Here is a 57,671-nt window from a genome sequence, read left to right on the forward strand (position 1 = left end):
TTTATTATTAAGGAAATATGGGTATTTCCCAATTTAAACGGAATTCTTCCGTTTATTTTTCAAACACAGTGAAATCAACATTCAGTTATAACAGTGCCTTTAATAAAAAAAGCCCGTCCCATTGGAACGAACTTCTTCTTAACTATATCTTTTTCCCGGTTCCCAATTTGTTGGCCGGTCATTTGGACGTATGTCAGCAAGCGGGACAAATACCTCTAAATGACGGTATAGATTTTCAAACTCTGCTGGCAATAAGCCGCCGAATTCACCATCTAGATTCAACTGCACCTTTTCACTGGAATAAACTTTAATGCGGTTTGCCTGCGTGTAAACCACATTCTGATCATTCACGTGTTCACCGCGGATTGCTAAGGTCGCAATTCGGATAAACTCAGCAAGATTTACCTTTTTCAAGATTAACAGCGAAAATAAGCCATCATTTATCGAGGCATCAGGCGCCAGCCTTTCAAAACCTCCAATCGAATTGGTCAGGCCGACAAGAAACAACATCGCTTCGCCTTCAAATAGCTTGCCATCATACTCGATCCTGAGGTGTGATGCCTTAAGAGATGGCAGCATTTCCATGCCTTTTAGATAGTAGGCAAGCTGGCCGAGCATCGTTTTTAATTTGCTTGGCACCTCGTAGGTAAGTTCGGTGATTCTACCGCCGCCCGCAATATTAATAAAATATTTATCATTGATGCGTCCAATATCGACGGGTATCATTTCCCCTTTAGTGATAATATCGACTGCCGTGCTAACGTCCCTTGGAATATGTAAGGCACGGGCAAAGTCATTGGTTGTACCTGTCGGAATAATACCTAGTTTCGGACGATAATCCTGGTCCGCAAGGCCATTCACCACTTCGTGAATCGTTCCATCTCCGCCCGCGGCAATGACGATATCATATTTACGTTTGACAGCAATCCGAGTTGCCTTCGTTGCATCCCCTTCACTAGTCGTAGCGTGAGTAGATGCTTCATATCCGGCTGCTTCTAGTTTTTGAAGGATTTCCGGCAGATGACGCTTAATCATTTCACGCCCTGAGGTAGGGTTGTAAATCAGTCTTGCTCTTTTCATCATTTCATCATCCTATTTTTTGAAATAACAATTGGCTCCGTCAATTCTATATTCTACCAATTATCATCCTTGCTTACAAACAAATTGAAAGCCAAAGTCCATTTCCTATAATAACCGTTTTTATCTTTTTTGCAAAAATTAATGGTAAGTGTAGCGTCCGTTAGCGGCTGCTACACTTACCATTAAACGGACACTTACGCTGAATAGCAAAAATGTGAACTTTATTGATTTGAATTCAGACTGACAGAATAGGCATTGTCAATGTTAATCTGGTATTTGCCCTCGCCGGATTGATAAACGGCATTTTTCCTCATTGATTGATCATGATCCTCGGAATCCGCCTTCTCTGACACCTTCCAGTCGCCGTCCTTTCCGCTAATCTCCCGGGCGCCAACCGCTGCTACTTTTAAATTGCTGCTTGCTTGGACATTAACCACAATCGAAGAGGTACTTTCAATACTCCAATCATTTGCCAGCATCCGTGGTTTCAAGGTTAGTGAGTTATCATTGCCAATGACTTCAAGCTTGACATCTTTTGGAACAAGGATAGTTGCCGCCACATTACCGTGCGAATAAAACGGCCCAATCTCGTTCGGCAGCGTCTTTACATTCAGATAAAGCGTATCACCTTTTTGTTTGGCGGCAATCATATCATCGGCGCTTTTAAGCAGCCCCGCTTTTTTCGCCGTCTGCACCCGGTACGTTCCGAACATCGAAACCTCTTTTTCCTCCGTCGCTTCAATCGTCATATCATAGCCAACCGTTCTTACCACGACCCGTTTGATGCTTTCATCGGTTTTATAAGCGAACGCAGGCAGTTCGAACGAGCGCTCTTCCCTAGCCATGACATCTTCCACTTTCCCCATAATCCCTGTTGTACTTAATATCGCAAACAAAATGCCAGCAGTCCCAAGCACCCCGACAAAAAAGATGCTGAGGAAGTCATATTTTAATACGGGCTTTTCCTGCCGGGATAAAAATAAATAGAGCAAAATCTCAATCCCAAGGACTACCAATAAAAGCGGCCACCATGCCGTCATTACCTGAACAAGATTTAGACCAAGAAGCTTTGAGAAAAATAGGAAGAGGCCAAGGAATAAGAGCGAGGCCCCCATCGAAAACGTACCAACTCGCCATGTTCTCATATTTTTGCAGCCCCCTTTCTTTTTCGGAGTATAAACCCAATTCCAGCTCCGATTAAGGCCAGTCCTGCTATTGCTTTTCCCCACTTATTCATGATTCTGTGCCTCCTTCTTTTGTTTGCTTCCGGATAAAAGCTTGATCCCGCCGCCAATCAATAGGAGACAAACAACTCCGGTTTGGAAGTAACCTTGAACCCAATACATAACGTCGATATTAATTAATCTTCTTAATATCGGCGAAAATGCCGGGAGCAGTACGTTCATGACTAAATAGTAGGCCCCCAGTAGGATTAGCCCAATGCCAACCCATTTTTGATGATTAAGGAAATAAGCAATGATTGGGATATCTTCCACGTTTTCTTCCCCATACCTTGACACCTTTTGCATCGCGTCAAAAAAGCTATAAAACCAGATAATCGGAATCAGAAACAAGAATATCCCAAGTCGTAATACATCTAATATATAAACCGAAAACAAGAATGCTGCCATTAACTGAATGCCGCGGCGCTGTAAGCCAAGGTACAGATGTCCCGCACCTGGAAAAATCGAGAGGAAGGTGGCAATTGCCTTGCTTTTCTTTCCGTCCTCGCGACGTAATTCAAAATCCTCATAAATGGTTCGGTCAACTAGCTCCTCACCGCGCTGCTTTTTATTTACTTGCTGCACAGCATCAAAAAATCCGTACACCCAGATAATCGGCAATGCCGCTAAAAAGACGAGAAATTCACTGCGGCTGGATAGGGCCGTTATAAAAATAACCATGACCCCCAGACCCAAAAATGTGGCCAGTAACGTTAAGCCCCGATTCATTAATCCAAGTTGAAAGTGACCAAGTCCGGGAACAAACGATAAGACAATCGTATAAAAACGCTCCGAATCTTGCGCGGACTTTGAATTCGGGAAGTCCGGATTTGCCTCCGTAAGTGCCTTCTTTCGTTTCGAAATCTGAACGCCCATATCAATGAAACTAACCAAATAGATGAGGATACCGGCCATAAAGGCTAGGACCGCCAATTCCCCATTATGATTATACGAGAATAAAGAGATTACTGTTACAAACGCCAGGCCGAAAACTGACAGTAAATACATCACCCCGCGAAACATGTTGCCGAAATAAATATGGCCGAGGCCTGGAAATAGCGATAAAGTCAATGCCTTCGTTGAACTTTTCATTTCTTATTTGCCTCCTTTTTTTCTAGTGAATCCATCCATGCAAATGTTTTATTAATAACGCCCTCCGTCACTGAAGGCTTTTTTTCCTGAACTTGTGTCGGACTTTCGATTGATTTCGCATATGATGCAAGCGATTTAAACGCACCAGAGAATGTTAATAATAGGGTTGCAGCCGCCGCCAGCAGATAGTGAAATGCCGCTTGTTGATAAAAAGGTTTCTTCCTATTAGTAGGTTTTCGTTCTCCAGGCTTGGTGTTAGGCACCACCTCTTTTTGCTTCGAAACCTCGGCCATCACCAGATCTGTAAAGCTGCTCTCATTTGATAGAATCGGAAGTGATGTTTCATTTGCCGCCATTGCTTGTAAATATTGCTCAAGACATTGGTCACACGTATACAAGTGGGTTTCAAGTTTCTCGCGATCCTGGTCATTCATTTCGTCTTTAACGTATTGCAGCCATTCTTCGTAACAGTAATGCTTCATGAAAAATCATCCTCCTTCCAATTCTTCTTCATCCAATGACGAGCCCGGTACAACTTTGTTTCAATCGTCTTCACCTGGACATTTTGTTCCTCGGCCATTTGCTGATAGCTTTTCTCCGCTATGTAAAAGCCGTAGATCACTTCCCGGTAATTCTCAGGTACCTCATTCAGCTTTTTCCTAACCAGCCTGCGCCGGTCCAGCTCGATAATCTCTTTCTCAACACTATCCTTCGGTGTTCCTAAGGCTTTCTGCTCGAGGGCATCGACAACTTCCTCTCTTCTTCTTGCCTGTTTCCTCTTCATATCGATCGCATGATTCACGGCAATGCGCGTCATCCACGTTTTAAAGCCTTGATTCTCATATTGGGGGAGAGCGGTATATATTTTCATAAACACTTCTTGGGCAGCATCTTCCGCTTCTTTTTGATCACGAAGAACTGCAAAGACGGTCCGGAACACATCATTGCGGTACTTCTCAACCAAAAGGCGAAAGGCATAATCATTGCCGCCAAGCACTTTTTCGATTAAAGCTGTGTCACTAATCGTTCTCTCCCCCTTTCTTTTTTGTCTATCACATGAATAGACGATAGTTTTTTTATAAACCCCTACACTTTTTAAAAAGTTTTTTTGAATTTGCTTTATCATACCAGCTTTTTGAAAAAAATTGGACAGGGATTAGTGGAGGTTATTGATTTTTCATTGCTTTTTTGATGTGTGACTACGCTTGATAACTGGAGATTTTTTGAGGCTCCTTTCAAATAGATGGTAGCTTTTTATGATTCGCTGATAAAGTGCTTGAATTCGCCGATAAAATTGGTGATTCGCTGATAAACTTTCGAAATCCGCTGATATTAATATTTTGAATTTTTATGAGTTTGATCAATGTTGATAATAGGAAATAACCTTGTTTAAAAGAGTTTTGTCTATTTTTAAAGCTATATTGTCTATTTTTGAGGGAGTTTTGTCTATTTTTTATATGGTTTTGTCTATTTTCCGAAGACTTTTGTCTAATTAGACATTTAATAGAAATAACCAAACAAAAAAAAACGTGCAAGAACCAACCTCGCACGAAAAAAATGTTAATCAACCAATCGCAAAATACAAACATTGCATTCATGTGGAATCGCAAATAGCTCTTGGTCTGGTAATGCTTCAACTAACTTCTGAAGCGCTTGGTTCCTGAACGGTTCACTTAATCCTGCCAGCCACGAGATGGATTCTACTCGTTCAACCCATTCCATTTTCGAAAAACTTATCGAATAATTTAGCTTATAAAAGTCTCTTAGCTCAAAGCCGCCACATTGCCATTCTTCGAACCATTCAACGGGAAAGCCATTAATACGCTGCTTGGACGTTGCCCTCGAACCAGCTGGTTTTAATCCCCCATCTACATATCCTGTCAATACCTCTAAGGTTTTTTCTACAATAGCCGAATCTGCTAGAAAACCAGAATCAATAACAATTAACGTCCCTTTTGCTTTTAAAATCCGTTTCATTTCTTGAATGGACTTAGAACGGTCGAACCAATGCCAAGCCCGCATAACAGTGACAATATCATACTTGGAATCTTCTAAACCGGTAGCCTCTGCGGTTCCTTGCCAATACGGAATCGTAAAATTTTTTACCTGATTCAATGTTTTTGCCTGATCCAGCAATTCTACTGATGGCTCAATGCCAACAATATTCGCTTTTCTCATCGCAATTTTCCTCGTTAACGCACCGGTTCCCGAGCCGATATCAGCAACCTTTTTTCCATCAAAAAAAATATTGCGCAGCTGCAAGCTGTCCATTAACGTGACCGGAATATCTTCTCTTGAACGGGCATAGCTATTAGCAACCTGGCCAAAATCAATCTGTTTCATGTTGGGCGCTCCCTTTATTACCGAATAGTGATAATTCAACAAAATAATACCATTTAATTGTGATAGAATGCTATTAGAATAGGAAATTTATTTAATGAGGGAATGATGCTTATGTTTTGGTTGTTACTTCTTTCATCTTATCTAATAGGAAGTGTTCCCACTGCCTTGATTGTGGGCAAGCTGCTCTTTGGTGTGGACATCCGTGAGCATGGCAGCAAAAATCCCGGTGCAACAAACACCTTGAGGGTTCTCGGGAAAAAATCTGCCGTGTTTGTGCTCATCATCGATCTTGTAAAAGGCGCTTTAGCAGCATACCTGCCAATTTATTTTCACCTTGATGTGGAACCGCTCTACTTCGGACTAATCGCAGTAGTCGGTCATTGCTTTCCAATTTTTGCAGGCTTTCGTGGCGGTAAAGCAATTGCGACAACAGCAGGGGCACTGTTGGTTGCTAACCTACCGTTATTCATCGTTTCATATCTCACCTTCTTTTTGGTCATTTTTTTAACAAAGTATGTATTTTGGGGTTCCATCTCAGTTGGCCTAAGCATGCTTGCATTTGCTTTTATCTCACCAAAACTAGAATTAGAACTTATCTTTTTATTTTTCTCGTTATTATTAATCTATCTGCACCGCTCCAACATCCGAAATTTCATCCTTGGCATTGAACCGAAAATCAATGATAAAACCTTGATTAACGACCGCATCCCGCCGAAAAACAGCGGAATTTAAATAGAGCCCTCGGTGAACTGGGGCTCTATTTTTTACTTTGATACTCCTGAATTAGCACCGAATGAGGACTGACTCCACTTTTTGGATTTATAACTTAAATACAAAATAAACAGTAAATAAATAAATGCAAAAAGAACAAGCGAAGTGGTGACGGAAAAACCGTATCGCGAATTTAAAAGATATACAGTGTAAGTTCCAAATAACATCGTCAAATTATCAACAAAATTTTGGACAGCAATGGTTTTACCAACTCCAAGCGTTCCACTCCCTTCCTCTTGCAGCGTTGCATTTAAAGGAATAATGAATAAACCGGCGAACACTCCAAGAGCTAGCAACACTAAACAGACAATAATTTGCGCAAACAGATTATGTCCGTAAATCAACGGGAAAATAATCGCAAGTCCAGCAACAATAAAACCATAAAGATTGGCTCGGTAAAACTTTTCAACCGATGTATATTTTTTTGCTAATAATGAACCAATGACAATTCCAATAGCCGTCATTCCAATAATTAATGATAACGGAAAACCGCTTTTAATCCCTAGATGTAGGGGAATCCAAAGAAATAGTGCATTTTTAATAACAACTGAGATCATCCAAAAGGCACCGCTACCGACAAGAGTAAACCCAAGCCGCGGGTTCTGAAACGAAAACTTTAGATCCTGGAAAAATTGTAATGCTTCCTTTTTATAATGTAATTGCTTATTTCCTTCTTTTACAGGTATTCTTATTGCCAACAAAACGGACAAACAATATACAACTAAACAAAAGACCTTTCCAATTGTAGGATTTGCAGCTAAAATCCCCCCAACAACCGTACCTAAGATAATCGCTAAAATGGTGAACCCTTCTAACTTTCCATTCGCATCAAGCAGTTCTTTATTGCCTGTTGTCAATTCTTTTAAAATACCATATTTGGCCGGACCATAAATCGCTGCCCCGAGACCGATGACCCCATAGCTTAACGCTGGACTAAAACCTATAATTAATAATAAAATTCCAATTACCTTGACTGTATTCCCTGTAAAAAGCACCCTCGACTTCGCATTCCGATCCGCAAACGTACCAACGAATGGGGCGAATAATACATAGGCAAACAGGAAGAACGTTTCTACTAAAAAAATGTAGGGATTATGATCATCATTGGTTCCAAGCGATTCCTTCATCATAAAAGCAATAATAATGATAATGGCACTATCGGCAAAAGCTGATAAAAACTGAGTAATATTTAAAGAATTTATCGGCTTTTTCAAATTCATTTTATACCTCCTCGGATTTATAATTCGAATTTTCGCTCTTTTCTATTCAAAAAAAATCATTGCTTAATCAAATTGTACTATTTTTCATACTATTTATCGATAGCTGTGGGAAATTATTCTTATGGAAACTCACTTTACGCCATCGATTCAATTAAAAAGACCCCTGATGGGATCTCTACCAGGGATCAATTTAATTAAAATAATGTCTGTTTAATACTATTGGCAACGGTTTGCCAAATAGCCGCATCCGTTTGGTAAGAAGTTGCAAGATCTTTATAGAGCGCCATTTGCTTCTCCTGGAAATCCTCCGCATCCTTATCCGGCAAAGTGGCCCGCCGCTCCATCACAAGCGCCTGCACTTCAGGCGCCCTTGGCCCCCAAACTCCCACTTCACTACCTTCTTCATTTAGAAAAATATAAATAGGAATGGCTCGTGACGTGCCATTCGTTAAGTATTGATCCATTAACTCGAGATTTTGGTCGCGGAGGACAACACGCAGTTCCATACCCGCAGCCTCGGCTATCCGCATCAAAATCGGATTATTCAGCAGTGCATCGCCGCACCAATCCTCAGTTAGCACAATAGCACGCAGCTTTTGTGTTCTTAAAGTCTCCAGCTGACTTTGATCCTCGGCTGTCAAAACAAATTGCTCATAAATGGTAAGCATTTCGTCTTGATTACGCGTCATCGCGTTTATGTACTCGTCCATAGTCAATCCTTTTTGAAACCACGCATTTAAATCCATCTTACTTGCACCCCTTTCATCTTCTTTTATCATAATCGTTTTAACCAAATCATACAAAAGAACCGCTTTTATTTGTTTCAATCATTATGTCATAAGTTTATTAGTCATGTATTATATGCGCCCCCTTTTTATTAAATTTAAGTGTCCTATAATGTACCTTTTATGTATTTATTAAATTTGCATTACCAATTGGTTGGACGCACTATAATCGGTAATAAAGTCTTCTAAATTCCCGGAATTAAGATAGTCATATCCATTCCATCTACTGTACTATGAAAAGCATATACAGGTTGATAATAGCCTTTTGAATCTAAATAATAGCTTACGTCTATTTTATGGATATGTAAGGTATTTATCATTTTATTTTCAGAGTAATGATTAAATTTCCCATCTAAAATTTCTTTATATGCTTCTTGTTCGCTCTTTATTTGGACATCCCTTACCTTGTCATAGGTTATTAATTGATTGTCAATTCCCTTCACTGTATCATCGTTATAATAATTTACCGTTAAAGAACCATCTATAAGCTGATTTTCTATTATCTTTTTATCTACCGTCCACTCAAAAGTACCAGTTTCGACTTTTTTAAAATACGCGTCTTGTGGAATATCTATGCCAAATTTTGTTAAGTTGTCCTTTAAGGTTTCTTCATCTATATCTTTTGGCTTCTCGTCAAAGCTTGAAAAATCCGTATAACGATAACTTCCATCCAGGAATCGAAACCATATATTATAAGATTTCTCATCTCTAATCCAATAAACACCTTCATCCGGATAGGAATTATCCTCCATATTCGATGTGTCAAGATTCATTCTTTTAAAAAACCCTAGGACAAATTCATCAGCGGCAGCCTTTGTATAGCTTGGTGCTCTATAAATCGGGGCTGTTGTTTTACGATCAGCAAGCTGTACATCAATAGTGATTGTTGCATTTGTCATATTAGTTCTATGATTTGGCACGATGGAGAGATTCCCAAATTCCTTCAAATAGTAGTATGTAAACATGCTTCCGGACAAGATAACCACTAGCAATAAAGGTGAAAAGTAGAAAAAGGATCGCTTTATCCCCTTTGCTTTTATTGAAATAGAGCCCATAATGATACCATATCCAATGATGGCACCCAGTAGATTATTAAATAGATCATCCACTTCAAAAATTCCATATCCCGTCATTAATTGGAAAGTTTCAATGGAAAGAGTAAATAACAATGCCGCTCCGATTGTCCAAATAGCTCTTCGATAACGTGATTGTAATAATGGCAAAAGGATTCCGAACGGTACAAACATAAATATATTTAAATACACGAACTGCCAATGCCTTACACTAAAACTGTACCAAGCTTCTCTATATGAACTAAGAAAAGATAATTCCATCCCGCCTTGAAAGTTTGAACCTCTATTCAAAAAGGTTACTCCAATCACCATGATGACATATCCAGTAAACAATCCACCAAAAAGTAATTGCTTCTTGGAAAGTCTTTTCTTTCCTCTAAGGAGTTTTTTATATACTATGAAATACCCTATAAAGAAAATAATCCCTAAAACAATTAATGCTATTAATGCTAGAAAAAAATATTCCCTAACTATACCAATGATTTCTTGTAATCTCATTTTCTATCTCCTTCATACCAAGCCATGAATGGTGTTACTTTTTGCTTACCTAGTACTTTTCGTTTATTACTATATTACTTCTCTAAAGAAAATCTTACCATTTTTCAGTCCAACTAAACCACATGCTAATTTGTAAGTTAGTCGGTTTTTATTGAGATTTTTCATCTATTAAGGAGGAGAATGTTCTTTGCTTGAAGAAAGGTAAAGAAACAATAGTTTTATGGAGGGATAGAAAATGGTCTCACAAAGAGTAAGTCTATTAACTCTAGGTGCAAGAAATTTACCTGCACTACGTGCTTTTTATCAATCGTTAGGTTGGGAAGAAACGGATTTTAGCTCGGATCAATACGCTGTCTTTAAAACGGCAGGCACATTGCTTTCCTTATTTCCGATTGCTGAGCTAGCCAAAGATGCCGGCATTGAAATTTCACAGTCCACCGAAACTTTTCATGCTGTTACCTTTGCGATTAATGTTGAGAAACCGGAACAAGTTGACTCTACCATTGAAGAAATCTGTGAGGCAGGCGGGAAAATTTTACGAGAACCAAGTGACGCCTTTTGGGGCGGCCGCACCGCCTATTTTGCCGACCCTGAAAACAATCTCTGGGAAGTGGCTTGGAATCCAAGCTCCGTCTTTGATGAACGCGGGGCGATGATCTCGTTTTAATGTTAAAAAGGTATCTAAGAAGTATTTTAGATACCTTTTTTTAAGTAAATTTGCAGATATTTTTTATCAGCGGTTTTCTGGAATTTATCAGCGATTTTCGTCTGTTTTTCAGCGAATTAACGTCTTTTATCAGCGAATATGGGATTTTATCAGCGAATCGATAAATATTCAACTAAAGATCCCTACACAATTAGCTGGAAAATCTATTATTCTTCATTCCAATCCTCAGCCAGCATCCCGTATACCATATGGTCAACATAATGGTCATACAACCATTCGGCTTGTCTGATGCAGCCTTCGTTTACAAAACCTAGTCTTTCAGGAATACCTCGGCTTTTCTTATTCTCCACTGCTGCCCTAATTTCAACTCGGTTTAACTTTAATTCTTTTATGGCATAATCGGTCAGTGCTCTAGCTGTTATAGTCATGATCCCATTTCCTTGGTATTCCGCGGCAAGCCAATAACCAATGTGAGCATTTTTATTCGACCAATCAATTGTGTTAAAGCTCGCAGCTCCGACGATTTCCCCTTTGAATAAAATTACCGCATTCAAGCTTTTATTCTCGGCATAACCCTTTAAACACATTTGAATAAAACCTTTTGTATCCTCAATTTTAGTCGTCATATCAAGCCACGGGAGCCACTCCCGCAAATGTTCTCTATCTTGATTGGTCAGTTCAAATATTCTTTCAGCATCCTTTAATTCTATTAACTTCAGAGATACTTCTTCGTCAATCTTATGGATAAACATAATTCTCCCCCTCTTGGTAACTAGTTTATTTTGAATATTAACATATTTCTCAGCATAAAAACCAAGTACTATCTTTTTCTACAAACTTTTCACAAGATTTGTGACGAAGGTTCTCTTATATCAAGGAAAACCACATCTTCAATCAAACGATTGATTGGATAGAAAAAAACTAATCAAACGTTTGATTGAAAGAGTTAAAAAGCCTGCCAATAAAGGATTTCCCACTCAAATTCAGTTAGAAAAGTGTCGAATAGCAGAAGAAATTTTTTCATTTCACATTACCATTAGGTCGAAAAAACACACTTCATATCAGATCTTTGACACTTCGACAGTATTTCCTATATTTTCTTATTAACCAAACGTTTAATTGAAAACAGACCGAGTACCCACTGACATTGGTTTTTTCCCGGGAAATTGAAAAAAATCATGTCGAATCACGCTCGACTTTTTTCCACACAAAAATAGCTAGCAGAGAGGATTCTGCCAGCTTTCGTTTTATCGTTTTTGTAATTCCTGTTGTAATAGCTGATTAACCAATTGCGGATTGGCTTGACCTTTTGTAGCTTTCATGAGCTGTCCAACAAGGAAGCCAACCGCTTTATTTTTTCCAGCCTTGAAATCTTCAATCGATTTCGGATTAGCATCGAGGACTTCAGAAATAATTTTCAATAGCGTTCCCTTGTCCGAAATTTGCACGAGACCTTTTTCTTTCACGATTTTCTCGGCATCGCCGCCGTTTTCGATTAATTCTTTAAAAACGGTTTTCGCTATTTTCGATGAGATCGTTCCGTTTTCAAGCAACTTAATCATGCCGGCGAGGCCTTCTGGTGTCAACGCCACTTGATCAAGCTCTTTTGACTCGGCGTTTAAATAAGCGGAAACATCGCCCATGATCCAGTTCGAAGCCAGCTTTGCATCGGAACCGCCACCCACAGTTGCTTCAAAGAAATCGGCCATTTCTTTTGTCATTGTAAGCACCTTTGCATCATAAACAGGTAAGCCAAGTTCTTCCACATAACGCTTTTGCCGCTCGTCTGGAAGCTCAGGGATTTCCGCGCGAATCCGCGCTTTCCAGTCCTCATCAATGAATATATCCAATAAGTCTGGTTCCGGGAAGTAGCGATAATCATCAGAGCCTTCTTTGACCCTCATGAGCAAGGTTGCGCCAGTTGCCTCATCAAAACGACGAGTTTCCTGTTCAATGACCCCGCCTGCCGAAACCACTTCTTTTTGACGCTTTTCTTCATATTCCAGACCTTTACGGACAAAATTGAACGAGTTTAAGTTCTTCAATTCGGTTTTCGTACCGAATTCCTCTTGACCCACCGGACGAATGGAAATATTGGCGTCACAACGGAGCGATCCCTCTTCCATCTTACAATCGGAAACGCCTGTATATTGAACAATTGACTTTAATTTCTCAAGATATGCATAGGCCTCGTCCGGAGTACGGATATCTGGCTCGGAAACAATCTCAACAAGTGGAGTACCCTGACGATTGTAGTCGCATAATGAGTACCCTTTTCCATGGTTCAGTTTTCCGGCATCCTCTTCCAGATGAATTCTCGTGATTCCAATCCGTTTCGTATAGCCGTTTACCTCAATTTCAATCCAGCCGTGCTCGCCAATCGGCTTGTCAAATTGCGAGATTTGATAAGCCTTTGGATTGTCCGGGTAAAAATAGTTTTTACGGTCAAATTTCGTATGTGACGCAACTTCACAGTTTAACGCCATCGCTGCCTTCATTCCGAACTCAACTGCCTTTTTATTAAGAACAGGTAAAACCCCTGGATATCCAAGATCGATAACACTCGTATTCGTGTTCGGCTCATCACCAAACTGGTTTGGGCTCGCTGAAAAAATTTTAGAGTCTGTTTTTAACTCGACATGGACTTCAAGTCCGATCACTGTTTCAAATTCCATTGTTTTCACCCCCTACAATTCCGGCTTTTGTTTATGAAAGTCTGTTGCTTGTTCGAAAGCATGTGCTGCTCGATAAATGGTTGCTTCATCAAAATACTTACCGATGATTTGCAGGCCTAACGGCAAACCACCATCTAAGCCGCAAGGAACCGAAATTCCCGGCAAGCCCGCTAAGTTCAAAGGAATAGTTAAAATATCATTCGCGTACATTGTTAATGGATCCTCGATATTTTCGCCAATTTTAAAAGCAGGTGTTGGCGCTGTCGGCCCGACAATCACATCATATTTGGCAAGCACATCTTCAAAATCTCTCTTAATCAAGGTACGAACCTGTTGTGCTTTTTTATAATAAGCATCATAGTAGCCAGAACTTAACGCAAACGTACCGAGCATGATGCGGCGTTTCACTTCATCGCCGAAGCCTTCTGCACGTGTCTTTTTATATAAATCGATTAAGCTTTCTGCATCTGGTGTCCGGTACCCATAGCGCACCCCGTCAAAACGGGCAAGGTTCGCTGATGCTTCAGATGAAGAAAGTAAGTAGTAGGCTGCTAGAGCATATTTGGAGTGTGGGAGTGAGACCTCTTCCCAAACTGCTCCTAGACCTTCAAGGACTTTTAAAGCAGCTAACACGGATTGACGCGCTGCTTCGCCAACTCCTTCGCCAAGATATTCCTTTGGTACAGCAATTTTCAGACCTTTCACGTCACCTGTTAAGGCAGCCGCAAAGTTCGGAACATCTACATTTGCTGAAGTTGAGTCCATCGGGTCAAGTCCAGAGATTGCTTGTAAAAGAAAAGCATTATCCTCAACGGTTCTCGTAATCGGCCCAATTTGATCAAGGGATGAGGCAAAGGCAACAAGACCGAAGCGGGACACACGACCATAAGTTGGCTTCATGCCGACGACACCACAGAAAGAGGCAGGCTGGCGGATGGAACCACCCGTATCAGAGCCTAATGAAAATAGAACTTCTCCAGCGGCTACCGATGCTGCCGAACCGCCAGATGATCCTCCTGGTACCCTGTTAAGATCCCACGGATTCCGCGTTTTTTTAAAAGCTGAGTTTTCGTTCGACGAACCCATGGCAAACTCGTCCATGTTTAGCTTTCCAATGATCACAGTTTCTGCCTGTTGCAGTTTTTGGACAACGGTTGCGTCGTAAATGGGATCGAAGTTTTCGAGAATTTTACTCGCACAGGTTGTTCGTAAGCCCTTTGTCACAATGTTATCCTTCACACCAATCGGCATTCCAAATAGCAATCCTTTTTGAGAATCGGCTGCGAGTTTTTCATCAAGTAATTTTGCTGATTGCCGTGCCTGTTCTTCATCCAACGTTAAAAACGCCTGGACCTTATCCTCGACTTGGCCAATCCGTTTATACGATTCCTCCACTAGGTCAGTCACTTTTAGTTCTTTCTTATGTAATAGCTCATGAAGATCTGAAACTTTATAATCAAATAAACTCACTTTTTTAATCCTCCTTTCCCATTATATTCGGTACTTTAATCTGTCCGTCTTGATGCTCCGGTGCATTTTTCAGTACCTCTTCCCTCGGCAATCCTTTTTGCGGAATATCCTCCCGCAAGACATTTTTCATATCAAGCACATGGTATGTAGGTTCCACATTTTCTGTATCCAATTCATTTAACTGTTCTGCAAAGGTAATAATCGCATCGAGCTGCTTTGTGAACTTTTCCGCTTCTTCTTCTGTAATCGCCAAGCGTGCTAAGTTGGCAACATGTTTCACCTGGTCATTTGAAATTCGTGACATAATTTTGACCCCCAATCCCAACGCTATTTTAATATTGATGATACCAAACTTTTCCGCGTTACCGCAATGATTCCTTCTTCAGTATGGACAATAGTTAGTCTTTTTAGATTATGACGAATCCCATACAATACCTTTTTCCATGAATTTCAATAAAGGTTTATCACTGACTTTACTGAAACATTCCCTTATAATAGTCAGTGATAATTGAGTTTAGGAGAGTTACTGAATGAAAAAACGAAGACGGAGTAAATTCAAAACCTTTTTCGTGCTGTTTATCATTTTTTGCGCGTTAGCGATGTTTCAAAATCATTTCCAAAAACAAAGTTCCCCTCATATAGTAGAAAACGATCCATTTACTGACGTAAAAAAATATACACCTATAATACACGATGAATTAGCGAAATATCAGCTTGAAAGTCATACAGATACCCTTATTGCCCTCATGCAGCAAGAAAGCCGCGGTAAGGGCGGAGATCCGATGCAGGCTTCTGAGTCGGCTGGTTTAGCACCAAACACCATTAACGATCCGAAACAAAGTATTCAAGCTGGAGTCAAACATTTTCAGAGCGTACTTACTTATGGAAATCAAAAAAAGGTTGATTTTCCCACGATTATTCAGGCATATAACATGGGCAGGGGCTATGTTGACTATGTCGCGCAGCACGGCGGCAAACATAGTGAGGCGTTAGCGAAGGAATTTTCGCTTCTCCGCGTAAAAGAAAAGCCAAACATTTACACATGCGGCGGCGATAAAACTAATTTCCGTTATCCCTATTGCTATGGTGATTTTACCTACAGCACAAAAGTAGCGAAAAATATGCAATTGTTAGTGGATAGTATTCCAGTGAATAGCAGTGAAAAAACACCCGGTGAAGCCTATTAAAGATTCAGCGGGTGTTTTCATTTAAGGCGTTTTTGCTAATCTATACTGCTAACCTTCTTATTAAACCAATGAACATACCCGCAGCGATGACAGGTCAAAATCGTTGCAGAGCGATTGGCGAAATCTAGATTGAACAAAGTGGCCAATGCTGTATTTAATTGAGCATAACCGTGCTCAAATTGATTATGCTGACAGTGAACACAAGTTACTTCGATTCCATTTGCCTGATACTGACCTGGCCCGAATGACTTCTTTATGTTTTTTGCAAACAGTTTAACGAATCCCTTTGCCATACGACTTCTCCCTACATTATTATTTTGAAACCTCAATATACTCGGCAACTCTAGCTTTTCAATATTTCGATTAAATCCTCGTCCATGTAGCCATAATCATCAGGGATATCAAGGTTCCAGATTCTTTTACCATTTAACATGGATCCAAATTTAACTTGTAAGCGCCTGGCATGCTTTTTTTCTATGACAAAAATAAGGTCAGCCCAGCCAATATGACCATTCGTAACCTTAACCCGCGCCCCATCCTCCGTTCCCGCAGACCTGACATCATAGCCATTAAAATGGTGAAAAATCTTTTCTGCAGTCGGGCTTCGCCATTTATTTTTACTACAAATAAACAAGATTTTAATGGGATTTCCCCCCTAGAAATACGTTTTCTTGACTTTCTGATTGGATAAACAAAGAATGAATATCAGGGTAATTTTTTTACTGCTCCATATTTAACCTATTAAAATAACGATACCATATTTTTTAATTTATACGGGAGGAAATTTAACATGGCTGAACATGTTTTTCACTTAAAGGCTAACTGGCCGGGATTACGGAATGACGTCGGAGAGATTGAGGCTGGGAATTTAAAAACAAAGGTCTCCATCCCGCCGGAAATGGATGGTCCGGGTGTTGGTACCAATCCCGATGAAATGCTGCTAGGGGCGGCGGCAACCTGCTATATCATTACCCTTGCAGCGATGATGGAACGCAGCGGTCTGGAGAAAGTGGACTTAACAATGGAATCGGAAGGCATTGTTGATGTTACCAAGGGAGTAATTACCTATAAAAAGATTATCCACCGTCCTCGTATAGTCTTGAAACCTAGATCTTCTGAAAAAGAAGTTGAATTGGCTCGGCGGCTTGCCAAAAAAGCGGAGACATCCTGCATGATTAGCCGCGCTGTTCAAGGAAATGTGGAGATTGAACTGCAGGCGAAGGTAGAAGTGGCAACTGGATGAAATCATGGGGACTTTAGGAGATTCATGAGGACAATTCGACTCAAGTTCGGCGAATTTTGTCCTCATGAACACCCCATGAGGACAGTTTTGGCTCTTTCTCGATAGTTTTGTCCTCATGAACGCCTCCTGAGGACATTTTCAGATTTTTCTCATTGAGTTTTGTCCTCATGAACGGCCCATGCGGACAATTCCAGCCCATGTTCGGCGGATCTTGTCCTCATGAACGCCCCCTGAGGACAACTTTAGCTCTTGCTCGATGAGTTCCGTCCTCATGAAAGCACGCTTTGATTGATATACCCCACTCTAGCTCTCTTTTATATATAAAAATCCATATGGCACTTTTCCTGCTTATAATAATCCAATCTATCCTTTAATGTACCTGTATGAAACTCAAATTTATGACCATCAGGATCTGTGAAATAAATTGATCTTTTATCCCGTTCGTCCCTGAACCGCCCAGGCAAAATAGTGACGTTCAACTGCTTAAGTTTCTCATACATTTTAAAAAAATCTGCTTCTTCGATAGTAAAAGCGATATGGGTATAGGACTGGTTTATTTCATTACGGGGGATGTCCTTTTCCAAATTAAGTGCAAGCCACAGTCCATTTAAATCAAAATAGGCCGTACTCTTGCCCTTCACCAACAGTTTCGCCTCAAAAACTTCTTGATAAAATTCTATCGATTTATCCAAATCGGAAACGGAAAATAGCAAATGATTTATTCCTTTTATCAACTTATCCTCACCTTTTTTCTAAATAGAATTTCTCAAAGGAATGACCACTGCATTGCACGCCTTTTCATAGAACTCAATTGGTCCCGCTCCGCCGATAATGGCATATTCGTAGCCTATTTCCTTCATTTCCTGTAAACAATAATGCAGCAGTGCAAAGCCGACACCCTTTGTTCTATTGGACATCGTAACCCCCATTGGACCAAAATAGCCTTTTTTCCGCTGGTACACATCAAACGTTGCAAAGCCAAGGATGTCTCCCTCCGTTCCGAGGGCTATGTAGATGGTTGGCTCGTCTAATTGAAGGCCGCCTTTAATCGTATCTGCCCAATCACTAGAAAAATTTTGTGCTACAAAATGGACTAATTGCTGATATTCCCTTTTTTCCACTTTCCGAACGTGCGGAGAACTAATATTTGGAAATGTATAATCTCTTAGATGAGTAACCATATAACGTGCTGTTGTCCCAAGGGTTAACAGCATTTTTTTATCATCAGATGTTAGTAATCTATCAATCTCTTCATTAACAAGTAAAGCTTTGAGCAAATGCCCTTCGTTTAAAAAAACTTGTTTGTAACGATGCATATAATCGAATGCCGTTTCCATTACCCTTTGCAGCTCCATACTTATTGGAACCGTGAAAATAGGGTTCTCTACCTGTTGGCAGCTTGAGCTTGTATTAACAGCAGCTCTTAGACGATTCAAATCTACGTTACATCTTAATACGATTTCGCCAAATGCACCGGTTTTTTCCTGCAAACAGCCCAGCAGCAAATGAACGGGAGTCAATACACTACTGTTCGTCTTTTCTAATTCTTTTTCTGCTGTTTTCATTATTCTTATCATACGGTCAGTAAGTTTCATATTCTTTTACTCAGCCCTTCATCACTTACTGTATTCAGTATGCTGCTCGGCATTCTGTTGAGCCCAAAGCAACAGCTTTGTTTTTTCAAAATATACCGTTCTATCCACTGTTATATATGGCAGCATCATACCCTCGTAAACACCGGAAGTTTCTAAAGCTTTTTTTTCATTAGAAATAATCATTTGGATTTCTTCTGCTGGTAACCCGAGGAATTTTGATGCACCGTCTAAATCAATCAAGACACCGCTTTCCGCTGTGTTTTTACTTTTTGGCTCGGCTGAGGAAGCGGATAGAGGCTTAGAAGCGATAAGATAACAGCCAATAATGATTCCTAAAGAGATAATTAAGGATGGGACCCAAAGTTTATTCAAAAATTTCATCCTCCAATATTTTCAAGAATTTCCGTCAGGCAAAAACGGCTCGTACATCATAATCGCATTGTTTTCAGTAATATATTCATCAGCGAACAATTCCTGATTTAAGTTATATACCTTGCGATGACTCTTGTTATGTCTTGCATAACCTCCCCAATATTCCTGAGTCATCAAGTGTTCTTTTTCATAAACCTCGTAGGTTCTTGTCCAATAGGAAAAAGTCTCCCCCGGTTTGAGGATGATCCCATTTAACGACTTAACAGCAATTGTTAAGTTCTTGACTTTATTATGCTGCAGCCACATAACGACATCCTTCAATTGTCGCAGTAACACGGTTTTGTGGGTAAAAATGATGTGTTTTAATTTTGCAGTTTCTTTTTGTTTTGCATAGCTTTTTCCGTCCGTGTACCACTCCCAATATCGTTTCAGGCGATAATATTTTGTTCCCAAATAAATCCTCAGCTGACTACGTTTGATTGGCTGCTTGATTGGCATCATGTCAATCCCCGCTCTCTTTTCTATAACTATCTTAATTTTATGATAAATATAACAAATTTTGTATTTAATTTTTCTTGAAAAAGAAAAAAATGGCGCAATTCTAAATGAATCACGCCATTTTTTCTGAGTTTTACCGTTTGAAGATTTTCGAAAACAAACCTTTTTTAACTTTAGATTTTTCTGGGATAGGATCGTTTTTTGAGATAAAGATTTCTTCTTTATCAATCGCATGACTCATTGCTAAAACTAACCCAATTTCCGTGTCGTGCTCCTTGTTGGTGACAATCGTATGCTCAACCTTATTTTTAGTAGCCAATTTAACATATTTCGATAAATCGGCATAGTTCATGTTTCCATTGAGTAGAAGCTGTGCCCCAGGGTATTTCTTCATTGACTGCTTAATTTGCGGATAAACTTCGGTCTCTGCCACCTGTCTTTTGTAGAGGGCAACAATGATCCGTTCTCTTATCGTTCCTAAGTATTTTCGCCGCTCATCCGGTTTTGTTTGCAAGGGGCCATAAATGCCTTGCTGTAAGACCTCGTCAACGGTTGGCTTTTTCAAACAAATCAACTCCATATAAAGACTATTATTATGTATGATGATACCTCAAAATATGTTCCTTTCCAAAATTAAGCTATAAATGCAGCATTTTGGCTCGGGGAAATGCTTAATCGAGAGTAAACTCCGCCTATCCGAGAGTAAAATCATCATGCCCCACTAGCTACATCACCTAAACTAAAAAATCCTCCCCTCCAATTGGAGAGAAGGACCACACAACATTATTTTTGAGTGGAACCCGTGAATTGCGCCTCTTCAGTAGACCCCTTCAAAGCCGTTGTTGATGAGGTTCCGCCGGTAATCACCATTGATACTTGGTCAAAGTAGCCTGTTCCTACCTCACGTTGGTGGCGTGTGGCGGTGTAGCCGTATTGCTCGCTGTCGAATTCGGCTTGCTGCAATTCGGAATAGGCTGCCATGCCGCGTTCTTTGTAGCCGCGGGCAAGCTCGAACATGCCGTGGTTTAGTGCATGGAAGCCGGCAAGGGTCACGAATTGGAACTTGTAGCCCATTTTTCCAAGCTCCTCTTGGAATTTCGCAATCGTTTCTTCGTCAAGCTTCTTCTTCCAATTGAAGGAAGGGGAACAGTTGTAAGCTAACAATTTGCCAGGGAACTGCTCATGGATGGCTTCAGCAAATTGTCTTGCTTCGTCAATATTCGGCTCGGAAGTTTCACACCAAATGAGATCGGCATACGGGGCATAGGCCAAACCACGCGCAATTGCTTGTTCAATCCCTGCCTTAACCCGGAAGAATCCTTCGCCAGTCCGCTCGCCGGTAATGAACGGAGCATCATTCATATCGATATCACTTGTAATTAAATCAGCAGCGTTGGCGTCAGTACGGGCAACTAATACGGTTGGAACGCCCATTACATCAGCAGCTAACCGTGCCGCAATCAAGTTACGAACCGCTGTTTGTGTCGGCAGCAATACTTTACCGCCTAAGTGACCGCACTTTTTCTCTGAAGAAAGCTGGTCTTCAAAGTGGACGCCTGAGGCACCTGCTTCAATCATGCCCTTCATCAATTCGAAACAGTTTAACTGTCCGCCAAAGCCTGCCTCGGCATCGGCAACAATCGGAGCGAACCAATCAATCGAATCGTCACCTTCGGAATGGGTGATTTGGTCTGCGCGCTGAAGTGCCTGGTTAATTCGTTTGACCACGCTTGGCACGCTGTTTGCCGGGTACAAGCTTTGGTCTGGATACATATGTCCGGAAAGGTTGGCATCGGCAGCTACCTGCCAGCCGCTTAAGTATATGGCTTTTAGCCCAGCTTTTACCTGCTGCACTGCTTGATTTCCTGTTAAGGCACCAAGGGCATTAATATAGTCTTCTTCATTTAACAGTTTCCATAGCTTTTCAGCGCCTTTAAGAGCCAAAGTATGTTCGATATCAATCGAACCGCGCAGCTTTATAACATCCTCGGCCGTGTACGGTCTTGTAATCCCCTGCCAACGCTTATCTAATTCCCAGCTCTCCTGCAACCCAGCTACTCTTGAATCAGTCATTTTAAAAACTCCTCCTATCAATCTATTAGAATATTTTTTCAAAAAATTAACGCTCTTTATAACTGCTCATATCCAGGCAATGTTAAGAAATCAACAAACTCATCATTTAAAATTAAGCGGTCAAATAGGCGAATCGCTTCATCAAACCGGCCATTCTCAAAGTTTTGGAAGCCGATTTCCTGCTTGATTCTTTCCAATTCCTCGCCTTTAAATTGCTCATACATTTCGATTGTTACTTTCCTGCCGTCATCTAGAACCCCTTTTGGATGGCGAATCCACTGCCAGAGCTGTGCCCGTGAAATTTCAGCCGTTGCCGCGTCCTCCATTAAGTTATAGATAGGCGCTGCCCCTCTTCCACAAAGCCAGGAAGCGACATATTGAATGCCGACATTGATATTCGTGCGGACACCTACTTCTGTAATTGTTCCGCTAGGTACCTCAAGTAAGTCTTGCGCTGTAATCGTTATTTTCTGCTGTTTTGCCGTGTGGATTTGGTTTGGCGTTGGCATTTCGCAATTGAATGCTTCCATTGCTACTGGGACAAGTCCTGGGTGCGCTACCCATGTACCGTCATGACCGTCGCGTGCTTCCCGCTCTTTATCAGCACGGACTTTTGCGAAAGCCTCTTCATTTGCCTCCGGGTTATTTTTCACCGGAATTTGTGCAGCCATTCCACCCATTGCCGGTGCTTTACGGCGATGGCAGGTTTGAATCGTCAGCAGCGAATAGGAGCGCATAAACGGCGAAGTCATCGTGACTTGAGCGCGATCCGGCAAAAAGACATCGCCTTGACTACGCAGTTTTTTAATGAAGCTGAAAATATAATCCCATCTGCCACAGTTTAAGCCGGCGGAATGCTCCTTTAATTCATAAAGGATTTCATCCATTTCAAATGCAGCCATGATGGTTTCGATTAATACCGTTGCTTTGATGGACCCTTGAGCAACCCCGAGCTTTTCCTGTGCAAAAACAAATACATCATTCCAAAGCCGTGCTTCTAAATGGCTCTCAAGCTTTGGCAGGTAAAAATAAGGACCTGAACCTTTAGCAAGCAGCGCCTTTACATTGTGAAAAAAGTACATGCCGAAGTCGAAAAAGCTTCCTGAGATAGGCTTGCCATCTAAAAGCACATGTTTTTCTTCCAGATGCAATCCACGTGGTCTTGGAATCAGCACCGCTGTTTCTTCCTTTAACACGTATTTCTTTCCATTTTGGTTTTCAAAACTAATCGTCCGTTTCACTGCATCTCGTAAGTTGATTTGTCCTTCGATAGCATTTTCCCATGTTGGTGAAGTGGCATCTTCAAAATCAGCCATAAACAATTTCGCCCCGGAATTCAAGGCATTAATGACCATTTTACGGTCAGTCGGGCCGGTAATTTCTACGCGGCGATCTTGGAGGTCTTTTGGCAGCGGTGCAATTGTCCATTCCCCAGTGCGAATATGCTTTGTTTCAGAAAGGAAATCTGGCAGTTTGCCGTTATCAATTTCTTGTTGGCGTTTTTGTCTGGACTGTAACAGTTCCACTCTTCTTGCACCGAACCTTTGCTCTAACTCCTCAATAAAATTCAAAGCCTCCGGAGTTAAGATTTCATCATACTGGGCTTTCATTGCCCCAACCACTTCAATACCAGTCGTTCGCGTCGACATGAACTTGATCACCTCTTTGTTATAATACAGTAACTATCTACGTTTTGTATTATATAACACAATTTTTAAAAACGGAACTACTTTTCTGAAAATTTTAAAGAAATAGGTAAAATTACCCTGTTGTGATTTTATGAAACTAATAAAATAGTTGATATATCTGATTTTGTATAAGTTAGGTATTATTACCTATCTGCTGTTGGGAGGGACTTGAGTGTTGCTTTATCTTAAGGAAATGGATGAAATTAATGCAGAGAAGATATTAAGTTGGAAGTACGAGGCACCTTATGATTTTTATAATAATGAGTGTAGTATTGAAGCCGTATGGGAAATGCTGAATCACTCCTACACAGCAATCTTGGATAATCAAGATGAGGTATTTGGATTTTTCTGCATCGGAGACTCGGCACAGGTACCGATTGGGGCTGATTTTGGAGCCTATCCTCAAGGTTACATTGATATTGGGATTGGAATGAACCCAAAGTTTACCGGTCAGGGAAAGGGGCTTTCATTTTTTAAATTTATTCTTCGGCAAATTTACGAGGTGCACGGTGTTGTGCCGGTCCGACTTACCGTGGCAACATTTAATACCCGGGCTATCCATCTTTATGAAAAACTTGGGTTTGTGAAGGAAAAGGAGTTCTGTCGCGGGGATATTAAATTTATGACGATGGTTAAAGGAGCTTAGTTCCTATAACCATTTGACTGCACCCAAAATGTCATTATGTCCTATTACTAATTCAAAAAGTCAATTCTTGATATAACCGCCGAAAATCTCCCTCTCGGTCGTTGCTGTTTAAAAATTCATCACTAGCAATTGCTGTTAACAGTCTGCTTTTTAAAGCGGTATCTGCCACTTCCTTAATAATCCACTTTCGCTTCTCAAAAAGAAAATCGAGGTAGTCTTCGTACGTCACATCAAACTGCCGCACCAACTGCCCTCGGATTTTCTTGGCAAGGGTTGGACTCGCACCGCCGGTTGAAACGGCGATTGACAAACGACCGCGATGAAATACCGATGGAAGATGAAAATCAGATTCCTCTGGGTCATCGACTACCATAACGAGCTGGTGAGGTTCTGCTGAATCTTTTATCGACAAGTTAAGAACCTTATCGTTTGTTGCTGCAAAGACCATAAACGCACCCTGCAGATCCCTATTAGAAAACTGCCGCTGCACCCATTCAATTTTCCCAGCATGAAAGAGCCCTCGTAATTCTTCCGTTGCCTCCGGGCTGATCACTACTAAACGAGCTCCCGTGCCAAGTAAACCACTTATCTTTCGGTCGGCCACCTTGCCGCCGCCAACAACTACTACTCGTTTGCCTTCAAGCCGTAACATAATCGGATAATTTGAACTCATGCGTAACCTCCGTTGCCCGTTTTTCAATCAGCGGAATTAATTTTTCAGCAAAACCAATCGGTTCACAAAAAATAATATCTCCGTCTGACTTATCTAGTTCTCTCTTCATTTTGACGGTATAGCCTCCAGAAAACAAGAAGTGAGGAAGTATATAAATCTTCTTACCTGCTAGTTTTGCCGCCACATCATGATAGAAAACTGGCGTTGTGACAAAGGCCGTGTCAACCTTACTACCCATTTTCTCAGCCAAACCGATTGCTAGTTTTTCAAATTCAACTGCTGCTTCAGGGACTCGGCTCCCATGCCCCACCATCAGCACTGCGTCATCCATCTTGCCTTCAAAACCAGCCTCAACCAGCCTATCTACTAGAATTTCAACGATAATTTCATCAACACCGAGCGGCTTACTGTAGTGAAATTCAATATCTGTGTATTTTCTCAATACAGCAGGAATATCAATATTTGCATGAACCCCAGGCAATAAGAAAACAGGGACAACCGTGATTTCGCTTGCCCCTTGTTTGATACACGTTTCAATCGTCTGCGAGATGGATGGTTCAGCATGTTCAAGAAATCCATAGGCTTGGATGGCTGCCGCAGATTGGCGCATTACTTTTTTAATAAAAGAAACAAACTTCTCGTTTGCCGTTGCCCGTCGGCTTCCATGGGCAATGTAAATGACAGCCTCCATGACTCCTATTCCTCCTTTAGCGGTTGTCCTGCAAAGTATTCAACCAATGCTTCTTTTGTTGCTCTCCTTGGCATTCCATTTGATGAAAGTCCAGCCATCTCCACAACGGCCAACGTTTGTTTTCCCATACTAACAACCTGCAAATCTTTCATTAACTCCTGTACATCTATTCCACATCCCTTTAACCCTTCAATAAAAGGCTCCACTGATGCCCGGCAAGGGAAAACCATGGTGTTCACATCTGCTTCCTCTAGCATTCTTTTAAAAATAGGCAGGAATTGGAGGTCGAGCTCTTTTCTACTGGTTATCCAACAGTCGGCTTTAGGGTGATTATTTTTTAACATGCTACTATCACCGACAATCAACAATTTGCCTGTCTCAGACATCTCGTCGATTAAATGGGGAGTCAAGCCGCGTTCCTGTAAGGCATTAATTGTTTTGATGGAAACACCAAAAACATCTGCTGTCACTCTTCTGATATCCACTCGATTTTCGATCATTGTTTTGAAAAATTCGCCGACACTTTCAGGTGATGTGAACAGGATTCCTTTATAGCTCGAAATGTTTGCTAGTAGATCTGAATGAATCGGTAAGGATATCCTTTTCCATTTTGGGAATTCAATCACATCCGCACCGTGCTCCATCAATTCCTTCGCTAATCCACTTTCACCCTCACCTGTACGTGCAAGCAGGATTTGCCGGCCATACAACGGCTTACGCTCAAACCAGCTGATTTTTTCCCGAAGTGAAATAACTTCACCGACTAGAATGATTGCGGGATTGGTGAACTTAGCCACTAACACCTTCTCGGAAATATCAGCGAGTGTCCCTTGCAAGGTTTTCTGGCGGCCAAATGTACCCCACTGAATCAAAATGACCGGTGTAGATGCTGGCTTGCCGTGTGTTACAAGATTCTCACAGATAAACGGTAAATTCCCCACTCCCATATAAAAAGCAATCGTATCGACACCACGGGCAAGGCCTTCCCAATCTAACAGTGGTTTGCCGTCCTTCGATTTGTCATGGGCGGTAACGACGGCAAAGGATTCGGCATGCTCACGGTGGGTGACAGGAATTCCGGCATAAAGGGGGGCTGCAATCCCCGATGAAATGCCAGGCACGATTTCAAAAGGAATTTCGTATTGGGCGAGGGCCGCCGCTTCTTCGCCAACTCGGCCAAAAACGCCGGGGTCGCCGCCTTTTAAACGGACGACCAATTTTCCTGCTAATGCCTTCTCAACCAAAAGATCGTTAATGTTTTCCTGGCGCAAAATATGGCGGTCAGGCAATTTGCCGCAGTAAATTAACTCACAATCGCTTGTGGCAAATTCTAATAGTTTTGGATTAGCAAGCCGGTCATATAAAATGACTTCGGCCTGCTTAATGGCTTCCATTCCTTTGACGGTAATTAATCCAACGTCCCCTGGTCCTGCGCCTACTAAAAATACTTTTCCTGTTTTCATTCTGCAGCCTTCCTTCCCTGTTGCCGTGCTAGTAAGATCGTTGCTTTTTTCCGATTCGCCGATAGATTTCAACGATTCGCCGATAGAACATCCAAATTCGCCGATAAAATTTTTTTCCAGACCCGTTTTAGGCAAAAACTACACCTATAATACGATAAAAACGATATCTTCTTCTCTTTCTACCTTAAATGTCCTTACTTGCCCCTCATCCGGTGCTTGAACCTTGCCATCTAATAATGAAATCTTCCAATCATAGAAGGGACAGTAAACATATTCACCGCTGACAAGCCCTTCCGAAAGGACACCGCCCTTTGGATGGGGACTGCGATTTTCTAGCGCGTAAACCTTGCCGTTTGTGACCTTAAATAGTGCAATTTCAGTGTTATCAATTTTAATAGAATAACCTGCTCTAGCCTTTAGATTTGAATAGTTTACCACTGGAATTCGTGTTAATGTTGTAATCATTTGGCATCACTCCCCAACCTTGATAGTATGCTGTGTGTAATATTTATCTTGTATTTCTTCATTTTGAATGGCTTCGTTCCAAGGCTCGATATACTTTTTCAATGTTTGATCCATCCGCTCGTTTAAAGCTCTACGAGTTTCCTCATCTTCCAAGACTTCCTTCACATGATCCAAACCTACGCGTTCCACCCACTTTGAAGTACGCTCTAAATAATTCGCTGTTTCCCGGTAGTATTGGAGGTAGGCGCCCGTCATTTCCATAACGTCTTTTTGCGTTTTCACGGTGCATAGCAAGTCGCCAGGACGAAGGTCAACACCGCCGTTACCAGCAACATAAATCTCCCAGCCGCCATCGATACCGACGAAGCCGATGTCTTTAATTCCTGCTTCAGAACAGTTCCTTGGGCAGGCAGATACTCCCATTTTCACCTTGTGCGGGGTATCTAGACGTTCAAACTTTTTCTCAAGCTCAATGCCAAGTGCCATTGAATCCTGCGTACCGTAGCGGCAGAATTGTGCGCCGACACAGGTTTTTACGGTGCGAAGTGTTTTTCCGTAAGCATAGCCGGATGGCATATCAAGCTCTTCCCACATCGCTGGCAGGTCTTCTTTTTTCACACCGAACAAGCCAATCCGCTGTCCGCCGGTTAATTTTACTAGTGGTACGTTGTACTTTTCTGCGACCTCTGCGATTTTTTTCAAATCAGCTGCTGTTGTAACCCCGCCGTACATTCGTGGGACAACGGAGTAAGTTCCGTCCTTCTGAATGTTGGCGTGCATTTTTTCATTGACGAGGCGGGAATCACGGTCATCCTTGTATTCATCCAGGTGAATCATGCCAAGGTAATAGTTGATGGCCGGACGGCATTTCGTACAGCCTTCCTCATTATTCCACTCCAGGACGATCATGACTTCCTTCACACTCGTTAAGCCCTTCGTCTTGATTTCTGCCATCAATTCCTCACGACTCAAAGTCGTACAGCCGCAAATGCTTGTTTTTTGCGCCGCAGCGGCATCGAATTGGTCACCCAGTGTATAGGCAAGAATGCTGCTGACCATTGGCTTACAGCGTCCGCAAGATCGTCCGGCATTTGTGCAATGGCTGACTTGATCAAGTGTCGTGAGGCCTTGTGTTTGAATCGCTTCAACAATTGCCCCTTTTGTCACCCCATTACAGCCGCAAACGAGTTCATCATTTGGCATAGAGGCAATATCATCATTCGCTCCGGCTCCCGAACATTCATTTTGAAAAATGGAAACCCCGCTAATATCTTCTTTTTTCGTCAGCATCCGGAACAGCTTTGTACTGTCCTTTGTGTCGCCGTAAAGGACGATCCCGACAATCAAGTTATTTCTCGTTAAGACCCGTTTATAAATTCCGTCATATTCGTTGTAAATCATGATTGATTTCGTTGAACCATCTTCAAAAATTTCTCCTGCAGAGAAAAGGTCAACACCTGCCACCTTTAATTGCGTCCCAGTAACAGATCCTGCATATGGTTTCGCTTCACCCACACAAATCCGTTCTGCAAGGACTTTTCCTTGTTCATATAATGGCGCAACCAAGCCATAAACAATTTCTCTGTGCTCAGCACATTCCCCTACCGCATAAGCATTAGGTACGCTGGTTTCCATGAAGTCATTGACGACAATGCCGCGATTGACGTAGATGCCGCTGTTTTTCGCGACTTCAGTATTGGATTTAATCCCAATCGCCATCACCACTAAATCAGCTTCGACTTCCGAGCTGTCTTTAAAGCGCAGACCTGTGACGCGTTCGTCTCCAAGGATTTCGATGGTTTCTTTTTCCATTAAGAAGTTCATGCCTTGGGATTCAAGCTCTGCTCTTAGCAGCGACGAGGCAATCGGATCGAGCTGGCGTTCCATTAGGTGCGGCATTAAATGGACAACGTCGACTTTCATTCCAAGATTTAGTAAACCTCTAGCAGCTTCAAGACCGAGCAGACCGCCGCCGATAACCACGGCCTTTTTATACTGCTCAGCAGACTTGATCATCATTTCACAATCTTGGATATCACGAAACCCTGTTACGCCAATTTTATCTGCACCTGGAATTGGCAGGATGAAGGAATTGGATCCAGTCGCAATAATCAAATCATCATACTCGACTTCTCGTCCTTGATTGCTGATGACTTGCTTGGCCTCCACATCAATTTTCACAACGGTTTCACCGGTAAATAATTGAATCCTGTTTTCCTTATACCAATCTAGCGGATTAATAATGATCTCATCAAAATTAGTATCACCCTGAAGAATATTCGATAATTTAATTCGATTATAGTTTGGATATGGCTCTTGTCCAAAAATAGTTATTTCAAATTGTTCCGGTGACAGTTTAAGGATTTCTTCAATCGTTCTGACACCAGCCATTCCATTTCCAATCATCACTAATTTTTTCATTTTCGATCGCTCCCTATATGTTTAATCATACATTTCAAGTTAAGTAAGGTTTTCTTTATAGTTAAATTGTAAACTCCACGACTTTAAAAATTTGTGAGGTACGTCACACTCAATCCTTATATGTGAATGGTTTCACAATATTGTCATAATGGCCTTACCAAAAGTAAAAGAAGGTGCCTCCATTGGAGACACCTTCTTGTTATTAGGCCGGCTGCCTATTCTTTTTCACTAGTGGAATTGGTTTGACAAGAGTAGTTATTACCGGAACTAGGACACCCACTATCACAACCGGAACAAGCTCCCACAATACCAGCGGCGGTGTAATCAGCCATCCTGATTGATGGATACCATACAGAACAAGGAAATAGCCTATGCTGCCAATAAGCCCGGCCAGCCAGTTCATTTTTCTAAACAATAAATAGCACAGCGGAATCAATAGTAGTGTAATCGGTACATAAGAGGTCGGGTAATGAACCGCTGCAAAAATTCCTTTGCCGACAAATCTTAATAAAATATAGAGCGCTGCGGCCATGACAGGTATAGTAAAATCTCGAAAAATTCGAATGATAAAGACCGTCAGCAGTGCAACCATTAGCACAGAATAAATCGGGTAGACCCACACCGGAATACCGCCAAAAATTTGTGACGCCGGGTCAGAGATAAGTTCGAGAATTTCTGGTGAGGCAATCGATTTTCCCTGCATGTATTGATCATAGGAAATCGCGCCATTTTCCTGCTGCATATTCGGGAACATCAAACATTCAAGTAAAAACATTGCGAACCAAGTATGCATCGACTTCCAGGTCGGCTTTACATCCCTCGTATACAAGTAGTAGCCGCGCCAAACCCCAAAAATCATAATATCAGTGGCAATGTAATAAATAAAGTGGGTCGGGCTCCACGTTGTTAAATCAATTCCATAAGCAATATGATAGGTAAAATCTAAAGGAATGCCGATTAGGAATAATACATAGCCAATCGTAATCAGATTTCGTGAAAATCGGTCCATAAAATGGGAGCGCCGCCACTCTTGAAATAACAAATACGCTCCTAGGGCAAATCCAAGTGTATTGACAATATGGGGAATAGAATATTCCTCAAACAAATACTTAAAGTGATACGATGCATCCCAGGCAGAACCAATAAATTTTAATAAAAAGGCTACTACCCATAATCGATAATATTTCAATTTCTCATCCCCTCTCCTGACCTTATCCTAATAAGTCAAATGGATCTCCCAAAATGGCGATTAGGATATAATTAATAGCTATGGCGACACCGAACACGATTCCGGCATTTCGTACATTTTTTTGGGTGAATAATTTATACATAAATACAATTCCTGCTGTGACGACAAATACGTTACAGGTTAAAAATGTCCAAAGCATACTCTCACTATGCGCGACGGTTGTAACATGCAATAAATATAACAGTATCAATTGCTCTTTCCTCCAAAACCTGCATGATATTAAGAAATCCGATGCTGCCAACCTTCTTTTTAGAAGACGAATTTTCCAGCTAAAATGTTTCATTTCTGACTTTATTCTTTATTCTATCATTAATTTTAGCGCAATTGGCTATTTATTTACAGTAAATTCTTGCACTGGCTGAATCAGGTAATGTACATTAGATTAATGGACTATGCTTTGAAAGGAGAATATCCCGTGAAACAAATTGTTATCAGCATTTTACTATTATCAGTTGTATTTCTAACTGCCTGCAATTCAATAAAAGTCCCTAAATCGACAATGGATCATAAAATGAGTGCCACCCCTACCAATGTGGTTCCAACTAAATCCGAATGGACATTAACAGACTACCCGCAAGCTAACGTAAAAATTCCGATTTCCATTTTAATTATGGATAAGACTGGTAAACCGGTTAAAACATTTGAAACGGTTCACGAGAAAAAGATGCATTTATTTATCGTTAGTAAAGATTTAGCTTATTTTTCCCACATCCACCCAAAGTATGAAGGCAATGGCAAATTTGATATTACGACAACCTTCCCTGCCGGAGGAGACTACAAGATTATTGCTGAGTCTACACCAAAAGGCGGTGGTGATAGCAGCGTAGAAACTCACTGGGTTCATGTTGAAGGAGAGCCTGCGAAGGAAGAACCACTTATACCAGATGAGGCGTTTACCAAAGTGGTTGATGGAAAAAAAGTAACGCTCACATTTAGCCAACTTGCTGCCGGAAAGACGCTGCATATGACGTTTACCATCACTGACGCAAAAACCAACAAACCGATCAAAAATCTTCAGCCCTATTTAGGGGCGATGGGTCATACGGTTGCCATCAGTGCGGATGCTGAAAAATACTTACACATTCACCCAATGACCACTTCAGGAAATGGGCCGAGTGTAATCTTTATGACGATTTTCCCTGAAAAAGGCGTCTATAAAATCTGGGGACAATTTAAACACGAAGGGAAAATATTGACCGTACCGTTTGTTGTAAATGTACCAAAATAGGTGCCACAGTCGCGCCCCGAATTTTGTCGAAAAAACACCTCTTCCCTGTAACGATTGAGAAGAGGTGTTTCTTTATTTTAGTACATTTCTGAAGTTGTTTTTGCTTGCATATGAAGTAGTAAGTAGTCTGGTCCGCCCGCTTTGGAGTCGGTTCCGGACATGTTGAAGCCGCCAAATGGCTGATAACCAACAATTGCGCCAGTACAGCCACGGTTGAAGTAAAGGTTACCAACATGGAAGTCTTCACGAGCTTGTTCCATGTGGGCACGATTTGTTGTGATAACTGCACCTGTCAAACCATACTCGGTATTGTTAGCAATTTCGATGGCTTCATCAAAATCTTTCGCTTTTGTAAAACCAACCACTGGGCCAAAAATTTCTTCCTGCATAATACGAGCTTTTGGATCAAGATCGGCAATGATTGTTGGTTTGATGAAATAACCTTTCGAGTTATCGCCTTCACCGCCAGCCATTAGTTTACCTTCTTGCTTACCAATTTCAATATATTCCATGATTTTATTGAAGGCGTTGTTATCAATAACTGGACCCGTGTAATTGGAATTGTCTACGGGATCCCCAATTGTTAATTGGTTCGTTAATTCAACAACACGGTTCAATACTTGGTCGTAAACATCTTCAACGATTACCGCTCGGGAACATGCTGAACATTTTTGTCCAGAGAATCCAAATGATGAGGCCATAATGGATTGTGCAGCAAGCTCAAGGTCTGCTTCACTATCAACAACGATGGTATCTTTACCGCCCATTTCCGCAATTAAACGTTTCATCCAAATTTGACCTTCGTTCAATTTAGAAGAACGTTCGAAAATGCGAAGTCCGACTTCTCGTGAACCTGTAAAGCTAACGAAACGGGTATCTTTATGGTCAACTAAATAGTCGCCCACTTCGGAGCCGTTTCCTGGAACGAAGTTTAATACGCCTTTTGGAAGACCCGCTACTTCCATTACTTCAACAAATTTAGCCGCAACAATCGGTGTAGTTGAAGCTGGCTTAAGTAAAACCGTATTACCAGAAACAATGGCAGCTACCGTTGTACCCGCCATGATAGCAAACGGGAAGTTCCATGGTGAAATGATGATCCCCACTCCAAGTGGAATATAGTCATAACGGTTATATTCATCTGGACGGCTATTAACGGGTACGCCATTTTTCAAACTCAACATTTGGCGTCCATAATATTCAAGGAAGTCGATTCCTTCTGCCACTTCCACATCTGCTTCTCTCCATGATTTACCTGCTTCTTTTGTTAAAAGGGCAGAGAACTCATCTTTACGGCGACGAATCATCGTTGCTGCTTTAAACAGCACATCCGCGCGTACTTCGGGCTTTGTCTTTTTCCATGTTTTAAACGCTTCAACGGCTGCCTGCATTGCTTTTTCAGCGAGGTCTTTGTTCGCTTTAGAAACACGGCCGATAACCTGTGCTGTATTAGCTGGATTGTAGGAAACAATTTTATCTTCTGTTGTAATCTTTTCGCCGCCGATGACAAGGTCGTAGTCCTGTCCTAGATAGCCTTCAACGGTTTCTAACGCCTTGAGATAGGCTTGGCGGTTTTCTTCAATTGAAAAATCTGTAAATGGTTCGTGCTTGTAAGGTTGTACCATTGCTTAATACCTCCTATATATAATAAAACGTTTACATCCACTGTCCATTCTATCATGATTTCTTTCGTTCTATCAAATAAAATAAAGACCCGGAATCACCGGGTCTTATTGGTAAATATAAACGAATGGTTCGGTTGCATTGGCTTTTTTGACGATAAGAGCTTCAGGACCGTCTACAGAGGTAACACTTACCGAAACAGAAAGATACTTAGGAAAGTGCTCCATCACTAAGCCGGTCACGTATTGGCTAAATCCGATTCCTTCTGTTTTTCCATAGAATTGAATTGGAATGGTGATATTCAATTCCTGCATCTGGTCGCCAACATAAAAGCCTCTGCCAATGACACCATTAAAATTTGGAAAATATTCTTCTACATCCTGCTTAAAGTTTAGAAAGGCAAGTTGATCATCACGATGATCATTCTGGGCATCAGCTGAAGGGAATAAATAGTGTTTTTCATCGACATTTTCCCAGCCATTTAAACTTGATTTGCCCTTATCAACCGTTGTATAACTAATGAATCTTCCAGGCACAACCGAAGATTTTGTTTGTTGTTCAAATAGGGCGATTGTGATTGGCACATCGGAGACATCCTTCATCGCACGCAGTCGTTTGACCACTTCTTCGGCGATTTTCTTGCCTTCCTTTTCCATTTCTGCGGCGGAAATTTTCATTTCCTTTTCAATCGTTCCATTGCCCTGCGGCACTTTATAATAGTAGTACGAATTTAACGCCAGCCCAATCGTCACACCACCGAGTGCTACAGTTCCTTTATCGTCTTTTGTTAAATAATCGTGCTCTAAAATATGGGCTAAATAGATGGGGCTGCTAGGTTCTTCGACTGTTCCTGAATTAACCGGATTTAAGCCGATATTCTCTTCTGCCTTCATTTTCTTTTCTTTCAGCTGCGCATCCGTGTATTGACGGTTCAACCATTGCCTTACGGTCGTTCCTTTGATTTCCCGGCCTTCGCGGAAATAATATTTGTCTGTATCAAAGCTATTTTGGGCGATTCTCATTAGGCCCATTTCAAATTCATTTAAATCATATCTTGTGTTGATATTACTGACGACCAGCCCGCGTGCTTCCCCAGGCTCAAATGGTAAAATCGTCCGATAATACTTATCGGAAATATTATATTTAGGAATAATCGCCTTCCCTTTTTCCTTCTCCTTTGTTTGGACAACCTCATTTTGCTTCTGAAAGTTGGGTGCACAGGCACTCAGCAAAAAGACAAGGGAGAGGGCGAGCAATGAGACCTTTCTCATTTCGAAACACCTCTTATTTATTTAATTCTTCTAAAAGCTTCTCCTCATCCCACACTTCAATGCCCAGCTCTTCTGCTTTCTTTAACTTCGAACCAGCGTCAGCACCGGCAACCACGAGATGTGTTTTTTTGCTCACACTGCCTGCGACATTGCCGCCAAGTGCTTCAATCTTTTCCTTGGCTTCATTTCGCGATAATAGCTCAAGCTTTCCTGTAAGGACCACTGTTTTTCCGGCAAAAATCGAATCTGATTCTGCGGCCGAAACCGGTTTGACTCCTTTATACGCCATATTTACCCCGGCAGCAACTAATTCATTGATGAGTTCCTTTGCTTCATCTTGTTCAAAGAAGGCAACAATGGAATCAGCCATTTTATCGCCGATTTCGTTAATCGCGATTAGTTCATCCTTAGAAGCAATCGCAAGTTTATCCATCGAATCAAAGTTGAGCGCCAGCGTTTTTGCTGCTTTCGCACCGACATGACGGATACCAAGACCGAATAATAGCTTTTCAAGCGAATTGCTTTTGGAGGCTTCAATCGCTTTTATTAGATTAGAAACTGATTTTTCGCCCATTCTTTCAAGGGCTAAAAGCTGTTCACTTGTAAGTTTATAAATATCAGCAACATCGCTGATTAATTTTTCGGCAAACAGCTGACTGATGACCCTTTCGCCAAGACCGTCGATATTCATCGCGTTCCTTGAGACAAAGTGAATCAAGCCTTCGCGAATTTGCGCTGGGCATTTAGGGTTAATACAGCGCAGTGCCACTTCACCTTCAAGACGTACAAGCTCACTCTCACACTCGGGACAATGGGTTGGCATCTTGAAATCCACTTCATTGCCTGTCCGCTGATCTGCCAGCACATTGACCACTTCCGGAATGATATCGCCTGCTTTTTTAACGACGACTTTATCGCCAATTTTAATATCCTTCTCGCGGATTAAATCCTCATTGTGCAAGGAAGCCCGCTGTACTGTGGTTCCCGCTACCTTAACAGGTTCTAAAATGGCCGTCGGAGTAATGACCCCTGTCCTGCCGACACTTAACTCGATATCTATTAGTGTTGTCACTACTTCTTCAGCCGGGAATTTAAAAGCAATTGCCCAGCGCGGACTTTTTGCTGTAGTACCAAGCTCATCCTGCTGCTCTAAAGAATCGACTTTGATGACAATCCCGTCAATTTCGTAAGGGAGATTTTGGCGCTTTTCGACCCAGTCATTTACAAACTGGACGACTTCATCAATAGATGCACATTTCCGCCGTTCTTTATTCGTTTTAAAACCAAGATGATCCAAGTAATCCAGGCCATCGCTGTGAGACACTGCCCCAATTGCTTCTGGATTGCCAATTCCATATAGGAAGACATCTAATTTTCTCGAAGCAGCAATCTTTGGGTCAAGCTGTCTCAGTGATCCCGCAGCGGCGTTCCTCGGATTGGCAAACAGATCTTCGCCGCGTTCCGTTCGTGCCTGATTCAATGCTTCAAACGAGCGCTTCGGCATAAAGGCTTCGCCGCGGACCTCTAACGAAACAGGTTCCAGTAAACGCAGGGGAATCGATTTGATGGTTTTTAGATTAGCAGTGATATCTTCACCGATCGTTCCATCCCCGCGGGTAGCGCCTTGGACAAATAGACCGTCTTCATACCGTAAAGAAACAGCAAGCCCGTCAATTTTCAGCTCACATACATAGGAAAAGTTATCGCCGACCGCCTGACGGATGCGGCGGTCAAAGTCCCTTAAATCCTGTTCATTAAAGGCATTCCCAAGGCTTAACATCGGGGTGCGGTGCTCAACCTTTTCAAAAAGTGCAAGAATGGCTCCTCCAACACGGACTGAAGGAGAATCTGGCGTTTTTAGCTCCGGGAACTTTTCTTCCAGCTCCAGCAGTTCCTGCATGAGCTTGTCATATTCTGCATCTGGTACAGATGGTTTGTCTAACACATAATATTCATAGCCATATTGATTCAATAGGCTTCTAATTTCATTGATTGTCTGTTCAGCGATTTGAAGGTCCATATATCCAGCCCTTTCGTAATAATTCCCTAAGTATTTGACGCAGCCTGTGGAGTAATTGTTACGCTTTTTTTATTGGTGCAAATTTCGCCAAGAGGCGTTTGATCCCAACTGGGCTTGGAAAAGCAATATCAAGCTCCGTTCCTTCGCCTTGGCCTTTTACACTAACGACTGTACCGGTTCCCCATTTACCATGCTCTGCTTTATCGCCAACCTTCCAGCCGGTTTCTTCGCCACTAGATGCCGCGGAAACAGGCCTTGTCACCGGTTTTCGTTTTGCTGCCGGGGGAGCGAAAGATCTTGGTGCGCCAAAAGAGGAAGTTCTAGATGAACCAAAAGAATTTCCTGACGAACCAAACGTTCTTCCACTAGAACCAAATGGCGTATTCATCCGATTCTCCGGCTCCACACCTTCAATCAAATCTTCCGGTATTTCACTGATGAACCTTGAGGCCGGATTCATATTCGTTCTCCCAAACAAGGTTCTCATTTGCGCATTGGTGATAAATAAGCTTTGCTCTGCCCTAGTAATTCCAACATAGGCCAAACGGCGTTCCTCTTCCATCTCCATCTCTTCCATAAGTGAACGGCTATGCGGGAATACCCCTTCTTCCAGACCAATCAAGAAGACAACCGGAAATTCCAATCCTTTTGCAGAGTGTAAGGTCATCAGTGTAATCGAATCGGCCTTTTCTCCATCATCATCCAATGAATCAATATCGGCAACAAGTGCTAAATCTGTTAAAAACGCAACAAGACTTCTATCTTCACTGGTGTCTTCAAAGTTTTTCGTTACCGATAATAATTCCTCGAGGTTTTCTAGACGGCTTTGTGCTTCCAGCGATTTTTCTGCTTTAAGCATTTCACGATAGCCAGTCTTTTCAAGGACCTCTTCAACTAATTCTGTAACCGAAAGGAACTCCTGCATATTCGTATAATTACGAATTAAATCATGGAATTCACGTGCTGCTTTTGTAATTTTCGGGCTAAGGCCGATTAATTCAATCGAGTCCAATGCCTGATATAAGGAAATATCGTGCATTGCAGCAAAATTAGCGATTTTATCAACCGAGGTGGAACCAATTCCACGTTTCGGAACGTTAATCACCCGTTGTAAGCTGATGTCATCGTCCGGATTGGAAATCAAGCGTAAATAGGCAAGCATATCCTTAATTTCTTTCCTGTCATAGAACTTAGTACCGCCAACGATGGCATATTCAATATTCGATTTTAGTAACACTTCCTCCACCACACGTGACTGTGCATTCGTACGATAAAGAATCGCAATGTCGGAAAGTTTTTTGCCATCTCGGGTTAATTCTTTAATTTTTCCCGCAACGAATTGGGCTTCGCCCTGCTCACTATCGGCACGGTAATAAACCAGTTTGTTCCCCTCAGGGTTCTCTGTCCACAGATTCTTTGCCTTTCGGTTCATATTATTTTCGATGACCTTATTTGCGGCAAGTAAAATCCTTTTTGTCGAGCGATAGTTTTGCTCAAGCAGAATAACGGTTGCGTTCGGGTAATCTTTTTCGAATGATAGAATATTAGCAATATCGGCACCGCGCCACCTGTAAATCGACTGATCGGAATCCCCGACCACACAAAGGTTTTGGAAGCGATTCGCAAGCATTTTGACCAACATATACTGTGCTCTGTTCGTATCCTGGTACTCATCGACGTGAATATATTGAAATTTACGCTGATAATACTCGAGTACATCCGGTACCCGCTGAAATAATTGAATCGTCATCATGATCAGATCATCGAAGTCGAGAGCCTGATTTTTCCGTAATCGCTTCTGGTATTCCGTGTAAACATCACTTACGGTTTGTTCAAAATAACCTCCGGCCGTTTTCGCATATTCCTCGGGGTCAATCAGTTCATTTTTAGCTGAGCTGATGGAACCTAGGATAGCGCGCGGATCAAACTTCTTCGGATCGAGATTTTTGTCTTTGAGGATTCCTTTAACGACGGATTGCTGGTCGGTTGTGTCCAGAATCGTAAAATTGCGGTTAAAGCCCATTCGGTCGATATCGCGGCGTAAAATTCTTACACACATCGAGTGAAAGGTAGAAATCCAAATTTCTTCCGCCACACCGCCCATCATTTTCCCGATTCTTTCTCTCATCTCGCGTGCAGCTTTATTTGTAAACGTAATCGCTAAAATATTATAGGGATTCACTCGTTTTTCGACGATTAAATAACCAATTCGATGTGTTAATACTCTTGTTTTTCCACTGCCGGCTCCTGCCATCAAGAGAAGCGGGCCGTCAGTTGCTTTTACGGCACTTTGCTGCTCCGGATTCAGTCCGTTTAAAAGCTTATCTGTTAAAAATTGCACTTCTTCCACCACCATTTACAAACATTTGTTCTCATTTTATTTTAACGTGATTTTCACTTTAAAGCAAATTCTAGTTGACACTTTTTACCGTTTCTAATGCTTGATCAAAATCATCATAAATAGCGTTTCCGACAACAATGACATCAGCATGCTTGGCCATTTCTGCGGCTTGTTCGATGGTAGAAATCCCGCCGCCATAAAAGAGAGTTGTGTTTTCAAGCACCTTTTTCACTTCGGCTACCATTGTGGGATCCCCGTATTTTCCGCTATATTCCAAGTAGAAGATTGGGAGTTGAAACATCTTTTCAGCCATCATCGCATAGGCCTTCACATCATCAATGGTGATGTTTGCATTGGCGTTCGTCAGTTTCGCGGCCTTGCAATCCTCATTCAAAATACAGTAGCCTTCCATCGCGAATTCTTCCCAATTTATGATTTCACCAAATTCCTTAACCGCTTCATGGTGCAGCCCGGTAATCCATTTCGGATCACGGCTATTTAAAATGGTCGGAATAAAGTATAAGTCAAAGCCCGGTGTAACGGTCTCAATACTTGAAACTTCAAGGACACATGGAACCGTATAGCGGCGAACTCGCGCCATTAAGTCGAGGACGTTTTCAAGTGTCACGCCGTCTGTTCCGCCAACAATCACGGCATCTGTGCCAGATTCGCAGATTTTTTCTAATTTATCATCAGATATTTCTTTATTTGGGTCGAGTTTAAACACATGCCGCCACTCGCGAAAGTCATACATCCAAAGATCCCCCATTCATCATTCCATTACACCATTATAGCATTTGCCGATTCGATAAAAAAAGAAAACACTGATTCTATTTATAGAAATGTTAACCAACGTAAAAAGAAAAACCGAAGAGACATTCTCTTCGGCTTAGTTATTCTTCTTCAGGCTTGCTGTTTTCATCTTTAATCCGTTCAAGGACCATTTCATACGTATCGTTGCCAAAGTTTAAACAACGTTTTACACGGGAAATCGTTGCTGTGCTTGCCCCTGTTTCTGTTTCAATTTTATGGTACGTATTTCCGTCCCGGAGCATTCTTGCTACGTCGAGACGCTGTGATAGCGATTGAATTTCATTAATCGTGCACAAATCGTCAAAAAAGCGATAACATTCTTCGAGATCCTTTAGTGAGAGAACTGCTTGAAATAATTGATCTAATTCTTTGCCGCGTAATTTATTAATTTGCATATTGTTTACCCCTTAATTGATGAAATGTTTATTTTGCGTTAAATGAAACGCTTTTTTCCAGTCCAGGATTAGTCGGTACCACATTCACCCATGTTTTTCCTGGAACGAATGGCACTTCTTTACCATCTTTAACAGCGATAATCTGGCCGTCCTTGTTCGCCCATTCCACTTCGTTAACCTTGCCCATCTGCAGCAAATAAGCCTTGCCGCCTGACTTGAAATCAATATCGCGTCGGCCAACCGAATCGATTACTCGATGGTTTGTTTCCATTATTAAAATATTATTAAGTAAAACGGGTTCATTTGTATCTAAATCGACTGATTGCTCGCCGCCAGAAAACCGTTTATATTTACCAAGGGCTGCATCAAATTCGAAGCTGGAATCAGAGATCCCACCCGATGAATAGGTAATTTTCACTGACTCTGCCTTGTCACCGGTCACATTTTTACTGTCTTCCTCTGATAAAAACTTGAAGGCTGGCGGGCTTTTCTCCAGCGAATACTTCTTTTGTTCGGCACCCTTTAAAATATTTTCATACGTTATATAGGAATTATGTGGCGCCTTCCGAGTACTAGACCGTTTAAATAGTGTACCATCATAAACCATACCATTAATATTGTCGATATAATTGCCCTCTAGCATTTTCTTAGCTTCCTCACTCCAGCCATGGGCAATATAAAGAGCATTCAGTCCTTTAGCTAGGTCAATATAATAATCGCGGGCACTGCGGACAGGACCGATATTCGCCGGTTTTTCACTTTGAAACACAGCTAGGAAGCGCGTTATATCACCCTCTGCCAATACCTCATAAACGATGTCAGCCTTGTTCAAACCCGATTGCGGCCTTGCCTTTGGATGATTATTAATCATGACGGCAACAGCCCTGCCCTCTGTTTGTGTCTCAGAGCCTATGCCTGTTAACGGATAAAAATACGGGGCACCCTGTTTCTCTTCCGCTTTTTCCTCAGCCTTATTGACTGTTTTTTCCTTCTTTACTGGTTCTTTTACTTTCTCCTTATGACTACATCCAGAAAGTAATAACAAGATTGCTGCAAAGGCGGCAGCCCATTTTTTCATTCAACGAACACCCCTATTTCCTCCAAGGCTCAAAAATTCCTTTCGCGCTTTAACTCATTAGATATTTACAGTTTAACGCATTATTGACGGAAAGAGTACTGTTTTATTCATCACATCATACATCCCCTGCTGGGTAATCCGAATATAAGGTAAATGTGTTGATGAAAAGAACAGCAGACTATAAATTGGATCTGAAAAAGAATAGCCCCTAGCTCGCAGCTCTTCAGACAACTGTTTTTCTTGGACCATTAAGTCTTCCATAGGAAGGTCTGACATAATTCCATTTAAATGAAGCGGCAGCTCGCAAACCACCTGATCATCCTCGACCATGACAATCCCGCCGCCTAATTCTTTCATTCTATTAAATGCCAGAAGCAAATCTTGTTTATTTTTCCCGATTAAAATAATATCACCTGTATTGGAAAACGAGCTTGCTAATGCCGACAATTTTGTGGCGAAGCCTTTTAACAGCGTATTAATCCGCCATTTCCCGTTACGGTCAATTAAGGTAAAATAACATTCATCATGATTATGCGACAATTCATCCCCTGATACATCAATCGCTATCGAGTAGGGCTTGGTGATTACGGAGTTTTCCATTTTGATTCCAAAAGGCATTGAGAATTGTAGATCATCCATCGTTAATTCCCAATCCAGTTCCATCTTTTTCAGGCCATATTCCTTCCATTTCAATGGCGGATAAGTAACTTCTGTTTTCACTCCGTCCCGTTTTACCCATTTCCCTTTCGCAAGGACCGAAACAGGCGCAGGGTTTTCGATACTCGATAAAAAGTTAATATTGGCGATGCGTCCAGTGGCAATTTGCCCATGTAAATGGTCGATATTGTAGTATCTGGCGATATTGACAGTCGCCATATTATAGGCATCGATAATCGGGACCCCTTTTTCAATGGCAATTCGGATCATCAGGTCGTTCATCCCTTGTTCGTAAAAGGCGGAGGATGAGCCGTCGGTATTAAAGATTAAGCGATCATACGCCTCGATGCCAAGTCGCTTCATATCGTCCAAAATTTGCGGCAAATCAGGCCGGATAGAAGAATATCTTAATGACACCATATACCCCTGCATTAAACGCTTATAAACCTCTTCACCTGTCATCGCTTCGTGGTCACAGTCCGTCCCGAGGAGCATCATTTTTGCTAAGGTTTTTTCAGATGCTCCAGGAAAGTGACCCTCAATTTTCTTACGCATCCGTTTTGCTTCTTGAATCCAGTGAAGCATCATATCATCGCCATTAAGCAGTCTGGGCCAGCCTGTTAGCTCACCGCCCTGAAGGACTGCATCATGCTCAAGCCATGACTTAATATTACTGTGCGAAAATATTTCTTCTTCATGCAGAATTTCCGTTTGGGAATCAAAGCGGCTCCACCAATACATCGTCGTCGGAATCGAACGCAGGTCATTTAATAATGAAAAGGCTTCCCTTTTTTCCAAATTTAACATTAATGCCATGTTGTCATTTATTAATGTTGTCGTCCCAAATTGGGATGCATAGGCTGCAAGCGTTTGGGGATTATATAATTGAAAGGGATGAGCATGTGGCTCGATGTATCCTGGTACAAGAATTTCATTTGTGCAGTCAATGACTTCACAGTTTTCGATATATGTTGGCAGATTCTCGCCAACATAGACAATCCGATCTTCATAAATCCAAATATTTGCCCTCATCCACTTTCGAAATGACTGATTTAAATATAAAGCGTTTTTCAATAATATGGTGGGAGACGTTTTCCCATCCAACACGGATATGTGCATACGCAGGTGTTTATTTTTCCAACGGTAACGTTGTTCCAGCATATGATATCCCCTCCCTTTATTTATACTATCTATATAATAAAATCTTGATTTAATAACAAAGAAAGCCCTTACAAAATTTCTTTTATTATTATACTATCATATTTTACCGTTTAACGCAGTAAAGAATTGATAAATATTGTAAAGAATTTGTGAAGGAGTGAGCAAAATGAATATCAAACCCAATATTGGCCTATTAAACGCTTTAATCCGGATTACAATTGGACTAACCATGTTATCCTGGTGTACGGCAAAACTTGTGAAACACCCATGGCGGGATTCCTATCTGTTTGTAGCCCTATGCGGCGCGATGAAGGTAGCCGAGGGAATCGTCCGCTATTGCCCAATAACGGCATTATATGAAAGATGCCAGGAAATGATGCCGGAAAAATCAGCGGTTGTCGATTCGATGGATGGGATGGAGGGATTGACGAATTTGGAAGGGGATCAGGGGGTGCCTTATAATCCGACTTGAAATGTACCTGAAATGTTGCATTAAATGGGACAGTAACTAGGAAAACCGAACTTGAGATGGTCAAGTTCGGTTTTGTGTCTTGTTAAACAAACTATATTTTTCGTAGCCAAAAAACATTCGACTACATTCTACCTTCCACGTACTGCTTTAATTTCATCTAACCCCAGTTCTGTCAGATCTGAAATATATTCATCCGGAAAATTGTCTTGGATTAATTTCATTGCTAGCTTTCTCCTCGCTTTAATTAAACCTTTTTCGATTCCTTTCTCGATTCCTTTCTCGATTCCTTTTTCGATTCCTTTCTCTAACCCCTTTTTCTCACCTTCTTCTCTCTCACGCTTCATCAATTCTCCAAAAGTCGGCGGCAAGTTATTTCGGTCTAAGTACATCATCTCTGTTACCTCCTTTGAAAATTCTTTTGCATTCAATTTGATTTATCTTGTATTGTAAAAAACTCAACATAACCATAGCTTAAGTTCACCATTACAATGTACTCCTTGTTGTCTTTTTCAGATACCCAGCTTTCAACAACATCTTTCTCATAAAGACTATCCCAAGCAGGTTTATTTACAAAAGATAATTGGTCTCCATCACTAATAAAGGATTTCGCAAAATTTTCAACCATTTTGTTAGCCACATCTTTTGAAATCTTATTCTCTTTTAAATCAAAAGAGTAGTTCTTGTAATGATACTGTTTAAATCCATTTTCGTTGAAAATTACTTCGATTTTATGAATAAAGTTATCGCTGTTAGGTTCTTTTTTACTCCAAAGGTATAGTGTTGATTCATTTAGATCTTCTTGTCTGAAATTCGGCATATTGTCAAGAACATTCTGAGGTAAGTACTTTTTCAATTCTGAAAAAACGGTTTCCTTTGAAATGTCATCTTTGTTTATAGCATTGGGTTCTTCAAATGAGGTATTGGCCGTTTCATTATTTGTTGTTTCTATTATTTTTTCTTTTGGCACACTTGCATTGTTACCTTGTGAATCTTTAAACAAATTTAGTTGGGTTGCTACGAAATAAGCAATTCCTAGGAAGAATACAGTAGTTACTGCCAAACTCAAAAGAGAATTAAATTTATTTCTAAATGGAAAAACTCGACTCTTTTTATTTTTAATGGAACTTAAAACACTTTGCTCTAACTTATCATTAAAATAAATATCCCGTAATAAAGTTTCATTCATTTTATCTTTTAGATTAATTAATTTATTTTCCACTGAATGTTCACTCTCCCTCAAATGATTGTTTTAATTTAAGGCGACCTCTATGTAATCTAGTTTTAATCGTGTTCGAATTGACCTTTAACAGCACAGAAATTTCTTCAATGGAAAACTCTTGATAATAAAATAAAATAATGACCTCTCTTAATTTTAATGGCAGTTCCATTACTTGCTGAGATATTAATTGGCTTTCTTCTTTTTTCAACAGTTTAGATTCAATTGTTCGATCTTCCTGATTATTCCCGAAATAGTCTGTAAATAATAAATTTTTAAATGCCCAACTCTTTAAAACATCTTTACATTTATTCACCGTAATTTTTAAAATCCAGGTCTTATACGAGGATTCGTTTCGAAAGTCATCCATTTTTTCAAAACATTTAATAAATACATCTTGTGCCACATCTTCTGCTAATTGCCTTTGCTTTAGATAAGTGTATGCCACCCTGATTACGTCATTACCATATGTTCTCATAAGCCATTTTAGTTTGTCTTCTCGATTAAAATAATTAGGCGGTTCTACCTTGGAGCTATTTATCTCTTCTATCATTCTTCTCCCCCATTATCTGTTTTTAGTATTTTGACGATTTGTAATTCAATTAGGTTCCTTTTGATGAAAAAATTCTCCCTGCCACTGTCAAGCCCAGAAATTTGTCGAAAAAAAGGGTCAGTCTCACGCACTTTTAATGCGATGGAGACTGGCCCCTAATTTCTTGACCGTTGAAGACATACTTGTTATGCTAGGCCCAATGTTTACTGGATTGCATCCAATGGTTGGAGGTTTTTTTTTGAATGTTATCGTAAACAAATTTAAAAAATTTCATTACAAACAACTTATATTTTACACTATAATTGCGCTTTGTCTTATCGCCTCTGTTGTTTTTGTTACTCACAATCAATCGCTCTATAATCGTCCAATCGCTGAAGTCATCGAAACCCATCTTGAAGACACAACTGAAATGATTGATATACATAATAATAAAGACTTTCTATTCACTCAGCGCATTATAGCCAAATTAAAAAATGGAGAAGAAAATGGACAGCTGATCCATTTAACGAATAAGTATTCATCGTCTGGAGCATATGACCAAGAATACTATGTTGGAAATGAATTGTTTATTTCAATTGATAAAAACGCAGACGTAAATACAGATTTAACTGGAACGATAAAAGACGTAAAACGAGATAAATACGTAGTAATCATCGCCTGGATTTTTATCTTTACTTTACTTATCGTAGGAAAAAAGCAAGGACTGCTTTCTATTATCAGTTTGGCGGTTAATGCTGTCCTGTTATCCTTTGCCTTGGATGTGTATTTGAAAAACTCAGACATAAGTTTACTAGTGATCTGCAGCATAGGTGTGATTATTTTTACTGTTATTTCTTTATTACTCGTAAACGGTTTTAATGAAAAAACATATGCAGCAATAGTTGCGACATTAATCGGGACTTTTATTACGCTGTTCATTACCTATTTTGTTATGTGGCTAACTTCCGAAAATGGCCTTCGATATGAAGGAATGCAATTTCTGACTCGGCGTTATCAAATGGTCTTTATGACAGGATTACTCCTTGGATCTTTAGGAGCCGTCATGGATGTTGCGATTACAATGTCTGCTTCGATCTTTGCTTTATATGAAAAAAATAACAACATACCAGTTAAAGCACTTAAAACATCGGGAATGGAGATTGGTAAAGATATTATGGGAACCATGACGAGTATTTTATTTTTTGTCTATATCAGTGGTTCCATTCCAATGCTTATTTTGTTTTTGAAAAATGCGTCTTTATTGGGGTATACCCTTTCCATGAACCTATCATTAGAATTAGCTCGAGCCCTGGCTGGCGGCATTGGCATCGTGTTAACAATTCCGATTGGTCTATATACTTCTATTTTCTTCATTAATCGAAAGAGGACAAGAGTATGAATGTATTAGTGTGGCTGGCAGCCATTTTATTTATATTGATGGTCCTTATTGGCGGAAAAAATGGGATTCGGTCTTTTATTTCTTTATTCATCAACTTTGGTGTGCTCCTTCTTACTGTACTTTTTATGGCAAGTCCAAAGGCAAATCCAATCATCTTAACATTGATTGGATGCACAGTGATTAGTTGCATTAATTTATTTTTTATTAATAAAGTGAACAGCAAAACAACTACAGCCTTCATTTCTACTATGATCACGATTGTTATTTTACTTATTTTTATTAACATTGTGACAGAAACTGCGATGATTCAAGGATTTGGGGAATTTGAAATAGAGGAGCTTCACATATTCTCTCTTTATATTGGGGTCGATTTTGTTAAAATTGCATCTTCCGTCATTATTATGAGTACAATTGGTGCAATTACGGATATTGCCATTTCCATTACATCTCCCATGGGTGAATTATTTAATCATCATCCATCAATTAGCAGGAAAGAGTTATTCTTATCGGGATTAGGTATCGGGAGGGATATTTTAGGAACGACGACGAATACTTTATTTTTTGCTTTCGTAGGAGGCTACCTGGGATTGCTTTTATGGTTTAAAGAATTATCTTATTCAGTTGGAGATATCGTAAATTCAAAAGTATTTATTGCTGAGATAATCACAATCCTTTGTGCCGGAATTGGTGTAGCTTTGATCATTCCTATTGCTTCCTGGATTAATGCCTATTATTTAGTAAAAAAAAGAAACAAAGGCGAGAAGGTTGCTCTTTAACCTTCTTGACAGATTGGCTTACGCCCCCTTTTAAGAAAGGCGCAAGCGCCCTGGTCAGTGGCTGTATGGCCTCCTCGAAATAGCTAACGCTTTTTCTTCGTGCGAAGCTTTCCTTTTGGAGCGCTCAAAGTGAGTATTGGAAACACGGTGCGCGCAAGCGTTCAGATGTTGACTTATCGTAGGGTGGAGCGCGAAGGCATCTCGCTGCTAGGGAGCTGGACAATTCTCGAGGTCGATATTTCTTATCTTTTAAAAATATCGTAATTGCTTTAAATAAAGTAACTTTTGGAAAAAAACAGCCTGTTGAGGAGTAGATTATCCATTTTGGACGTTGAATTGGCGAAAAAATGTAATTAGAAGTGACTTGCCCGTCAGAAAAACATGTTTTACTCACAAGAAATGCAGTCAATTATACTCCCCTATTTTTTATTAGCGAATTTCGGGAGTTTATTAGCGAATCTTACAAGTTTATTAGCGAATCTGTCATGGTTATTAGCGAATTTAAGGATTTAATAGCGAATTGAAATTTACTATGGAAAAACCTTAGGAAAATATACCCTCCCCTTTTTTATACCCGAATAATTTACTTTTCCAGAAAGCATTAGCATCTTTTAGCAGTATGAATCGAATCCAAATAACAAAACTCTGATATATAAATTCTGATATTTTAAAAAAGCCGACCTTAGGTCGGCTTTTCTTTTACCCCAGAACAGATTGAAATGCTCTCACACCAATATCTTTTCGATAAAAAACTCCATCACAAGTTAATTTCCCCAACTCGCGATAGACTTTTTCTTGTGCTTCAACCAAGTTTTCGGCCTTTGCCCCCACAAGAAGCACCCTGCCCCCTGCTGTAACAAATTCACCCGCTTCATTTTTGACCGTTCCTGCATGAAAAGTGACTACATCATCATTCATATCATCTAATCCAGTTAGCACGGCACCCTTTTGATAAACCTCCGGATACCCTTTTGCAGCCACTACAACCCCAATCATGGCTTGTTCATCCCATTCAAGGTTCGGCTTAACACCATCTAATAGTTCTAAAATCACTTCAACTAAATCCGATTTTAATCTTGGCAAAATCACCTGTGTTTCCGGGTCGCCAAAACGGGCGTTAAACTCGATGACTTTTGGACCCTCTAAAGTATTAATTAACCCTGCATATAATATCCCGCAAAAGCTGCGATTCTCTTGCACCATTGCTTTCGCTGCAGGTATCAGGACTGTGTCGATGGCGGTCTGCACCGTTTGTTTACCAATCTGAGGAACCGGTGAATAGGCACCCATTCCGCCGGTATTCGGACCATGGTCGCCATCATAGGCCCGCTTATGATCTTGTGCTATTTCCAGCGGCACAACGATATCCCCATTTACAAATGCCATGAGCGAAAATTCTTCACCTCTTAAAAATTCTTCAATCACGACCCGTGAAGATGCCCCGCCAAACTTCGCGTCGATGAGCATTTCTTCAAGGCTTTCGAGCGCTTCCTCTTTTGTTAAGGCAACCGTAACACCTTTGCCCGCCGCCAATCCGTCTGCTTTAATGACAATCGGCGCTCCTTTTTCTTCGACATATTTACGTGCTTCTTGATAAGAAGTAAAAACGGCATAATCGCCGGTTGGAATTTGGTATTTTTTCATCAATTCTTTGGCAAACGACTTGCTTCCTTCAATCTCTGCCGCTGCTTTTCGCGGTCCGAATACCTTCAAACCCGCCGCCTCGAATTTGTCGGCAAGTCCTTCCAGGAGAGGGACTTCCGGGCCGATAATCGTTAAGTCCATTGCTTGGTCTTTGGCAAATTGAATGAGGGGTTCGTGGTTCGATTCTTCGATAGGAACCAGCTCCGCGACATCAGCCATGCCATCGTTTCCTGGAGCGACAAATACTTTTTCTACAAGCGTGCTCTCGCTAACCTTTTGGCAAATGGCATGTTCTCTCCCGCCGCGGCCAATGATTAGTACCTTCATCGATTTCACCTCATTTTATGTTTGGCTGTTTACTAAAAGTTTGTTGCTTTTTACCATTAAATCCTGAAATCTACCTTCTCGATAGTTGGAGTACGTTTTACGACAGTTGGAGACAGCTTAGCGACAGTTGAATTGCGTTTCACGACAGTTGATCCCCGGTTTACGACAGTTGGAGCCGGCTTTCCGACAAAACAACAACGTGTAAGCAAAACAGCTTAGTGTTTAAAATGCCTTACCCCGGTAAACACCATTGCAATCCCATATTCATCTGCTTTTTTAATCGAATCCTCGTCACGAATCGAACCGCCCGGCTGAATTATCGCGGTAATTCCTGCCTTTGCTGCCGCTTCGACGGTATCGTCCATTGGAAAAAAGGCATCGGAAGCGAGTGCGGCACCTTCAGCTTTTTTACCTGCCTGCTTCAAAGCAATATCAGCGGCCCCGACGCGGTTCATCTGCCCGGCGCCAATTCCAATCGTCATGTCTTCATTAGCGACAACAATTGCATTCGACTTCACATGTTTGACAACCTTCCAGCCCAACTTTAATGCTTCCCACTCGGCAGGAGTCGGCTGTCTTTTCGTAGGAACCTTGATTTCGGCATCATCCAATGTGAACAGGTCTTGCTCCTGAACAAGTAATCCTCCCTCAATTGAGGTCAGTTTCAGCTCAGATTTTTTCACACTAGAAAATGGAATCGTTAACAGGCGCAGATTCTTTTTCGCTGTTAAAATCGCTAACGCTTCGTCGGAGTACGATGGCGCAATAATAATCTCAAGGAATATTTCATGGAGCTTTGCTGCCGTTTCTGCATCCACTTCACGGTTAAAGGCAATGATACCGCCAAAAATGGAAACAGGATCGGCTGCAAACGCCTTTGTAAATGCTTCAAACCCTGTTTTACCAGTACCGACACCACATGGGTTCATATGTTTTACTGCCACTGCCGCTGGTTCCGTAAACTCCTTAACAATTTGCAGTGCCGCATCAGCATCATTAATATTATTGTAAGAAAGTTCTTTGCCGTGGAGCTGCTCAGCATAAGCAATCGAAAACGATGAACCTAAAGGCTTTTGATAAAATGCAGCATGCTGATGCGGGTTTTCCCCGTAACGGAGTGTCTGCTTTAATTCATATGTAACCGTTAATTTTTCCGGAGTTGCCTCCTCGGCAAGATTTGTCATGTAATCCGCAATGAGTGCGTCATAGGCAGCAGTATGGCGGAACACCTTGGCCGCAAGCCTTACCCTCGTTTCAAGCTTTGTTTCGCCTTCAGCTTTCAACTCCGCAACTACCGTTTCATAATCGGACGGATCGACCACAACGGTGACATATTGGTGATTTTTCGCAGAAGCACGGAGCATCGTTGGACCGCCAATATCTATATTTTCAATCGCATCGGCAACCGTTACATCTGGCTTTTCAATCGTTTGCTGGAAAGGATACAGATTGACACAAACAAGCTGAATTGGCTCGATTCCATGTGCCTCGAGCTGCTTTTGATGTGCTGCATCGTCCTGTTTTGCCAGTAAGCCGCCATGAATCAATGGGTTTAACGTCTTAACCCGCCCTTCGAGAATTTCCGGAAAGCCGGTAACTTCACTAACACCTAAGACTGGGATTCCCTGCTCCTCCAGCATTTTTTTCGTTCCGCCGGTAGAGATGATTTCAAAGCCAAGGCTGACGAGCTCTTTCGCAAACTCGCTCACTCCACTTTTATCAGAAACACTAATAAGCGCACGTTTTTTCATCTTGTTTCAACCTCTTCTCTTGTCATCAGCATTTGTAGTATCTCAGGATACAGTTTGTGTTCAATCACCTGTATTTTCCGTTGCAGGCTTTCATGGGTCTCATTTTTAGCAATCCGTACCCGCTCCTGGACAATAATCGGTCCCGTGTCCATGCCTTCGTCGACAAAATGGATGGTGACACCACTCCAATTTGCTTTTGCCGCGAGCGCCTGGCCAATCGCATCTTTGCCTGGAAACGCCGGAAGCAACGAAGGATGAATATTCACGATTCGCCCTTCATACTCCTTAAGCAGTGTTGACCCAATTAAGCGCATATACCCGGCCAGCACAATTAAATCAACGTTATTATCTTTTAGCAGCATGGCTATTTCCGCTTCGTAGTCTGCTTTACTTAGATAGTCCTTTGCGCAAAAAACAAAAGCGGGAATGCCTGCCTCTTTGGCTCTTTCAGTAACGTACGCACCCTGTTTGTCGCAAACCAGCAACGAAATATTCGCCTCAAGCTTCCCCTCTTGAACCATCTCGAGGATCGCCTGAAAATTACTACCGCTTCCTGATGCGAACACTGCAATATTTTTCATCGCCGTCCACCAAAGCCTTTGATGTTCAATCCCGCTTGATCCGTCACGATGCCCAGTTCATACGCCGTTTCACCAACCTGTTGGAAATGCTCGAGCAAATCAGGCGCATCTTCCTTGTCAACGGCAACGACCATGCCGACTCCCATGTTAAAAATATTATACATTTCCTGATAATCGATTTGTCCAGCCTCAGAAATTAATTTAAACACGGAGGGAATATGCCAGTTTTTCTCATTTAATTCTGCGCCAAGTCCAGCAGGCAGCATCCGCGGAATATTTTCAATAAAACCACCGCCGGTAATATGGGCCATCCCTTTAATTTGGAATTTTTTCAATGCAGACAAAATCGGCTTCACGTAGATCTTCGTCGGCTTGAGTAATTCTTCGCCTAATGTACATCCAAGTACATCCACAAACTCGATTAACGACCAATTGTTAAACACTTTTCTGACAAGCGAGTAGCCATTGCTGTGAATGCCGCTTGAAGCGAGGCCGATTAGTACGTCACCTGGTGCGATGGTTTCGCCGGTAATTAACGCCGGCTTTTCACACGCACCTACCGAAAATCCGGCAAGATCGTACTCATCCTCCCGATAGAGCCCCGGCATTTCAGCTGTTTCGCCACCAATTAAGGCACAGCCAGCCTGCTCGCAGCCATCAGCAATCCCCTTGACAATCGCCTCGATCTTTTCAGGAACTGCCTTGCCGCACGCAATATAATCTAAAAAGTAAAGCGGCTCTGCCCCTTGAACAACGATATCATTGACACACATCGCGACCGCATCAATGCCAATCGTGTCATGACGATCCATCATGAAGGCGATCATTAGCTTCGTGCCCACGCCATCGGTGCCTGACACCAATACTGGTTCTTTTAACCCGAGCACGGATAGGTCAAACATGCCGCCAAAGCCGCCCAGGCTTCCAAAGACGCCGGACCTGGCTGTTCGCTGTACATGCTTTTTCATTCTCTCAACCGCTTCATAACCCGCCTCAATGTTCACACCAGCTTGTTTATACGCATTCGCCACGGTCCTCAACCCCTTTGATAATAGTATTGAAGTGTATCGGGATAAATTTCTGTTGGGTAATTTCCGGTAAAGCAGCCAAGGCAATAGCCGTCGTCCTGCCCAAGCGCTTCGACCATGCCGCCTACGCTTAAAAACGTTAATGAATCGGCACCAATGAGGTCGCGAATTTCCTCTACTGATTTATCGGAAGCAATCAATTCTTCCTTAGAAGATGTATCAATCCCGTAAAAACACGGATTTTTTATCGGAGGAGAACTAATGACGACATGCACCTCTGCCGCTCCTGCATCTTTCAGCATTTTAACAATTCTTCTGCTTGTCGTTCCGCGGACGATTGAGTCATCGACCATGATGACGCGTTTTCCTTCTACAACACCGCGAACAGGTGACAGCTTCATTTTTACCCCTTGCTCACGTAAAGACTGCGATGGCTGGATAAAGGTCCGTCCGACATAACGGTTTTTGATTAACCCCATTTCATAAGGAATCCCCGCTGCCTCAGCATAGCCGATTGCCGCTGAAATACTGGAATCCGGCACCCCGGTCACGACATCTGCATCAATTGGAGCTTCAACAGCCAATTTTTTCCCTAAGTTTTTCCGGGCTGTATGGACATTGACGCCTTGGATATTACTATCAGGTCTTGAAAAATAAACATACTCCATCATGCAGATCGCTTTTGTCGTACTCATCGCAAAGCGCTCGGATGTGAGCCCATCTTCGTTTATAATTAACAGTTCTCCTGGCATAATATCGCGGATATATTCGGCTCCGATGACATCAAAGGCACATGTTTCCGACGCGACAACATACGCATCACCGAGGCAGCCAAGTGAAAGCGGCCTTAGTCCATGGGGATCGAGTGCCACCATTAACTCCGTTTCGGTCATGATTAAATAGGCATAGGCCCCTTTTAACATTGAAAGCGCATTTTTCACGCGGTCGTTCATATGAGGAAAGCCGCTTCTTCTAATTAAATGGGCCAAAACCTCTGTATCAGAGCTTGTTTGAAAAATACTCCCCTGTGTTTCAAGCTGATGCTTTAAGGAATTCGCATTAACAAGGTTGCCATTATGAGCAAGTGCCAGGCTTCCGCTTTGCGAATGGAACAAGAGCGGCTGGACGTTCTCATAGCCGCCGCCCCCTGCCGTTGCATAACGAACATGGCCGATAGCGGCAGAACCGGTTAATTCCGCCACCGCTTCTGCCGTAAAAATCTCAGACACAAGCCCTTCGCCTTTAACCCCTTTCAGTGTTTTTCCATCGGAAACGACGATACCGGTTCCTTCCTGGCCGCGGTGCTGCAGGCTATGGAGCCCATAATAGGTTAATTGCGCGGCATCCGGATGTCCAAAGACACCAAAGATGCCGCACTCTTCGTTTAATCCCTTGAGTTCAGCAAGCATGGGATCGCCCCTTTCCAGGCAGCTTTTAATTCATTTATTGAAACCTCAAGTATAGGATCACTTTTTGTTAGAATGCGTAGTGTTGCCGAATCATTCACTTCACCGATAAGGGCTGCTTCTACTAAGCTTTCGAACTCCGCTTGATGTTCTTCCTTTACGGATAAAAGAAAAAGAGATTGGCTTTCACTGAATAATGCTGTTACATGATTTCCTGTAATCGTCACTGCCGCACCTAATGTTTCACTGCCGAATAGGCATTCTGCCAAGGCTACTGCTAAGCCGCCTTCAGACAGGTCATGGGCAGATTGAACTAAACCTGATCGAATCGCAGCTAGAACTTGTTCTTGCCTTTCTTTTTCTAAATCAATATTTAATTCCGGTGCTTTTCCGGAAATTCTGCCGTTCAACAGCTTTTGCAGCTCACTGCCGCCAAATTCCGGTTTTGTTTCTCCAACCAGATAAATCAGGTCGCCGCTGTTTTTAAAATATTGTGTTGTAATATGGTCGATGTCAGTTACAAGGCCAACCATGCCAATGACAGGTGTTGGATAAATCGCTGTGCCGCTTGTTTCGTTATACAGTGACACGTTTCCGCCGATGACAGGTGTCTCGAGTACTCGGCATGCTTCACTAATCCCGTCGGCTGCTTTTTCAATTTGCCAGAATACCTCTGGCTTTTCGGGATTTCCGAAGTTTAGGTTATCGGTAATCGCTAACGGCTCGGCACCCGAACAGATAATGTTGCGGGCTGCCTCAGCGACCGCAATTTTTCCGCCGGTTTCCGGATCCAAATATACATAGCGGGAGTTGCAGTCTGTGGTCATCGCGAGTGCTTTCCGGGTGCCGCGAATCCGGAGGACCGCCGCATCTGAACCTGGAGAGACAACGGTATTGGTGCGGACCATATGGTCGTATTGCTCATATACCCATTCCTTGCTCGCCACGGTCGGCTGGCTTAATAGTTGTATTAAAGTTTCTTTTACATCATCGACTTGCGGGATTTCCTGTTCCATTGCTTGGAATTCTTGAAAATAGGACGGTTCTTGTGACGGCTTTTGATAAACGGGTGCATCCTCTGCCAAGGCATCCACCGGTACATCGGCGACTGTTTCGCCGTTATGGATTAAACGCAAGTTTTTATCATCGGTTACCGTTCCGATGGCCACTGCTTCTAAATCGTATTTTTCAAAAAGCCGGGCGATTTCCGGTTCGCGGCCTTTCTTAACCACAATCAGCATCCGCTCCTGGGATTCTGACAGCATCATTTCATAGGCGGTCATTCCGGTTTCCCGCTGTGGGACAAGATCCAAATTCATCTCGATGCCCATTCCTGCCTTGCTTGCCATTTCCGCCGAGGAGCTTGTCAGGCCGGCAGCGCCCATGTCCTGGATTCCGACTAGCGCATCGGATTGAATCAGCTCTAGACAGGCCTCGAGGAGCAATTTCTCCATAAATGGGTCACCCACTTGAACAGCCGGGCGTTTCTCATCGGATTGCTCGGTTAATTCTTCTGAGGCAAAGGTGGCACCATGAATTCCGTCGCGGCCTGTCTTCGCCCCTACATACATAACTGTATTGCCTAAGCCGTGCGCTTGGCCTTTTTGAATATCCTTATGATCGATAAGGCCGACGCACATCGCATTCACAAGCGGATTTCCCTCGTAGCAAGGCTCGAATTGAATTTCGCCGCCAACAGTTGGAATGCCAATGCAGTTGCCATACCCTGCGATTCCGGCAACGACTTCTTTAAATAAATAGCGCACCCTCGCGGAATCAAGCTCGCCAAAGCGAAGCGAGTTTAATAGGGCAATTGGACGGGCTCCCATTGAAAAAACATCACGGATAATGCCGCCGACACCGGTTGCCGCACCTTGATATGGTTCAATCGCTGATGGATGGTTGTGGCTTTCAATTTTAAAAACAACTGCCTGCCCATCGCCGATATCGACAATCCCCGCGCCTTCACCAGGACCTTGCAGAACTCTTTCGCCGGTTGTCGGGAATTTTTTAAGGACTGGTTTTGAATTTTTATAGCTGCAGTGTTCCGACCACATCACGGAAAAAAGGCCTGTTTCGGTATAATTGGGGGTGCGGCCAAGGATGGTTTCAATCAATGTAAATTCTTCATCTGACAAACCCATTTGCTGATATAATTTGTCTGCTTTAATTTGAGTCGGATTTGGTTCAAGCGTTAACAACATGTGCTTCCCTCCAAGTTTTCACAATCGATTGAAACAATTTAAGTCCATCGGCACTGCCGAGCAGCTCATCGACAGCCCTTTCTGGGTGAGGCATCATCCCGAGGACATTGCCTTTTTCATTGACGATTCCAGCGATATCCTCTAAGCTTCCGTTCGGGTTTTGCTGATAGGTGAACACGATTTGGTTATTGGCTTTTAACTCTGCAAGTGTTTCCTCGTCGCAATAATAGTTTCCTTCGCCATGGGCGACAGGGATCGAGATGGATTGCCCTTGTTCGTAATCCGCTGTAAACATTGTTCTGTTGGTCTCTATCTTTAGTTGGACAGGTTTGCAAATAAAGGAAAGGCTCTCATTCCGTCTCATTGCGCCCGGCAGCAGGCCTGCTTCTAAGAGAATTTGAAATCCGTTGCACACGCCAAGGACTGGCTTGCCGGCTTCAGCCGCTTTGACTACTTCTTTCATCACTTTGCTAAAGCGGGCAATGGCACCTGTGCGAAGGTAATCTCCATAAGAAAACCCGCCCGGCAGAAGGATTCCGTCATATTCAGCTAAGCTTTCCGTATCGTGCCAGACATATTCGACTTCT

At 41.9% G+C, this 57,671-nt stretch carries 56 protein-coding genes and 1 pseudogene (1 of these 57 running past the window's edge); 9 read left to right on the top strand and 48 right to left on the bottom strand.

Translation table 11 applies throughout. The features are described from left to right. Positions 1-138 precede the first annotated feature (138 nt). The 7 genes from BANVL01_RS20725 to BANVL01_RS20750 form a co-directional block, all read right to left on the bottom strand. Positions 139-1,080: a diacylglycerol kinase gene (locus BANVL01_RS20725; RefSeq protein WP_066095616.1), complete on the bottom strand. Its 942-nt coding sequence runs from the start codon at positions 1,078-1,080 to the stop codon at positions 139-141. Between the two features lie 221 nt (positions 1,081-1,301). Next, positions 1,302-2,225: a hypothetical protein gene (locus tag BANVL01_RS20730; protein WP_066095613.1), complete on the bottom strand. Its 924-nt coding sequence runs from the start codon at positions 2,223-2,225 to the stop codon at positions 1,302-1,304. Next, positions 2,222-2,317: an LPXTG cell wall anchor domain-containing protein gene (locus tag BANVL01_RS27465; RefSeq protein ID WP_156482376.1), complete on the bottom strand. Its 96-nt coding sequence runs from the start codon at positions 2,315-2,317 to the stop codon at positions 2,222-2,224. Before BANVL01_RS27465 ends, BANVL01_RS20730 begins: the two co-directional genes overlap by 4 nt. Beyond that, the gene (locus tag BANVL01_RS20735) at positions 2,310-3,395 is read right to left on the bottom strand and encodes a hypothetical protein (RefSeq protein WP_066095611.1); all 1,086 of its coding nucleotides are present in this window, start codon (positions 3,393-3,395) and stop codon (positions 2,310-2,312) included. The genes BANVL01_RS27465 and BANVL01_RS20735 overlap by 8 nt, the downstream gene beginning before the upstream one ends. Then, positions 3,392-3,877, bottom strand: a complete 486-nt coding sequence (locus BANVL01_RS20740; protein WP_066095608.1) for an anti-sigma factor family protein — start codon at positions 3,875-3,877, stop codon at positions 3,392-3,394. Before BANVL01_RS20740 ends, BANVL01_RS20735 begins: the two co-directional genes overlap by 4 nt. After that, positions 3,874-4,521, bottom strand: a complete 648-nt coding sequence (locus BANVL01_RS20745; RefSeq protein WP_268874957.1) for an RNA polymerase sigma factor — start codon at positions 4,519-4,521, stop codon at positions 3,874-3,876. Before BANVL01_RS20745 ends, BANVL01_RS20740 begins: the two co-directional genes overlap by 4 nt. 434 nt (positions 4,522-4,955) lie before the next feature. Further along, positions 4,956-5,738, bottom strand: coding sequence for a class I SAM-dependent methyltransferase (locus tag BANVL01_RS20750; protein ID WP_066095605.1), 783 nt, complete (start codon positions 5,736-5,738; stop codon positions 4,956-4,958). A gap of 111 nt (positions 5,739-5,849) precedes the next feature. Between BANVL01_RS20750 and plsY the strand changes: the two genes are divergently transcribed. Next, positions 5,850-6,470 carry a glycerol-3-phosphate 1-O-acyltransferase PlsY gene (gene plsY / locus BANVL01_RS20755; RefSeq protein WP_066097210.1) on the top strand — a complete coding sequence of 207 codons (621 nt, stop codon included), beginning with the start codon at positions 5,850-5,852 and terminating at the stop codon, positions 6,468-6,470. Positions 6,471-6,502: 32 nt separating this feature from the next. Here plsY and lplT read toward each other — a convergent pair whose 3' ends face one another. The 3 genes from lplT to BANVL01_RS20770 all read right to left on the bottom strand — a co-directional run bounded on the left by lplT (position 6,503) and on the right by BANVL01_RS20770 (position 10,085). Beyond that, entirely contained in the window at positions 6,503-7,729 is a 1,227-nt protein-coding gene (gene lplT / locus BANVL01_RS20760; RefSeq protein ID WP_066095602.1) for a lysophospholipid transporter LplT, read from the bottom strand. Between the two features lie 194 nt (positions 7,730-7,923). Beyond that, positions 7,924-8,475 (bottom strand): thioredoxin family protein, encoded by a 552-nt coding sequence (locus BANVL01_RS20765; protein ID WP_066095599.1) that lies wholly within the window; start codon positions 8,473-8,475, stop codon positions 7,924-7,926. Positions 8,476-8,699: 224 nt separating this feature from the next. Next, positions 8,700-10,085: a VanZ family protein gene (locus tag BANVL01_RS20770; RefSeq protein WP_066095598.1), complete on the bottom strand. Its 1,386-nt coding sequence runs from the start codon at positions 10,083-10,085 to the stop codon at positions 8,700-8,702. A gap of 235 nt (positions 10,086-10,320) precedes the next feature. Here BANVL01_RS20770 and BANVL01_RS20775 point away from each other — a divergent pair, with 235 nt between their 5' ends. Continuing rightward, entirely contained in the window at positions 10,321-10,752 is a 432-nt protein-coding gene (locus BANVL01_RS20775) for a VOC family protein (protein WP_066095595.1), read from the top strand. Positions 10,753-10,958: 206 nt separating this feature from the next. On the opposite strand, the gene BANVL01_RS20780 is transcribed toward BANVL01_RS20775, so the two are convergent. The 4 genes from BANVL01_RS20780 to gatC form a co-directional block, all read right to left on the bottom strand. Beyond that, complete coding sequence (locus tag BANVL01_RS20780) at positions 10,959-11,504, bottom strand: GNAT family N-acetyltransferase (RefSeq protein ID WP_066095593.1); 546 nt, start codon at positions 11,502-11,504, stop codon at positions 10,959-10,961. A 495-nt stretch (positions 11,505-11,999) separates the two neighbouring features. Continuing rightward, the gene (gatB, locus tag BANVL01_RS20785) at positions 12,000-13,427 is read right to left on the bottom strand and encodes an Asp-tRNA(Asn)/Glu-tRNA(Gln) amidotransferase subunit GatB (protein WP_066095590.1); all 1,428 of its coding nucleotides are present in this window, start codon (positions 13,425-13,427) and stop codon (positions 12,000-12,002) included. A gap of 12 nt (positions 13,428-13,439) precedes the next feature. Then, complete coding sequence (gatA, locus tag BANVL01_RS20790) at positions 13,440-14,897, bottom strand: Asp-tRNA(Asn)/Glu-tRNA(Gln) amidotransferase subunit GatA (RefSeq protein WP_066095587.1); 1,458 nt, start codon at positions 14,895-14,897, stop codon at positions 13,440-13,442. A 4-nt stretch (positions 14,898-14,901) separates the two neighbouring features. Further along, complete coding sequence (gene gatC / locus BANVL01_RS20795) at positions 14,902-15,201, bottom strand: Asp-tRNA(Asn)/Glu-tRNA(Gln) amidotransferase subunit GatC (protein ID WP_066095584.1); 300 nt, start codon at positions 15,199-15,201, stop codon at positions 14,902-14,904. 226 nt (positions 15,202-15,427) lie between these two features. On the opposite strand from gatC, the gene BANVL01_RS20800 reads away from it, so the two are divergent. After that, positions 15,428-16,084 carry a lysozyme family protein gene (locus BANVL01_RS20800; protein WP_066095582.1) on the top strand — a complete coding sequence of 219 codons (657 nt, stop codon included), beginning with the start codon at positions 15,428-15,430 and terminating at the stop codon, positions 16,082-16,084. Positions 16,085-16,119: 35 nt separating this feature from the next. Here BANVL01_RS20800 and BANVL01_RS20805 read toward each other — a convergent pair whose 3' ends face one another. Together BANVL01_RS20805 and BANVL01_RS20810 are read right to left on the bottom strand one after the other, a co-directional pair. Next, positions 16,120-16,377 carry a zinc ribbon domain-containing protein gene (locus BANVL01_RS20805; RefSeq protein ID WP_066095579.1) on the bottom strand — a complete coding sequence of 86 codons (258 nt, stop codon included), beginning with the start codon at positions 16,375-16,377 and terminating at the stop codon, positions 16,120-16,122. 19 nt (positions 16,378-16,396) lie between these two features. Beyond that, positions 16,397-16,727 (bottom strand): annotated as a pseudogene (locus BANVL01_RS20810) (low molecular weight protein tyrosine phosphatase family protein). Between the two features lie 147 nt (positions 16,728-16,874). Between BANVL01_RS20810 and BANVL01_RS20815 the strand changes: the two are divergent. Further along, positions 16,875-17,327 (top strand): OsmC family protein, encoded by a 453-nt coding sequence (locus BANVL01_RS20815; RefSeq protein ID WP_066095576.1) that lies wholly within the window; start codon positions 16,875-16,877, stop codon positions 17,325-17,327. Between the two features lie 314 nt (positions 17,328-17,641). On the opposite strand, the gene fosM is transcribed toward BANVL01_RS20815, so the two are convergent. From fosM to aceB, 7 genes are all read right to left on the bottom strand, one after another. Further along, positions 17,642-18,061, bottom strand: a complete 420-nt coding sequence (gene fosM, locus BANVL01_RS20820) for a FosM family fosfomycin resistance protein (protein ID WP_066095573.1) — start codon at positions 18,059-18,061, stop codon at positions 17,642-17,644. Positions 18,062-18,079: 18 nt separating this feature from the next. After that, complete coding sequence (locus BANVL01_RS20825) at positions 18,080-18,922, bottom strand: GNAT family N-acetyltransferase (RefSeq protein ID WP_483310423.1); 843 nt, start codon at positions 18,920-18,922, stop codon at positions 18,080-18,082. A gap of 21 nt (positions 18,923-18,943) precedes the next feature. Continuing rightward, positions 18,944-19,294 (bottom strand): hypothetical protein, encoded by a 351-nt coding sequence (locus BANVL01_RS20830; protein WP_066095570.1) that lies wholly within the window; start codon positions 19,292-19,294, stop codon positions 18,944-18,946. A 21-nt stretch (positions 19,295-19,315) separates the two neighbouring features. Continuing rightward, a complete protein-coding gene (locus BANVL01_RS20835) occupies positions 19,316-19,795 on the bottom strand; it encodes a VanW family protein (RefSeq protein ID WP_176573611.1) in 480 nt (159 codons plus the stop codon). A gap of 130 nt (positions 19,796-19,925) precedes the next feature. Next, positions 19,926-20,357 carry a YueI family protein gene (locus BANVL01_RS20840; protein ID WP_172800889.1) on the bottom strand — a complete coding sequence of 144 codons (432 nt, stop codon included), beginning with the start codon at positions 20,355-20,357 and terminating at the stop codon, positions 19,926-19,928. 218 nt (positions 20,358-20,575) lie between these two features. Further along, entirely contained in the window at positions 20,576-21,865 is a 1,290-nt protein-coding gene (aceA, locus tag BANVL01_RS20845) for an isocitrate lyase (RefSeq protein WP_066095564.1), read from the bottom strand. Positions 21,866-21,921: 56 nt separating this feature from the next. Beyond that, positions 21,922-23,514, bottom strand: a complete 1,593-nt coding sequence (gene aceB / locus BANVL01_RS20850; RefSeq protein WP_066095561.1) for a malate synthase A — start codon at positions 23,512-23,514, stop codon at positions 21,922-21,924. Positions 23,515-23,725: 211 nt separating this feature from the next. Here aceB and BANVL01_RS20855 point away from each other — a divergent pair, with 211 nt between their 5' ends. After that, the gene (locus BANVL01_RS20855) at positions 23,726-24,199 is read left to right on the top strand and encodes a GNAT family N-acetyltransferase (protein ID WP_066095556.1); all 474 of its coding nucleotides are present in this window, start codon (positions 23,726-23,728) and stop codon (positions 24,197-24,199) included. 52 nt (positions 24,200-24,251) lie between these two features. Here the strand turns inward: BANVL01_RS20855 and BANVL01_RS20860 are convergent, their stop codons facing one another. The 7 genes from BANVL01_RS20860 to BANVL01_RS20890 form a co-directional block, all read right to left on the bottom strand. Next, positions 24,252-24,872 carry an NAD(P)-binding protein gene (locus BANVL01_RS20860; protein WP_066095553.1) on the bottom strand — a complete coding sequence of 207 codons (621 nt, stop codon included), beginning with the start codon at positions 24,870-24,872 and terminating at the stop codon, positions 24,252-24,254. Beyond that, entirely contained in the window at positions 24,838-25,563 is a 726-nt protein-coding gene (locus tag BANVL01_RS20865; RefSeq protein ID WP_066095550.1) for a sirohydrochlorin chelatase, read from the bottom strand. The genes BANVL01_RS20860 and BANVL01_RS20865 overlap by 35 nt, the downstream gene beginning before the upstream one ends. Positions 25,564-25,568: 5 nt before the next feature. Next, the gene (gene cobA, locus BANVL01_RS20870) at positions 25,569-27,161 is read right to left on the bottom strand and encodes a uroporphyrinogen-III C-methyltransferase (RefSeq protein ID WP_235845681.1); all 1,593 of its coding nucleotides are present in this window, start codon (positions 27,159-27,161) and stop codon (positions 25,569-25,571) included. Between the two features lie 9 nt (positions 27,162-27,170). Next, the gene (nirD, locus tag BANVL01_RS20875; RefSeq protein ID WP_066095548.1) at positions 27,171-27,491 is read right to left on the bottom strand and encodes a nitrite reductase small subunit NirD; all 321 of its coding nucleotides are present in this window, start codon (positions 27,489-27,491) and stop codon (positions 27,171-27,173) included. Positions 27,492-27,497: 6 nt separating this feature from the next. Next, on the bottom strand, positions 27,498-29,912 hold the full coding sequence (gene nirB / locus BANVL01_RS20880; RefSeq protein ID WP_066095545.1) for a nitrite reductase large subunit NirB: 2,415 nt from the start codon (positions 29,910-29,912) through the stop codon (positions 27,498-27,500). Positions 29,913-30,114: 202 nt separating this feature from the next. Next, the gene (locus BANVL01_RS20885) at positions 30,115-31,101 is read right to left on the bottom strand and encodes a hypothetical protein (protein ID WP_066095542.1); all 987 of its coding nucleotides are present in this window, start codon (positions 31,099-31,101) and stop codon (positions 30,115-30,117) included. A gap of 22 nt (positions 31,102-31,123) precedes the next feature. Next, positions 31,124-31,351 (bottom strand): hypothetical protein, encoded by a 228-nt coding sequence (locus BANVL01_RS20890; protein ID WP_066095539.1) that lies wholly within the window; start codon positions 31,349-31,351, stop codon positions 31,124-31,126. A 225-nt stretch (positions 31,352-31,576) separates the two neighbouring features. Between BANVL01_RS20890 and BANVL01_RS20895 the strand changes: the two genes are divergently transcribed. Further along, on the top strand, positions 31,577-32,389 hold the full coding sequence (locus BANVL01_RS20895) for a DUF8832 domain-containing protein (RefSeq protein WP_066095537.1): 813 nt from the start codon (positions 31,577-31,579) through the stop codon (positions 32,387-32,389). Between the two features lie 77 nt (positions 32,390-32,466). On the opposite strand, the gene pruA is transcribed toward BANVL01_RS20895, so the two are convergent. The 8 genes from pruA to BANVL01_RS20935 form a co-directional block, all read right to left on the bottom strand. Beyond that, complete coding sequence (gene pruA, locus BANVL01_RS20900) at positions 32,467-34,014, bottom strand: L-glutamate gamma-semialdehyde dehydrogenase (protein ID WP_066095534.1); 1,548 nt, start codon at positions 34,012-34,014, stop codon at positions 32,467-32,469. Between the two features lie 105 nt (positions 34,015-34,119). Further along, the gene (locus BANVL01_RS20905) at positions 34,120-35,283 is read right to left on the bottom strand and encodes a CamS family sex pheromone protein (RefSeq protein WP_066095531.1); all 1,164 of its coding nucleotides are present in this window, start codon (positions 35,281-35,283) and stop codon (positions 34,120-34,122) included. 13 nt (positions 35,284-35,296) lie between these two features. Next, entirely contained in the window at positions 35,297-37,303 is a 2,007-nt protein-coding gene (ligA, locus tag BANVL01_RS20910) for an NAD-dependent DNA ligase LigA (protein ID WP_066095528.1), read from the bottom strand. 58 nt (positions 37,304-37,361) lie between these two features. Then, the gene (gene pcrA / locus BANVL01_RS20915) at positions 37,362-39,644 is read right to left on the bottom strand and encodes a DNA helicase PcrA (protein WP_066095525.1); all 2,283 of its coding nucleotides are present in this window, start codon (positions 39,642-39,644) and stop codon (positions 37,362-37,364) included. Positions 39,645-39,714: 70 nt separating this feature from the next. Continuing rightward, positions 39,715-40,398, bottom strand: coding sequence for a heptaprenylglyceryl phosphate synthase (gene pcrB, locus BANVL01_RS20920; RefSeq protein ID WP_066095522.1), 684 nt, complete (start codon positions 40,396-40,398; stop codon positions 39,715-39,717). A gap of 139 nt (positions 40,399-40,537) precedes the next feature. Continuing rightward, positions 40,538-40,852: a YerC/YecD family TrpR-related protein gene (locus tag BANVL01_RS20925; protein ID WP_024026477.1), complete on the bottom strand. Its 315-nt coding sequence runs from the start codon at positions 40,850-40,852 to the stop codon at positions 40,538-40,540. A gap of 28 nt (positions 40,853-40,880) precedes the next feature. Beyond that, positions 40,881-41,930: a DUF3048 domain-containing protein gene (locus BANVL01_RS20930; protein WP_066095519.1), complete on the bottom strand. Its 1,050-nt coding sequence runs from the start codon at positions 41,928-41,930 to the stop codon at positions 40,881-40,883. Positions 41,931-42,002: 72 nt separating this feature from the next. Next, a complete protein-coding gene (locus tag BANVL01_RS20935) occupies positions 42,003-43,748 on the bottom strand; it encodes an adenine deaminase C-terminal domain-containing protein (protein ID WP_066095516.1) in 1,746 nt (581 codons plus the stop codon). A gap of 166 nt (positions 43,749-43,914) precedes the next feature. Here BANVL01_RS20935 and BANVL01_RS20940 point away from each other — a divergent pair, with 166 nt between their 5' ends. Next, entirely contained in the window at positions 43,915-44,220 is a 306-nt protein-coding gene (locus BANVL01_RS20940) for a YgaP family membrane protein (protein ID WP_066095513.1), read from the top strand. 128 nt (positions 44,221-44,348) lie between these two features. Here BANVL01_RS20940 and BANVL01_RS20945 read toward each other — a convergent pair whose 3' ends face one another. From BANVL01_RS20945 to BANVL01_RS20955, 3 genes are read right to left on the bottom strand one after another with little or no spacing between them, the layout of a single operon-like run. Continuing rightward, on the bottom strand, positions 44,349-44,612 hold the full coding sequence (locus BANVL01_RS20945) for a hypothetical protein (RefSeq protein WP_066095510.1): 264 nt from the start codon (positions 44,610-44,612) through the stop codon (positions 44,349-44,351). A 32-nt stretch (positions 44,613-44,644) separates the two neighbouring features. Beyond that, positions 44,645-45,439 (bottom strand): hypothetical protein, encoded by a 795-nt coding sequence (locus tag BANVL01_RS20950; RefSeq protein WP_066095507.1) that lies wholly within the window; start codon positions 45,437-45,439, stop codon positions 44,645-44,647. Positions 45,440-45,446: 7 nt separating this feature from the next. After that, the gene (locus tag BANVL01_RS20955) at positions 45,447-45,989 is read right to left on the bottom strand and encodes a sigma-70 family RNA polymerase sigma factor (protein WP_066095504.1); all 543 of its coding nucleotides are present in this window, start codon (positions 45,987-45,989) and stop codon (positions 45,447-45,449) included. Between the two features lie 238 nt (positions 45,990-46,227). Here BANVL01_RS20955 and BANVL01_RS20960 point away from each other — a divergent pair, with 238 nt between their 5' ends. Together BANVL01_RS20960 and BANVL01_RS20965 are read left to right on the top strand one after the other, a co-directional pair. Then, complete coding sequence (locus BANVL01_RS20960) at positions 46,228-47,367, top strand: YibE/F family protein (RefSeq protein WP_244888997.1); 1,140 nt, start codon at positions 46,228-46,230, stop codon at positions 47,365-47,367. Continuing rightward, positions 47,364-48,143: a YibE/F family protein gene (locus BANVL01_RS20965; protein ID WP_066095500.1), complete on the top strand. Its 780-nt coding sequence runs from the start codon at positions 47,364-47,366 to the stop codon at positions 48,141-48,143. The genes BANVL01_RS20960 and BANVL01_RS20965 overlap by 4 nt, the downstream gene beginning before the upstream one ends. 699 nt (positions 48,144-48,842) lie before the next feature. Here the strand turns inward: BANVL01_RS20965 and purD are convergent. From purD to purQ, 7 genes are all read right to left on the bottom strand, one after another. Further along, complete coding sequence (gene purD, locus BANVL01_RS20970) at positions 48,843-50,114, bottom strand: phosphoribosylamine--glycine ligase (RefSeq protein WP_066095497.1); 1,272 nt, start codon at positions 50,112-50,114, stop codon at positions 48,843-48,845. Between the two features lie 215 nt (positions 50,115-50,329). Then, the gene (purH, locus tag BANVL01_RS20975; RefSeq protein ID WP_066095494.1) at positions 50,330-51,865 is read right to left on the bottom strand and encodes a bifunctional phosphoribosylaminoimidazolecarboxamide formyltransferase/IMP cyclohydrolase; all 1,536 of its coding nucleotides are present in this window, start codon (positions 51,863-51,865) and stop codon (positions 50,330-50,332) included. Then, a complete protein-coding gene (gene purN, locus BANVL01_RS20980) occupies positions 51,862-52,446 on the bottom strand; it encodes a phosphoribosylglycinamide formyltransferase (RefSeq protein WP_066095491.1) in 585 nt (194 codons plus the stop codon). The genes purH and purN overlap by 4 nt, the downstream gene beginning before the upstream one ends. Continuing rightward, positions 52,443-53,477, bottom strand: coding sequence for a phosphoribosylformylglycinamidine cyclo-ligase (gene purM, locus BANVL01_RS20985; RefSeq protein WP_066095488.1), 1,035 nt, complete (start codon positions 53,475-53,477; stop codon positions 52,443-52,445). The genes purN and purM overlap by 4 nt, the downstream gene beginning before the upstream one ends. A 5-nt stretch (positions 53,478-53,482) precedes the next feature. Next, complete coding sequence (purF, locus tag BANVL01_RS20990) at positions 53,483-54,883, bottom strand: amidophosphoribosyltransferase (protein WP_066095484.1); 1,401 nt, start codon at positions 54,881-54,883, stop codon at positions 53,483-53,485. Then, the gene (gene purL, locus BANVL01_RS20995) at positions 54,859-57,084 is read right to left on the bottom strand and encodes a phosphoribosylformylglycinamidine synthase subunit PurL (RefSeq protein ID WP_066095479.1); all 2,226 of its coding nucleotides are present in this window, start codon (positions 57,082-57,084) and stop codon (positions 54,859-54,861) included. Before purL ends, purF begins: the two co-directional genes overlap by 25 nt. Beyond that, positions 57,068-57,671 carry the 3' portion of a phosphoribosylformylglycinamidine synthase subunit PurQ gene (gene purQ / locus BANVL01_RS21000; RefSeq protein WP_066095476.1) on the bottom strand. The gene runs 80 nt beyond the window's last position, so only the last 604 of its 684 coding nucleotides appear in the window; its start codon lies off the right edge, out of view — the gene reads right to left on this strand; the stop codon is at positions 57,068-57,070. The genes purL and purQ overlap by 17 nt, the downstream gene beginning before the upstream one ends.

This window comes from Neobacillus novalis NBRC 102450 (genome assembly GCF_001591805.1).
Lineage (GTDB): Bacteria > Bacillota > Bacilli > Bacillales > Cytobacillaceae > Neobacillus > Neobacillus novalis.

Excerpts from the sequence above, each read along its gene's own strand:
- nirB (WP_066095545.1), bottom strand. The coding sequence starts at position 29,912 with ATGAAAAAATTAGTGATGATTGGAAATGGAATGGCTGGTGTCAGAACG.
- aceB (WP_066095561.1), bottom strand. The coding sequence starts at position 23,514 with ATGTCGACGCGAACGACTGGTATTGAAGTGGTTGGGGCAATGAAAGCC.
- BANVL01_RS20815 (WP_066095576.1), top strand. The coding sequence starts at position 16,875 with ATGGCTGAACATGTTTTTCACTTAAAGGCTAACTGGCCGGGATTACGG.
- BANVL01_RS27465 (WP_156482376.1), bottom strand. The coding sequence starts at position 2,317 with ATGAATAAGTGGGGAAAAGCAATAGCAGGACTGGCCTTAATCGGAGCT.
- BANVL01_RS20925 (WP_024026477.1), bottom strand. The coding sequence starts at position 40,852 with ATGCAAATTAATAAATTACGCGGCAAAGAATTAGATCAATTATTTCAA.
- BANVL01_RS20945 (WP_066095510.1), bottom strand. The coding sequence starts at position 44,612 with ATGATGTACTTAGACCGAAATAACTTGCCGCCGACTTTTGGAGAATTG.
- BANVL01_RS20765 (WP_066095599.1), bottom strand. The coding sequence starts at position 8,475 with ATGGATTTAAATGCGTGGTTTCAAAAAGGATTGACTATGGACGAGTAC.
- BANVL01_RS20745 (WP_268874957.1), bottom strand. The coding sequence starts at position 4,521 with ATGATAAAGCAAATTCAAAAAAACTTTTTAAAAAGTGTAGGGGTTTAT.
- BANVL01_RS20775 (WP_066095595.1), top strand. The coding sequence starts at position 10,321 with ATGGTCTCACAAAGAGTAAGTCTATTAACTCTAGGTGCAAGAAATTTA.
- pcrB (WP_066095522.1), bottom strand. The coding sequence starts at position 40,398 with ATGTATGACTTTCGCGAGTGGCGGCATGTGTTTAAACTCGACCCAAAT.
- BANVL01_RS20865 (WP_066095550.1), bottom strand. The coding sequence starts at position 25,563 with ATGGAGGCTGTCATTTACATTGCCCATGGAAGCCGACGGGCAACGGCA.
- BANVL01_RS20955 (WP_066095504.1), bottom strand. The coding sequence starts at position 45,989 with ATGATAGAAGAGATAAATAGCTCCAAGGTAGAACCGCCTAATTATTTT.
- BANVL01_RS20750 (WP_066095605.1), bottom strand. The coding sequence starts at position 5,738 with ATGAAACAGATTGATTTTGGCCAGGTTGCTAATAGCTATGCCCGTTCA.
- BANVL01_RS20800 (WP_066095582.1), top strand. The coding sequence starts at position 15,428 with ATGAAAAAACGAAGACGGAGTAAATTCAAAACCTTTTTCGTGCTGTTT.
- gatB (WP_066095590.1), bottom strand. The coding sequence starts at position 13,427 with ATGGAATTTGAAACAGTGATCGGACTTGAAGTCCATGTCGAGTTAAAA.
- purL (WP_066095479.1), bottom strand. The coding sequence starts at position 57,084 with ATGTTGTTAACGCTTGAACCAAATCCGACTCAAATTAAAGCAGACAAA.
- BANVL01_RS20935 (WP_066095516.1), bottom strand. The coding sequence starts at position 43,748 with ATGCTGGAACAACGTTACCGTTGGAAAAATAAACACCTGCGTATGCAC.
- aceA (WP_066095564.1), bottom strand. The coding sequence starts at position 21,865 with ATGACTGATTCAAGAGTAGCTGGGTTGCAGGAGAGCTGGGAATTAGAT.
- BANVL01_RS20905 (WP_066095531.1), bottom strand. The coding sequence starts at position 35,283 with ATGAGAAAGGTCTCATTGCTCGCCCTCTCCCTTGTCTTTTTGCTGAGT.
- BANVL01_RS20725 (WP_066095616.1), bottom strand. The coding sequence starts at position 1,080 with ATGAAAAGAGCAAGACTGATTTACAACCCTACCTCAGGGCGTGAAATG.
- purN (WP_066095491.1), bottom strand. The coding sequence starts at position 52,446 with ATGAAAAATATTGCAGTGTTCGCATCAGGAAGCGGTAGTAATTTTCAG.
- gatC (WP_066095584.1), bottom strand. The coding sequence starts at position 15,201 with ATGTCACGAATTTCAAATGACCAGGTGAAACATGTTGCCAACTTAGCA.
- BANVL01_RS20965 (WP_066095500.1), top strand. The coding sequence starts at position 47,364 with ATGAATGTATTAGTGTGGCTGGCAGCCATTTTATTTATATTGATGGTC.
- purH (WP_066095494.1), bottom strand. The coding sequence starts at position 51,865 with ATGAAAAAACGTGCGCTTATTAGTGTTTCTGATAAAAGTGGAGTGAGC.
- BANVL01_RS20735 (WP_066095611.1), bottom strand. The coding sequence starts at position 3,395 with ATGAAAAGTTCAACGAAGGCATTGACTTTATCGCTATTTCCAGGCCTC.
- BANVL01_RS20930 (WP_066095519.1), bottom strand. The coding sequence starts at position 41,930 with ATGAAAAAATGGGCTGCCGCCTTTGCAGCAATCTTGTTATTACTTTCT.
- purD (WP_066095497.1), bottom strand. The coding sequence starts at position 50,114 with ATGAAGGTACTAATCATTGGCCGCGGCGGGAGAGAACATGCCATTTGC.
- pruA (WP_066095534.1), bottom strand. The coding sequence starts at position 34,014 with ATGGTACAACCTTACAAGCACGAACCATTTACAGATTTTTCAATTGAA.
- BANVL01_RS20825 (WP_483310423.1), bottom strand. The coding sequence starts at position 18,922 with ATGAAACTTACTGACCGTATGATAAGAATAATGAAAACAGCAGAAAAA.
- plsY (WP_066097210.1), top strand. The coding sequence starts at position 5,850 with ATGTTTTGGTTGTTACTTCTTTCATCTTATCTAATAGGAAGTGTTCCC.
- BANVL01_RS20730 (WP_066095613.1), bottom strand. The coding sequence starts at position 2,225 with ATGAGAACATGGCGAGTTGGTACGTTTTCGATGGGGGCCTCGCTCTTA.
- BANVL01_RS20780 (WP_066095593.1), bottom strand. The coding sequence starts at position 11,504 with ATGTTTATCCATAAGATTGACGAAGAAGTATCTCTGAAGTTAATAGAA.
- nirD (WP_066095548.1), bottom strand. The coding sequence starts at position 27,491 with ATGATTACAACATTAACACGAATTCCAGTGGTAAACTATTCAAATCTA.
- purF (WP_066095484.1), bottom strand. The coding sequence starts at position 54,883 with ATGCTTGCTGAACTCAAGGGATTAAACGAAGAGTGCGGCATCTTTGGT.
- BANVL01_RS20740 (WP_066095608.1), bottom strand. The coding sequence starts at position 3,877 with ATGAAGCATTACTGTTACGAAGAATGGCTGCAATACGTTAAAGACGAA.
- BANVL01_RS20835 (WP_176573611.1), bottom strand. The coding sequence starts at position 19,795 with ATGATGCCAATCAAGCAGCCAATCAAACGTAGTCAGCTGAGGATTTAT.
- ligA (WP_066095528.1), bottom strand. The coding sequence starts at position 37,303 with ATGGACCTTCAAATCGCTGAACAGACAATCAATGAAATTAGAAGCCTA.
- BANVL01_RS20805 (WP_066095579.1), bottom strand. The coding sequence starts at position 16,377 with ATGGCAAAGGGATTCGTTAAACTGTTTGCAAAAAACATAAAGAAGTCA.
- BANVL01_RS20770 (WP_066095598.1), bottom strand. The coding sequence starts at position 10,085 with ATGAGATTACAAGAAATCATTGGTATAGTTAGGGAATATTTTTTTCTA.
- lplT (WP_066095602.1), bottom strand. The coding sequence starts at position 7,729 with ATGAATTTGAAAAAGCCGATAAATTCTTTAAATATTACTCAGTTTTTA.
- BANVL01_RS20860 (WP_066095553.1), bottom strand. The coding sequence starts at position 24,872 with ATGAGTTCAAATTATCCGATTATGTTACGGCTTGAAGGCAAACGAGTA.
- BANVL01_RS20940 (WP_066095513.1), top strand. The coding sequence starts at position 43,915 with ATGAATATCAAACCCAATATTGGCCTATTAAACGCTTTAATCCGGATT.